The organism is Paenibacillus sp. NEAU-GSW1 (assembly GCF_009737085.1).
Classification (GTDB): domain Bacteria; phylum Bacillota; class Bacilli; order Paenibacillales; family Paenibacillaceae; genus Pristimantibacillus.
The window spans coordinates 1-57,671 of the sequence record NZ_WOVL01000017.1 but is presented as its reverse complement, the minus strand read 5'-3'; the positions used below and the strand labels follow the sequence as shown (position 1 = coordinate 57,671).

Annotated in this window: 58 protein-coding genes and 2 riboswitches (1 of these 60 running past the window's edge); of the genes, 47 read left to right on the top strand and 11 right to left on the bottom strand. The window is 52.3% G+C overall.

Going from position 1 to position 57,671, the window contains the following annotated elements:
- The 9 genes from kduI to GOM71_RS14600 all read left to right on the top strand — a co-directional run.
- Positions 1-508, top strand: the 3' portion of a protein-coding gene (gene kduI, locus GOM71_RS14640; RefSeq protein ID WP_156282334.1) for a 5-dehydro-4-deoxy-D-glucuronate isomerase. The gene continues 326 nt to the left of window position 1, outside the view; 508 of the gene's 834 nt are visible here — the last part of the coding sequence; the start codon falls outside the window, past its left edge; the stop codon is at positions 506-508.
- The gene (locus tag GOM71_RS14635; RefSeq protein ID WP_156282332.1) at positions 509-1,270 is read left to right on the top strand and encodes a DeoR/GlpR family DNA-binding transcription regulator; all 762 of its coding nucleotides are present in this window, start codon (positions 509-511) and stop codon (positions 1,268-1,270) included.
- Between the two features lie 60 nt (positions 1,271-1,330).
- The gene (gene kduD, locus GOM71_RS14630) at positions 1,331-2,086 is read left to right on the top strand and encodes a 2-dehydro-3-deoxy-D-gluconate 5-dehydrogenase KduD (protein WP_156282330.1); all 756 of its coding nucleotides are present in this window, start codon (positions 1,331-1,333) and stop codon (positions 2,084-2,086) included.
- Between the two features lie 75 nt (positions 2,087-2,161).
- Positions 2,162-2,617 (top strand): nickel-responsive transcriptional regulator NikR, encoded by a 456-nt coding sequence (nikR, locus tag GOM71_RS14625; RefSeq protein ID WP_156282328.1) that lies wholly within the window; start codon positions 2,162-2,164, stop codon positions 2,615-2,617.
- Between the two features lie 400 nt (positions 2,618-3,017).
- The gene (locus GOM71_RS14620) at positions 3,018-4,625 is read left to right on the top strand and encodes an ABC transporter substrate-binding protein (protein WP_173275647.1); all 1,608 of its coding nucleotides are present in this window, start codon (positions 3,018-3,020) and stop codon (positions 4,623-4,625) included.
- The gene (locus GOM71_RS14615) at positions 4,618-5,634 is read left to right on the top strand and encodes an ABC transporter permease (protein WP_156282326.1); all 1,017 of its coding nucleotides are present in this window, start codon (positions 4,618-4,620) and stop codon (positions 5,632-5,634) included. Before GOM71_RS14620 ends, GOM71_RS14615 begins: the two co-directional genes overlap by 8 nt.
- Positions 5,631-6,470 carry an ABC transporter permease gene (locus GOM71_RS14610; protein ID WP_483311046.1) on the top strand — a complete coding sequence of 280 codons (840 nt, stop codon included), beginning with the start codon at positions 5,631-5,633 and terminating at the stop codon, positions 6,468-6,470. Before GOM71_RS14615 ends, GOM71_RS14610 begins: the two co-directional genes overlap by 4 nt.
- A 17-nt stretch (positions 6,471-6,487) precedes the next feature.
- Positions 6,488-7,414 (top strand): ABC transporter ATP-binding protein, encoded by a 927-nt coding sequence (locus tag GOM71_RS14605; protein WP_173275642.1) that lies wholly within the window; start codon positions 6,488-6,490, stop codon positions 7,412-7,414.
- Positions 7,404-8,009 carry an ABC transporter ATP-binding protein gene (locus GOM71_RS14600; protein WP_156282322.1) on the top strand — a complete coding sequence of 202 codons (606 nt, stop codon included), beginning with the start codon at positions 7,404-7,406 and terminating at the stop codon, positions 8,007-8,009. Before GOM71_RS14605 ends, GOM71_RS14600 begins: the two co-directional genes overlap by 11 nt.
- A gap of 77 nt (positions 8,010-8,086) precedes the next feature.
- On the opposite strand, the gene GOM71_RS14595 is transcribed toward GOM71_RS14600, so the two are convergent.
- The gene (locus tag GOM71_RS14595; protein ID WP_367649615.1) at positions 8,087-9,442 is read right to left on the bottom strand and encodes a TrkH family potassium uptake protein; all 1,356 of its coding nucleotides are present in this window, start codon (positions 9,440-9,442) and stop codon (positions 8,087-8,089) included.
- Between the two features lie 153 nt (positions 9,443-9,595).
- On the opposite strand from GOM71_RS14595, the gene GOM71_RS14590 reads away from it, so the two are divergent.
- A complete protein-coding gene (locus tag GOM71_RS14590) occupies positions 9,596-10,831 on the top strand; it encodes a DUF445 domain-containing protein (protein ID WP_156282320.1) in 1,236 nt (411 codons plus the stop codon).
- 67 nt (positions 10,832-10,898) lie between these two features.
- Here the strand turns inward: GOM71_RS14590 and GOM71_RS14585 are convergent, their stop codons facing one another.
- Positions 10,899-11,414 (bottom strand): hypothetical protein, encoded by a 516-nt coding sequence (locus GOM71_RS14585; protein ID WP_173275639.1) that lies wholly within the window; start codon positions 11,412-11,414, stop codon positions 10,899-10,901.
- A 159-nt stretch (positions 11,415-11,573) separates the two neighbouring features.
- Here GOM71_RS14585 and GOM71_RS14580 point away from each other — a divergent pair, with 159 nt between their 5' ends.
- The 4 genes from GOM71_RS14580 (at position 11,574) to melA (ending at position 15,582) form a co-directional block, all read left to right on the top strand.
- A complete protein-coding gene (locus tag GOM71_RS14580; protein ID WP_156282448.1) occupies positions 11,574-12,308 on the top strand; it encodes an ABC transporter ATP-binding protein in 735 nt (244 codons plus the stop codon).
- On the top strand, positions 12,301-13,065 hold the full coding sequence (locus GOM71_RS14575) for an ABC transporter permease (protein WP_156282316.1): 765 nt from the start codon (positions 12,301-12,303) through the stop codon (positions 13,063-13,065). Before GOM71_RS14580 ends, GOM71_RS14575 begins: the two co-directional genes overlap by 8 nt.
- Positions 13,062-13,943 carry an AraC family transcriptional regulator gene (locus tag GOM71_RS14570; protein WP_156282314.1) on the top strand — a complete coding sequence of 294 codons (882 nt, stop codon included), beginning with the start codon at positions 13,062-13,064 and terminating at the stop codon, positions 13,941-13,943. The genes GOM71_RS14575 and GOM71_RS14570 overlap by 4 nt, the downstream gene beginning before the upstream one ends.
- Before the next feature lie 124 nt (positions 13,944-14,067).
- On the top strand, positions 14,068-15,582 hold the full coding sequence (melA, locus tag GOM71_RS14565; RefSeq protein WP_156282312.1) for an alpha-glucosidase/alpha-galactosidase: 1,515 nt from the start codon (positions 14,068-14,070) through the stop codon (positions 15,580-15,582).
- A 317-nt stretch (positions 15,583-15,899) separates the two neighbouring features.
- On the opposite strand, the gene GOM71_RS14560 is transcribed toward melA, so the two are convergent.
- A complete protein-coding gene (locus GOM71_RS14560) occupies positions 15,900-16,250 on the bottom strand; it encodes a hypothetical protein (protein WP_156282310.1) in 351 nt (116 codons plus the stop codon).
- Positions 16,251-16,426: 176 nt separating this feature from the next.
- On the opposite strand from GOM71_RS14560, the gene GOM71_RS14555 reads away from it, so the two are divergent.
- The 10 genes from GOM71_RS14555 (at position 16,427) to GOM71_RS14505 (ending at position 29,476) form a co-directional block, all read left to right on the top strand.
- Positions 16,427-18,076: a histidine kinase N-terminal 7TM domain-containing diguanylate cyclase gene (locus tag GOM71_RS14555; protein WP_156282308.1), complete on the top strand. Its 1,650-nt coding sequence runs from the start codon at positions 16,427-16,429 to the stop codon at positions 18,074-18,076.
- Between the two features lie 198 nt (positions 18,077-18,274).
- Positions 18,275-18,461: riboswitch (cyclic di-AMP (ydaO/yuaA leader) on the bottom strand.
- A 411-nt stretch (positions 18,462-18,872) separates the two neighbouring features.
- Positions 18,873-19,115: riboswitch (cyclic di-AMP (ydaO/yuaA leader) on the top strand.
- A 144-nt stretch (positions 19,116-19,259) separates the two neighbouring features.
- Positions 19,260-19,667: a hypothetical protein gene (locus GOM71_RS14545; protein ID WP_253944855.1), complete on the top strand. Its 408-nt coding sequence runs from the start codon at positions 19,260-19,262 to the stop codon at positions 19,665-19,667.
- 125 nt (positions 19,668-19,792) lie between these two features.
- Positions 19,793-19,870 (top strand): K(+)-transporting ATPase subunit F, encoded by a 78-nt coding sequence (gene kdpF, locus GOM71_RS25005; protein ID WP_156282446.1) that lies wholly within the window; start codon positions 19,793-19,795, stop codon positions 19,868-19,870.
- A gap of 11 nt (positions 19,871-19,881) precedes the next feature.
- Complete coding sequence (kdpA, locus tag GOM71_RS14535) at positions 19,882-21,561, top strand: potassium-transporting ATPase subunit KdpA (protein WP_156282304.1); 1,680 nt, start codon at positions 19,882-19,884, stop codon at positions 21,559-21,561.
- Positions 21,562-21,580: 19 nt separating this feature from the next.
- Positions 21,581-23,617 (top strand): potassium-transporting ATPase subunit KdpB, encoded by a 2,037-nt coding sequence (kdpB, locus tag GOM71_RS14530; RefSeq protein WP_156282302.1) that lies wholly within the window; start codon positions 21,581-21,583, stop codon positions 23,615-23,617.
- A 44-nt stretch (positions 23,618-23,661) separates the two neighbouring features.
- The gene (gene kdpC, locus GOM71_RS14525; protein WP_156282300.1) at positions 23,662-24,282 is read left to right on the top strand and encodes a potassium-transporting ATPase subunit KdpC; all 621 of its coding nucleotides are present in this window, start codon (positions 23,662-23,664) and stop codon (positions 24,280-24,282) included.
- Between the two features lie 10 nt (positions 24,283-24,292).
- Positions 24,293-26,611 carry a histidine kinase gene (locus tag GOM71_RS14520; protein WP_156282298.1) on the top strand — a complete coding sequence of 773 codons (2,319 nt, stop codon included), beginning with the start codon at positions 24,293-24,295 and terminating at the stop codon, positions 26,609-26,611.
- A 145-nt stretch (positions 26,612-26,756) separates the two neighbouring features.
- Positions 26,757-27,398, top strand: a complete 642-nt coding sequence (locus GOM71_RS14515) for a class I SAM-dependent DNA methyltransferase (RefSeq protein ID WP_156282296.1) — start codon at positions 26,757-26,759, stop codon at positions 27,396-27,398.
- 18 nt (positions 27,399-27,416) lie between these two features.
- Positions 27,417-28,340 carry a PLP-dependent cysteine synthase family protein gene (locus GOM71_RS14510; protein ID WP_156282294.1) on the top strand — a complete coding sequence of 308 codons (924 nt, stop codon included), beginning with the start codon at positions 27,417-27,419 and terminating at the stop codon, positions 28,338-28,340.
- The gene (locus GOM71_RS14505; RefSeq protein ID WP_156282292.1) at positions 28,340-29,476 is read left to right on the top strand and encodes a bifunctional cystathionine gamma-lyase/homocysteine desulfhydrase; all 1,137 of its coding nucleotides are present in this window, start codon (positions 28,340-28,342) and stop codon (positions 29,474-29,476) included. The genes GOM71_RS14510 and GOM71_RS14505 overlap by 1 nt, the downstream gene beginning before the upstream one ends.
- 51 nt (positions 29,477-29,527) lie before the next feature.
- On the opposite strand, the gene GOM71_RS14500 is transcribed toward GOM71_RS14505, so the two are convergent.
- From GOM71_RS14500 to GOM71_RS14485, 4 genes are all read right to left on the bottom strand, one after another.
- Positions 29,528-30,202, bottom strand: a complete 675-nt coding sequence (locus GOM71_RS14500) for a hypothetical protein (RefSeq protein WP_156282290.1) — start codon at positions 30,200-30,202, stop codon at positions 29,528-29,530.
- Positions 30,203-30,223: 21 nt separating this feature from the next.
- Entirely contained in the window at positions 30,224-31,570 is a 1,347-nt protein-coding gene (locus GOM71_RS14495; RefSeq protein ID WP_483311045.1) for an arsenic transporter, read from the bottom strand.
- Positions 31,571-31,610: 40 nt separating this feature from the next.
- On the bottom strand, positions 31,611-31,805 hold the full coding sequence (locus tag GOM71_RS14490; protein WP_156282288.1) for a hypothetical protein: 195 nt from the start codon (positions 31,803-31,805) through the stop codon (positions 31,611-31,613).
- 335 nt (positions 31,806-32,140) lie between these two features.
- Positions 32,141-32,473, bottom strand: coding sequence for a winged helix-turn-helix transcriptional regulator (locus GOM71_RS14485; RefSeq protein WP_156282286.1), 333 nt, complete (start codon positions 32,471-32,473; stop codon positions 32,141-32,143).
- A 264-nt stretch (positions 32,474-32,737) separates the two neighbouring features.
- On the opposite strand from GOM71_RS14485, the gene GOM71_RS14480 reads away from it, so the two are divergent.
- From GOM71_RS14480 to GOM71_RS14465, 4 genes are all read left to right on the top strand, one after another.
- Positions 32,738-33,502: a DODA-type extradiol aromatic ring-opening family dioxygenase gene (locus GOM71_RS14480; protein ID WP_156282284.1), complete on the top strand. Its 765-nt coding sequence runs from the start codon at positions 32,738-32,740 to the stop codon at positions 33,500-33,502.
- A 28-nt stretch (positions 33,503-33,530) separates the two neighbouring features.
- Complete coding sequence (locus tag GOM71_RS14475) at positions 33,531-34,286, top strand: GTP cyclohydrolase II (protein ID WP_156282282.1); 756 nt, start codon at positions 33,531-33,533, stop codon at positions 34,284-34,286.
- 129 nt (positions 34,287-34,415) lie between these two features.
- Positions 34,416-35,396 carry a hypothetical protein gene (locus tag GOM71_RS14470; protein WP_156282280.1) on the top strand — a complete coding sequence of 327 codons (981 nt, stop codon included), beginning with the start codon at positions 34,416-34,418 and terminating at the stop codon, positions 35,394-35,396.
- A gap of 116 nt (positions 35,397-35,512) precedes the next feature.
- Positions 35,513-36,475, top strand: a complete 963-nt coding sequence (locus tag GOM71_RS14465) for an aldolase catalytic domain-containing protein (RefSeq protein ID WP_156282278.1) — start codon at positions 35,513-35,515, stop codon at positions 36,473-36,475.
- An 89-nt stretch (positions 36,476-36,564) separates the two neighbouring features.
- Here GOM71_RS14465 and GOM71_RS14460 read toward each other — a convergent pair whose 3' ends face one another.
- Both GOM71_RS14460 and GOM71_RS14455 read right to left on the bottom strand, forming a co-directional pair.
- The gene (locus GOM71_RS14460) at positions 36,565-37,002 is read right to left on the bottom strand and encodes a GNAT family N-acetyltransferase (protein WP_367649619.1); all 438 of its coding nucleotides are present in this window, start codon (positions 37,000-37,002) and stop codon (positions 36,565-36,567) included.
- 32 nt (positions 37,003-37,034) lie between these two features.
- Entirely contained in the window at positions 37,035-37,337 is a 303-nt protein-coding gene (locus tag GOM71_RS14455; protein WP_156282274.1) for a hypothetical protein, read from the bottom strand.
- A 125-nt stretch (positions 37,338-37,462) separates the two neighbouring features.
- Here GOM71_RS14455 and GOM71_RS25000 point away from each other — a divergent pair, with 125 nt between their 5' ends.
- From GOM71_RS25000 to GOM71_RS14430, 5 genes are all read left to right on the top strand, one after another.
- Entirely contained in the window at positions 37,463-38,782 is a 1,320-nt protein-coding gene (locus GOM71_RS25000; protein ID WP_156282272.1) for a vWA domain-containing protein, read from the top strand.
- Positions 38,783-39,219: 437 nt separating this feature from the next.
- Positions 39,220-40,227, top strand: coding sequence for a 5-oxoprolinase subunit PxpB (gene pxpB, locus GOM71_RS14445; protein ID WP_156282270.1), 1,008 nt, complete (start codon positions 39,220-39,222; stop codon positions 40,225-40,227).
- Positions 40,228-40,232: 5 nt separating this feature from the next.
- The gene (locus GOM71_RS14440) at positions 40,233-41,246 is read left to right on the top strand and encodes a 5-oxoprolinase subunit C family protein (RefSeq protein ID WP_156282268.1); all 1,014 of its coding nucleotides are present in this window, start codon (positions 40,233-40,235) and stop codon (positions 41,244-41,246) included.
- A gap of 59 nt (positions 41,247-41,305) precedes the next feature.
- The gene (locus GOM71_RS14435) at positions 41,306-42,079 is read left to right on the top strand and encodes a LamB/YcsF family protein (protein WP_156282442.1); all 774 of its coding nucleotides are present in this window, start codon (positions 41,306-41,308) and stop codon (positions 42,077-42,079) included.
- The gene (locus tag GOM71_RS14430) at positions 42,076-42,492 is read left to right on the top strand and encodes a gamma-glutamylcyclotransferase family protein (protein ID WP_156282266.1); all 417 of its coding nucleotides are present in this window, start codon (positions 42,076-42,078) and stop codon (positions 42,490-42,492) included. Before GOM71_RS14435 ends, GOM71_RS14430 begins: the two co-directional genes overlap by 4 nt.
- Before the next feature lie 65 nt (positions 42,493-42,557).
- Here GOM71_RS14430 and GOM71_RS14425 read toward each other — a convergent pair whose 3' ends face one another.
- Positions 42,558-42,704 carry a hypothetical protein gene (locus tag GOM71_RS14425; protein ID WP_156282264.1) on the bottom strand — a complete coding sequence of 49 codons (147 nt, stop codon included), beginning with the start codon at positions 42,702-42,704 and terminating at the stop codon, positions 42,558-42,560.
- Positions 42,705-42,797: 93 nt separating this feature from the next.
- A complete protein-coding gene (locus tag GOM71_RS14420; RefSeq protein ID WP_216651755.1) occupies positions 42,798-44,867 on the bottom strand; it encodes an eCIS core domain-containing protein in 2,070 nt (689 codons plus the stop codon).
- Positions 44,868-45,016: 149 nt separating this feature from the next.
- Between GOM71_RS14420 and GOM71_RS14415 the strand changes: the two genes are divergently transcribed.
- The 14 genes from GOM71_RS14415 to GOM71_RS14350 form a co-directional block, all read left to right on the top strand.
- Positions 45,017-45,877 (top strand): sensor histidine kinase, encoded by an 861-nt coding sequence (locus tag GOM71_RS14415; RefSeq protein WP_156282262.1) that lies wholly within the window; start codon positions 45,017-45,019, stop codon positions 45,875-45,877.
- Positions 45,874-46,572 (top strand): response regulator, encoded by a 699-nt coding sequence (locus GOM71_RS14410; protein WP_156282260.1) that lies wholly within the window; start codon positions 45,874-45,876, stop codon positions 46,570-46,572. Before GOM71_RS14415 ends, GOM71_RS14410 begins: the two co-directional genes overlap by 4 nt.
- A 131-nt stretch (positions 46,573-46,703) precedes the next feature.
- Positions 46,704-47,171 carry an ATP-binding protein gene (locus tag GOM71_RS14405; protein ID WP_156282258.1) on the top strand — a complete coding sequence of 156 codons (468 nt, stop codon included), beginning with the start codon at positions 46,704-46,706 and terminating at the stop codon, positions 47,169-47,171.
- 3 nt (positions 47,172-47,174) lie between these two features.
- Entirely contained in the window at positions 47,175-47,519 is a 345-nt protein-coding gene (locus tag GOM71_RS14400) for an STAS domain-containing protein (protein WP_156282256.1), read from the top strand.
- A 34-nt stretch (positions 47,520-47,553) separates the two neighbouring features.
- Positions 47,554-48,744: a PP2C family protein-serine/threonine phosphatase gene (locus GOM71_RS14395; RefSeq protein WP_156282254.1), complete on the top strand. Its 1,191-nt coding sequence runs from the start codon at positions 47,554-47,556 to the stop codon at positions 48,742-48,744.
- Between the two features lie 33 nt (positions 48,745-48,777).
- On the top strand, positions 48,778-50,973 hold the full coding sequence (locus GOM71_RS14390) for an ATP-binding protein (protein WP_216651754.1): 2,196 nt from the start codon (positions 48,778-48,780) through the stop codon (positions 50,971-50,973).
- A gap of 146 nt (positions 50,974-51,119) precedes the next feature.
- Complete coding sequence (locus GOM71_RS14385) at positions 51,120-51,704, top strand: Pvc16 family protein (protein ID WP_156282252.1); 585 nt, start codon at positions 51,120-51,122, stop codon at positions 51,702-51,704.
- Complete coding sequence (locus GOM71_RS14380) at positions 51,701-52,495, top strand: hypothetical protein (RefSeq protein ID WP_156282250.1); 795 nt, start codon at positions 51,701-51,703, stop codon at positions 52,493-52,495. Before GOM71_RS14385 ends, GOM71_RS14380 begins: the two co-directional genes overlap by 4 nt.
- Positions 52,496-52,602: 107 nt before the next feature.
- The gene (locus GOM71_RS14375) at positions 52,603-54,309 is read left to right on the top strand and encodes a phage tail sheath family protein (RefSeq protein ID WP_156282248.1); all 1,707 of its coding nucleotides are present in this window, start codon (positions 52,603-52,605) and stop codon (positions 54,307-54,309) included.
- A 59-nt stretch (positions 54,310-54,368) separates the two neighbouring features.
- Positions 54,369-54,803: a phage tail protein gene (locus GOM71_RS14370; protein ID WP_156282246.1), complete on the top strand. Its 435-nt coding sequence runs from the start codon at positions 54,369-54,371 to the stop codon at positions 54,801-54,803.
- A 215-nt stretch (positions 54,804-55,018) separates the two neighbouring features.
- Complete coding sequence (locus GOM71_RS14365) at positions 55,019-55,399, top strand: phage tail assembly protein (RefSeq protein ID WP_156282244.1); 381 nt, start codon at positions 55,019-55,021, stop codon at positions 55,397-55,399.
- Positions 55,351-55,593 carry a DUF6760 family protein gene (locus GOM71_RS24995; protein ID WP_367649618.1) on the top strand — a complete coding sequence of 81 codons (243 nt, stop codon included), beginning with the start codon at positions 55,351-55,353 and terminating at the stop codon, positions 55,591-55,593. Before GOM71_RS14365 ends, GOM71_RS24995 begins: the two co-directional genes overlap by 49 nt.
- 5 nt (positions 55,594-55,598) lie before the next feature.
- On the top strand, positions 55,599-56,060 hold the full coding sequence (locus GOM71_RS14355) for a phage tail protein (RefSeq protein WP_367649614.1): 462 nt from the start codon (positions 55,599-55,601) through the stop codon (positions 56,058-56,060).
- Positions 56,061-56,236: 176 nt separating this feature from the next.
- Positions 56,237-57,671: hypothetical protein (locus GOM71_RS14350; RefSeq protein WP_483311044.1), on the top strand; the 1,435-nt coding region annotated here is incomplete at its 3' end.

Sequence of the window (57,671 nt, the reverse complement as noted above, 5' to 3'; positions counted from 1 at the left end):
ACGGGAAGTGCTGCTGGAAAGCAAAGACAAAGCGAACCCGGCGAAGCTGTACTTCTGCTCCACGCCTGCTCACAAAGAAATCGAAACGCAAAAAATGACGATGGAGCAAGCGAACCCGACGCCGCTCGGATCGCTGGAAACTTCGAACGAACGCGTTATTTATAAGTACATTCACGCAGACGGCATTCAAAGCTGCCAGCTGATGCTTGGCGTAACATGCTTAAAAACAGGAAGCATCTGGAACACGATGCCATCGCATATTCATGATCGCCGCATGGAAGCGTATCTCTATTTCGATCTGAATGCGGACGCCCGCATTTTCCATATGATGGGCGAGCCGTCGGAGACAAGACATCTTGTCGTTGCCAACGAGCAAGCGATCATTTCGCCGCCGTGGTCAATCCACTCCGGTGCCGGCACAAGCAACTATTCGTTCTGCTGGTCGATGGCAGGCGAGAACTATTCGTTCTCCGACCAGGACTTTATTAAGATGGATGAGTTGAAATAAATGCTGGCAGCGGAACGACATCGGCAAATTGTCAAGCAGCTGGAGGAAAAAGGAAGCGTTAAAGTTTCCGAATTGAGCGAGCGGTTTGGCGTAACGGAGAAGACCGTTCGGGAAGATTTAGAGAAGCTCGAGGAAAAAGGTATCCTCAAACGGATTCACGGCGGCGCGGTGCTGGCTCAGGATGGAGAGGACAGCATATTGCCGCTCCAATACCCGAACAGCAAGCATCAGAAGGAGAAGGCGGCAATCGCCGACCTTGCGCTCTCCATTATTGAACCGAATGATATTATTGCGTTGGACGCGGGAAGCACAACGCTTGAAATGGCCAAGCGGATGAAAAATATGCCGATAACGGTGTTGACGAACGATTTGCTCATCATTCGCGAGTTGACGGCTAAAGATCAAATCCGTCTCGTCGTGCCCGGAGGCTATCGCCATCACAATTTGCTTATCGGCAACGAGTGGCATGATTGGATTAGGAGGCTTAACGTCCATAAGCTGTTTTTGTCGACAACCGGCATTCATACCGAATATGGTCTGACGATCTTTACCGAAGAGCTGACGAAGCTGAAACAGGTCTATATGGAATGCGCCAAACAAATTTATTGCGTTGCGGACCATAGCAAGTTCGATCGCGGAGCGCTCATTACGTTCGCAGGGTTGGATTCGATCCAATGCATTATGACTGACGCGGCAATTGACGATGCGGTCGTTCGCAAGTACGAGGAGCACGGCGTTCGCATTATGAAGGCGCAGGGTTAGCTGAGGCCGGATCACCGGAGTTACGGCGCGAATTTCGATTTTGTAGAGGATGGTGCAACGATGAGTTATTTTGATCTGACCGGAAAAACAGCAATCGTAACGGGAGCAGGCCGCGGTCTTGGCTCGGCGATTGCGCTAGGTCTGGCGAAAGCGGGCGCGGATATCGCGCTCGTCACAAACAGCACGCCGGCAACAGCAGTTAAAACGGAAGTGGAGGCTCTGGGTCGCAAAGCGATTACGATTCAGGCTGACGTTTCGGATCGCAGTCTGCTGCCGGGAATTATCGAGCAGACGCTCCAAGGCCTTGGCCGTTTGGACATTCTCGTCAACAATGCAGGCATCATTCGCCGCACGCCTGCAGCTGATCACAGCTATGACGATTGGCAAGCGGTGCTTGACGTCAATTTGAATTCCGTATTCGTTCTTTGCCAGCTTGCCGGCAATCATATGATTAAGCAAGGCTCGGGAAAAATCATCAACATCGCATCTATGCTCAGCTTCCAAGGCGGCATCAACGTTCCCGGCTATACGGCAAGCAAACATGCCGTTGCCGGCTTGACGAAAGCGCTGGGCAATGAGTGGGCGGCAAAAGGCGTGCAAGTGAATGCGATCGCACCGGGTTACATGGCGACGGATAATACAGAAGCGCTGCGTGACGATCCGGTCCGCAGCAAGCAAATTTTGGATCGCATCCCGGCCGGAAGATGGGGAACGTCCGAAGATATGATGGGCCCGACGATTTTCCTTGCGTCGCAAGCGTCCGATTACATGGCGGGCCATGTGCTTTGCGTGGACGGCGGCTGGATGAACCGCTAGTACGGATAGTACAACCGCTGGAAGTGTGGTAAGCTTTGGACAAATTCATTTCGGTGATTAGGGTGATTGTCCATAATGGCGGAAAAAGAAGAACTGACGAGGTTCGGGGTTTCGTTCCCCGCGCCGTTGATCGAGCAATTCGATGAGTATGTTCAGGAGCAGGGTTATTCAAACCGCTCGGAAGCGATCCGGGATTTAGCGCGCAAGGCGCTGCTGGAACCGTCGCGGCTGAAGTCGGAGCAAACGGTCGCAGGCACAATTGTAATGGTGTATGATCATCATGTTCGTGAACTGCCGCTGCTTCTTATGGAGCTTCAACATGATTGCCATCACGATATTATTTCGAACATGCATGTGCATTTGAACCATAATCAATGCTTGGAGGTCATTGCGGTAAGAGGCCAGCTTGGGAGGCTTCGCCAGCTTCATCAGCAGATTCAGGTGCAGAAGGGCGTTACGTACGCCGAGCTGTCCGTCACATTTGCGGAGGAGCATGGAACGGACGAGCATAGACATCACGAGCATGAATGATGAGAGAATAAACGGCTTCGGAGAAGGGGGATAAACCTTTCGCCGGAGCCGTTTTTATTTTTTTTAGGCTATGTAAATTATTTACTTCTTCTTAATCGAGCCAACCTGTTTGACTTCAATTTAACATGGAACCATTGCCTGAAAAACAAACAAATTTTCAAATAAACTGACCGTTAATTAGAAAATGCTGAATGCACTGAATGCCTAAGCTTGGCGATGTCCATTATCGAAAACAGGCAGGAAATGGCCGCTGCTAGATATTGATGTTAAGTTTTCTTCCTTCACAAGCGGATTTAATGGAAAAAATGGATGCCTGTCCATCTGTTCCGTGTTACAATTTTTTAAAAATGTAACACGGAAAAAGCGGTGAGGAGGATAAGTAGTGAAACATAGTCGATGTATGAAAGCAATCGTCTTGATAATGACTGCATCGCTGCTGCTAGCTTTATCGGCCGGATGCACCGGGGTGGAAAAACCGACTCGGCAAGAGCAGCGGCCTGCGCAAACTAAGGATGAATTGCTGCTGGCTATTGGCGCAGAGCCTGAAGACGGATTCGACCCGACGACCGGATGGGGAAGGTACGGATCGCCGATGTTTCAAAGCACGCTGTTCAAGCGCAGCAGCGATATGAGCATCGCCAACGATATTGGCGAGAAGTACAGCATTTCGGAGGATGGAAAACAATGGACGGTGCAGCTGCGAGGTGGCGTTAAGTTTTCTGACGGGCATCCGCTGACAGCTGCCGATGTCAAATTTACGTTTGAGACTGCCGCAGGCAAAGGCTCTACGGTAGATGTTACGAATGTGGCCGACATCAGCACAAATGGGGATTATGAAATCATTTTTACATTACATGAGCCTCAATCGACCTTTATTACGCTGCTCACAACGCTGGGCATCGTTCCCAAGCATGCATACAGCGGCGACTACGCTCAGCATCCGATCGGTTCCGGACCGTACAAGCTTATTCAATGGGACAAAGGACAACAAGTCATTGTTGCCTATAACGATCTTTATTACGGAGACAAGCCATTCTTTAAAAAGATGACGTTTCTGTTCTTGAGCGAGGATGCCGCATTTGCCGCAGCTAAGTCGGGTCAGGTTGATGTCGCTTATATTCCGTCCGCTTTTAGCAAGCAATCGGTGAACGGCATGCATGTCGAAGCGGTGAAGTCGGTCGATAATCGCGGCATTATGCTTCCTTTCGTCCTTCCTGGCGGGAAGACAGAGCTGGGCCATCCAATCGGCAATGCCGTAACGGCTGATCTCGCGATTCGTCAAGCGGTGAATTACGCAATTGATCGGGCCGCGCTGGTGGAAGGCATTCTGGAGGGCTACGGCACGCCCGCCTATACGGTTAATGACGGTCTTCCATGGTGGAATCCGGATACGGTTTTTGAAGACGGCGATATCGGCAAGGCGGCAAAATTGCTTGCTGAAGGCGGCTGGAAGGACAGCGACGGCGACGGCATTGTCGAGAAAAACGGCATGAAAGCGAAGTTCACGCTGCTGTATCCAGCCGGGGATATGAACCGCCAATCGTTGGCGCTTGCGGTTGCCGACATGGTAAAGGCAGCAGGCATTCAGATCGAAGCGAGCGGAAAAAGCTGGGATGACATCGGCAAGCTGATGTATTCCAATGCCGTTCTTTTCGGCTTCGGAAGCCAAGATCCAATTGAGATGTACAACTTGTACAGCAGCAAATTCCGCGGTGTGGATTACTATAATTCCGGCTACTACAGCAATGCGGCGGTAGACGGCTGGTTTGAGAAGGCGCTGCTGGCGCGCAACGAGAGGGATGCGATGGAATATTGGAAGAAAGCGCAATGGGACGGCACGACCGGCGTTGGCGTTCAAGGAGATGCCGCATGGGCGTGGCTTGTCAATATTGATCATCTTTATGTTGTCAAAGACGGCCTCGATATCGGGAAGCAAAAAATTCATCCGCATGGTCATGGCTGGCCGATCACCGACAATATCGAAGAATGGCGCTGGTTAAATGAGTAGGCTGGCAAAAGAGAGCGCATTGCCGCAGCTTGCGTCGGCGCTGCTGCTGAAGGCGATTCGGCTTGCTTCCTTGCTTGCGGCGCTGAGCATCGTTTCTTTTATTCTCGTAAGCCATTCTCCTGTCGACCCTGTCCAAGCTTATATCGGGGCAGACCTGCTCGTCGTCAGCCACGAGCAGAGAGAGCAGATCGCGGAATATTGGGGGTTAAACGACCCGCCGCTTCAGCAATTTTTGAGATGGGGCTCGGCGCTGCTGCATGGCGATATGGGCGTCTCGATGATTTACCGCCAGCCTGTGCTAGATGTCATTGGCGATCGGTTTATGAGCTCGCTCGCGCTAATGGCCGCATCGTGGCTGCTGTCCGGCGTTATCGGCTTCGCGGCAGGGTCGCTCGCTGGCATGAATCAGGGCCGATGGCCCGATAAAATAATTAAATGGTACTGTTACACGTTGTCTTCCACGCCCGCATTTTGGATGGGGCTGCTGTTATTAATTGTTTTTGCCGTATGGCTTGGCTGGTTCCCCGTTGGGATGGGCGTTCCGGCAGGCGTGCTTGCCGAAGAAGTGTCCTGGCTAGACCGTCTGCGCCATATGGCGCTGCCGGCATTAACGCTCAGCATTGTGGGTATTTCCAATATTGCCTTGCATACGCGGCAAAAGCTGATCGACGTGCTGGAAAGCGATTATGTCTGGTTTGCGAGAGCGCGCGGCGAGAAAGGAACCAAGCTGTTTCTCAGGCATGGGCTGCGCAACATTGCGCTTCCCGCGCTAACGCTTCAATTCACATCTTTTGGCGAGTTGTTTGGAGGCGCCGTGCTGGCGGAGCAAGTATTTTCATACCCTGGGCTTGGCCAGGCTACAGTTGAAGCCGGCCTTCGCGGCGACGTGCCGTTGCTGCTAGGCATTGTGCTTATTACCGCCGTATTTGTGTTCGCGGGCAATGCGGCTGCAGATTTGCTGTACCGGCTTATTGACCCCAGAATGAAAGAACGGGGGCAATGGAGATGAGAACATTAAGGAGCCCCGAGCAGCCAGAAGCCTATCGCTCGTTATGGCCCGGTTTATCGGCATTACTCTTTCTACTGCTCGCCGGAGGCGGGGGATTGCTGCTCGGTGATGAGCCGTTGTCGACCCATTTGGACAGCCGCAGCCTTCCGCCAACGTTTGCTCATTTATTCGGCACCGACTGGCTTGGACGCGATATGTTTAACCGCACGGTAAAAGGGCTCGGCCTAAGCATGGCGGTTGGCTTTCTTGGCGCCGTTTCCAGCAGCCTCATCGCTGCCGTCGTCGGCTTGCTGGCTGCAACGATGGGGCGAGCCGCAGATCGCTTCCTTAGCTGGCTTACTGATTTATTTCTAAGCGTCCCGAATCTGGTGACGCTGATTCTCATCGCTTTCGTGTGCGGCGGCGGATTGAAAGGCATCGTGATTGGCATCGCATGCACGCATTGGCCAAGCTTGGCGCGGGTTGTCCGCGCCGAGATGAAGCAGCTGCGAAGCTCGGAGTACATCCTTGTTTCGCGCAGGCTGGGCAAATCCCGGCTATGGATCGCACGGCATCATCTGTTGCCGCATTTGGTCCCTCAGCTGCTGGTCGGCATGCTGCTGATGTTCCCTCATGCGATTCTGCATGAAGCGGCAGTAACGTTTATCGGGTTAGGGATGTCGCCGCATCAGCCGGCGATCGGCATTATTTTATCGGAATCGATGCGTTACTTGTCGACTGGCATGTGGTGGCTCGCGTTTTTTCCTGGGCTGTGCCTGCTGCTTATGGTGAGAGCCTTCGATACGTTCGGCGGGATGATCCAAAAACTGGCCGGTTCAAGCGGGCATCATGATTGAGAAAGGGGGCGGCTAGGTTGGCATTGTTGGAAGTGAAAGGGCTGTCGGTTTCGTTTCTGCGTCAAGCCGGGCTGTTCAAGCAGCGCAGGATGGACGTTATACATGATCTTGATGTTGCGGTCGAAGCGGGGCAAGTGGTTGCGGTCATCGGCTCAAGCGGTTCCGGTAAAAGCTTGCTTGCCCACGCGATTATGGGCCTGCTTCCCGGCAATGCCCGCATGGGCGGCACGATTATCTTCGATGGAGCGCCGCTCAATGCGGCGAAGCTTGATAAGCTGCGGGGCAAAGACATTGCGATCGTGCCGCAATCGGTTACCTATCTCGACCCGCTCATGAGGGTCGGCAAACAAGTGCAGCTTGCAGCGGCTGCGGGTACAGATGCGAAAATGCGGCAGCGGGAGTCGTTTGCGCGCAATCGGCTAGCTGAGTCGACGGAGCGGCTCTATCCGCATGAGCTGTCCGGCGGGATGGCTCGCCGCGTACTGGCGTCGACGGCGCTCATTAGCGGCGCAAGACTGATTGTCGCAGACGAGCCAACGCCCGGCTTGAACGAGGAGGCCGCTCGCGAGACGGCGCGGCAATTCCGCGAGCTGGCAGACGGCGGCTGCGCCGTATTGTTCATTACGCATGACATTCGGCTGGCTTTGTCGTTTGCGGATCGGATTGTCGTGCTGTACGGCGGCACGGTGATGGAAAATGCGGCAGCTGCTGATTTTACCGGCGGAGGCGAGCGGCTGCGCCACCCCTACACGAAAGCGCTATGGCGCGCACTTCCGGGCAACGGGTTCGAGCCGCTGGCCGGATCGCAGCCGCACCCGGACGAGCTGCCGCCCGGATGTTTGTTTGCCCCGCGTTGCGGCTATGCCTCGGAGAAATGCCAGTCGGAGCGGCCGGAGCTAACGGCGGTCAATGCTGGAACAGCGAGGTGCTTTCATGCTTCTTGAAGGAAAAGGATTGGGCTTTCGCTATGACCGTCGCGGCGTTTGGCTATTCCGCGATCGGGAGCTGTCGGTGTCAGCCGGCGAAATCGTCGGGCTTGCCGGTCCAAGCGGCTGCGGCAAAACGACGCTGGCTAAGCTGCTCGCCGGCTGCGCTGCTCCCGAAGAGGGCGAGGTGCGCTTCGACGGGAAGCCGCTGCTTGAGGTGAAGGGCTGCTCTCCCGTGCAGCTCGTGTTTCAGCATCCCGAGCGGGCGGTTAATCCGCGCTGGCGGATGCGCCAAATCGTGGAAGAGGGCGGCAGGCCGGAGCCGTTATTGCTGGATGCGATGGGCATTGCCGAAGAGTGGCTTGACAGAAGGCCAAGCGAGCTATCGGGCGGCGAGCTGCAGCGCTTTTGCATCGCTCGTGCGCTTGGCGGCCAGACGCGCATGCTGATCGCTGACGAAATGACGACGATGCTCGATGCGGTCACGCAGGCGCAAATATGGAATACGGTGCTAGGTGTTGTGCGGCAGCGGGAGCTCGGGCTGCTCGTAATCAGCCACGAACGTCCGTTGCTTCATCGGCTTTGCGACCGCATTGTCGAGTGGAAGTCGTAAGCCGACAAAAAAGCCCGAACGCGAGGGCGGCGAAAGACGCCGCATCTCTTGTTCGGGCTTTTAGCATTAAACGCTGTTTAACCGATCGTCACTTTGCCTTCCGGGTAGCGATACAGTTCCTTCTCTCCGACTGGTACTAGCGTAAAGGCTAGCGTTAACGGTCCAAGCCGGCCGATAAACATCATTGTAATAATTAACAGCTTGCCGAACGTTGTCAGCTGAGTCGTGAGTCCCATGGATAAGCCGGTTGTGCCGAATGCGGATGTGACCTCGAACATGGCAGTCAAAATGTCGACGTTCTCCGTGGCGCTAAGCAGCATCGTAAACAGGACGATGGCGGCCACGGCGACAATCGTGACGGTTAATGCTTTATGTACGCGGTCCTTGGCCAGCCTTCTTTTGAAAAAGATGACATCCTGCCGCCCTCGGATCATTGCAACGACAGCGCCCACGAGGATGGCGAACGTCGTTACTTTGATGCCGCCTCCCGCAGAGCCGGGCGAAGCGCCGATAAACATAAGCAGAACGAGCAGAAATTGCGTCGCATTTCGCATTGCGCCGATGTCCAGCGTGTTCGCTCCTCCGGAACGGGGGGAGATCGACTGGAACAGCGAGCTGTATAGCTTGCCGGTCAGACTTAACGGCTCTAACGTTTTCGCGTTCGTAAACTCAAAAATAAAGATGAGTACGGCGCCTGCCACAAACAAGAAGCCGGATGCAGTCAATACGACTTTGGAGTGGAGGCTCAGCTTGCGCAAACGAGGAAGATCCCATACTTCCGCGAGCACGATAAAGCCGATTCCCCCTAAAAAAATGAGCATCATAATGACAAAGTTGACGATCGGATCATTCACATGACCGACAAAGCTGGAGAACGGTCCATGCACGCTGCCCATGATGTCGAAACCGGCGTTCGTAAACATCGAAACGCTATGGAAAATGCCCAAGTATACCGCTCTGTCCAGCGGCATGACTAACGACCAGCGCACTGCAAGCAGCAACGCGCCAATGATCTCAATAATAAAAGCGTAAACCAGCACTCTGCGGATGAAACGAACGATACCCTCCAAGGACGCTTGGTTCATCGACTCCTGAAGCAGAAGCCTTTCACGCAATGAAATTCGTTTGCGGAACGCTAAAGCGAGCATCGTTGCCATCGTCATGAAGCCGAGGCCGCCGATTTGCATGAGCGTCAAAATGACAATTTGCCCAAACATTGTATAATGAGTGCCTGTATCGACGACGACAAGTCCGGTGACGCAAACGGCGGAAGTTGCCGTAAACAACGCGTCGATAAACGGCATGCGTGAGCTGTCTGCGCTGGAGACAGGCAAAGTCAGCAGCAGCGCTCCGATGCTGATCAAAATAATAAAGCCGGCGGTCAATATTTGAGGCGGCGTTATTTTGGACCAGAATTTGTTCTTTTTCGCCACTTGTATGAGTGCTCCTTCGAATAAACGACGGCGATTATCGGTCGTGTTGAAAGTTTCCCTATATTATCTGTTATAATTAGGCAAGTTGCAACTGAGTTAACGCGTTTGGCGCGCTGCAGCCAGGCGGCTGTTTTTAGAAGGGAAGACACAAGAATGAGAACAAGATATGTAGCTGCCGTTTCGCTCGGCGTCATGGGCGCCGGCTTTATCGCGACTAAATATTTGCTGCCGGATGCGGGCTGGGTCAGGCTGCTCGAAAGCGGATTCGAGGCCGGGCTTGTCGGCGGATTTGCCGATTGGTTTGCGGTTACGGCGCTTTTTCGCCATCCGCTCGGCATACCGATTCCGCATACGTCGCTGCTGCTCAAGAACCGGAACAAAATCGTTAATGCGCTGATTTCGGCAATGGAGAATGAGCTGCTGAACAAAGAAAGCATCAGCCGCAAGCTTAGCCATTTAAAGCTGTTCAGCGGATTGGCTTCGGGCGCTGTTCGGTTAATCGGGAAAAGAAAAACGAGGAGCTCTCTTATTAGCTTCGCTCAAGCAGCGCTGGAGCGGCTTCCATTAGAGCGGCTAAGCGGGATGATCCGCGAATTTATTGCGGACTATGTCCGCAAGCAGGATATTCGGCCGATCGTTCGGAAGCTGACTGATAAATTTGCCAATGACGGCTGGGACGAGAAGGCGCTCGATTATTTGCTTGGCGCAGGCAAACAATGGGTTTCGAAGCGGGAAACGGAACAGATGCTTGGCAAATTTGCGTTTAGCAAGCTGGAGGAGCTGCAAGTAGGCGGCCTGATGGGTTTTGCCGTTCAGGCCTTTATAGGATTCATGAGCCCGGAGAAGCTGGGTCCAATGGTGCAAGGCATGCTGCTGTCGGCGATTCGCGACTTAAGCCAGCCGGGAAGCGCCAATCGCACGAAGCTGCTTCATGAAGTGAAAGCGATGATCGAACAGCTGCCTGACAATGAGCCATTGATGGACCAGTGGAAAAGCGCGCTCGAGAACGGTGCTGAAAGCATTGAGCTGGAGCGGTTCATTCACCTGCGCCTGGAGGAGCTGCGCCAGCTGCTGCTCGACAAGCTGGAGGAAGAGCAGCGGAACGGCGGTCGTTTCATCGTGAAGAGCGCCCGATACTTAGCGGATCGGGCAGAGGAGAATACTGCGCTGCTCGAGCAGTGGGAGAAGGCGATTCTAGATTACGGCGTTGGATTGCTGGAGCGCAATCATTATCGGATCGGGATGCTCGTTCGCGACAACCTGGATCAAATGGATGACAAAGCGCTCGTTGAAATGCTGGAGCAAAAAATCGGCAACGACCTGCAATGGATCCGCGTTAACGGCGCGATTTGCGGATTTGTCGTTGGCGTAGTGTTATCCTTCTTCTAGCAAAAAAGACTTGCCGGCATGCGCATGAACGCGCAGCAATGCCGGCAAGTCTTTTTTTAGCCGAGCTCTATGGATTCAATTGTACGAACTGATCCCGATGGCTGCGTATATGCCTTGCAATAAGTGCTAGTGTCTGTTTTGACAACTCTAAGTAACTGTCATAATGGGCGTTCATCTCATCTTGGAGTTTGGAATCGTGATCGAGGTCCTGCAAGGAAACGTCGAAGCTTGAAAGGCTTCGCGGATGATTGCGTTGCCGAAGAGCCTGCTCTGTTCTAATCAGAAGCTGCGCTGCGTCCGAATCGCCAAAAAATTGAACGCTTTTCAACAATGCCGTCCATCGCAATGGTTGCGCCAAGTAATAAGCGGTCCACCAATAGTAATCGGAAGGCGTCTGTACAGCGTGCAAGTAATGGGTTCGAAATACAAACAGCGCTTGTTGGCCCTTCGTCAGCTTGGGGTAAAGCTGGGCGCTGAAGTCTCCTCCACAGCTTTCAATTTCCTTGTATGCAGCAATTAACGGTTTAAAGCAAGCGGACGCCAGACTTTCATGATCCAATGTGTCGAACGTGTTCTGATCCAAGACGGTTAATATAAAACATCACTCCTTCCCTATTACCGTACATTAATTGGAAAAGGCTGGCAAGGTAGAAATGCAGTTTTCGGCAATCAACGTTATAATGGAAATAATGGAAAGACCGAATGCAGGAGGTAGGTTTCGACTGTGGCCCCGCTATTGAATATGAATCAGATTGGTAAAATAAAACCGGATAATCCCGAAGAATGGATCTTTCGAGATGTTTCAGCAACAATCGAACGCGGCGAACGGATTGCGCTGCTTGGCGCGTCTGGCACAGGAAAAAGCACGCTGCTGCGAATTGCGGCGTTGCTTGACGCTCGCGACGAGGGCGAGATTTTATTCGAGGGTGGCTCCAGCGCGCAGGCAAATCCCCAGCAATGGCGAAAGAAAATTGGCTATGTAGCGCAAATGCCGGTCATGCTGCCTGGGACTGTTGAGCAAAATTTGCGAACGGCGAGCGAGCTTCACGGCATGCCGTTTGATGAACCGCTCGCCCGAAGCTGTATGTCTGGCGCTGGATTAGAGGCATTGGACTGGAAAAAGCCCGCCTCCGAATTGTCGGGAGGCGAGAAGCAGAGAGTTGCGCTCGTACGGTCCATGCTGCTTCAGCCCGCAGTGCTGCTGCTGGATGAAACGACATCGTCGCTTGATCCAGGCAGCAAGGAGATGGTCGAGCTTATGCTGAATGAATGGGCTTTATCTAGAGGAACAGCAATGATATGGATTACGCATGACCTCGGGCAAAGCCGAGCGGTAAGCGATCAAATCTGGTTTCTGGGTGAAGGAAAGCTGCTGGAACGAAGCGGTACGGTAGCTTTCTTCGAGCGGCCGTTGACAGAGCAGGCACGACGATTTATACAGAAGACATACGGCAAGGAGGGAGCGGCGGATGAGTAATCTTGCATTGGCATGCACGCTTGTTTTTGTTGCCGTGACGGTGTTTCTGTCGATTAAGCAAAAGCTGGGGCTTGGAAAAGATATCGTTATCGGAACGGTGCGAACCGCTGTGCAGCTGCTGTTTATCGGTTATGTGCTGCATTACATATTCGGTACACGCAATCCGATATTTATTGTCCTTATCATCCTGTCGATGATCGGAGTAGCGGCATGGAACGCCGGTTCGCGCGCCAAGCAAATTCGCGGCTTGCGGCTGCGCATCGCGATTGCTCTTGCCTGCACGGAAGGGCTGACGATGGCGCTGCTGCTAGGATTGTCGATTATTGAACCGACGCCGCGTTATATCATTCCGATCAGCGGCATTATAATTGGCAGCTCGATGGTCGTTGCAGGCATCTATCTCAATCAAATGAAGCGTGAGCTGGAAGCCTCAAGAGGAGAAGTAGAGACGCTGCTGGCGCTTGGAGCGTCGGCCAAGCAGGCTATTCGCGGTTCCGTGAAACGCTCAGTGCGCTCGAGCATGATCCCGACGATCGACAGCATGAAGACGGTTGGACTTGTACAGCTGCCGGGCATGATGACGGGCATGATCGTGGCTGGAGCAGATCCGATCGAAGCGGTTCGCTACCAGATGCTCATTATGTTCGTATTGTCATCATCGGCGGCGATTACCGCAATGCTATTAAGCCGGATCAGTTACCGGCTCTGGTTTACGAACGATTTGCGGCTTATCCCAAGTATAGGAGCACAACGATGAACAGCAATCGCATTTTTCATGGGTCGTTGACCGATCTGGACGTTCGCCCGCGAGTTGTCGCCTATTATTTCAAACAATGGGACGGCTTCGAAATGGCACATCATTCGCATACGGCAGTCGAAATTATGTATGTCATTAGCGGCTCTTGCGTCGTGGAGACGAGAGAGCAGTCTTTTGCTATGGAAAAAGGGCATTTCATCGTCATCGACGCCGATATCGAGCATCGGCTAATCGTAGCCCCCGGCACTTCTTGCCGTATGCTGAACGTCGAATTTGAGTTTGGCGCCGGCGAGCAGGGCTGTTCGCCGTCGATGAAAGAGCTTGCAGCTGCAGATGATGCACTGAGCGGTCTGCTTGGCTCGAGACGCGGCTATTTGCTGTTGAACGATCCAAGCGAGGTGTATCAGACGCTTAAATCGCTTGTGCTGGAGCTTGACGGAGGACGCGGAGGCAGCCGGTTGCTGGCCGATCTGCTGCTGTCACAGCTGCTGCTTCGCATCGCCCGGCTGTCGCGCGAGGCGGATCGGGCGCTTCCGAATACGACGGACGCTTATGTGCGCAAAGCGGTTGACTACATACATCATCACTATGACTGCGATATTCAGATTAAGGAAATTGCGGAGGCAGTCAATCTTCATCCCGGTTACTTGCACCGCGTATTTCGCGGCGGAATGGGCTGTACGCCAATGGACTACTTGACTCGCTTTCGCATGGAAAAAGCCCGGATGCTGCTGGAGCAGACCGACATTCCCGTTATTGAGATCAGCGGTTACGTCGGCGTGAACAGCCGGCAATATTTCAGCACGCTGTTCAAGAAGCATACCGGCTGCACGCCTCAATCGTATCGGAAGGCGGTTCGTAAGGATTTCCGCGAGTAGCGAAGTGATTATTTTATACATGGCCTCGGCATACAAGTCATAATCGTGAAAACGTTTTTCTATCGCTGATGCTACAATGTGAGTGAGAAATATGACCACATCACATTTGGGAGGCGCGATCCGCATGTCGTTTAAAATTGCTTTTATCGGAGCAGGGAGCATCGGTTTTACAAGAGGGCTGCTTCGGGATTTATTGACCGTTCCGGAGTTTGCCGGCATTGAAGTCGCATTTCATGATATTAATCCTCATAACCTGGATATGGTTACACAGCTATGCCAGCGCGACATTGACGAGAACGGCCTGTCGATTCGTATTCAGCCGACGGTTGACAGAAGGGAAGCGCTTCGCGGAGCGAGATATATTTTTGTAACGGTGCGTGTGGGCGGCTTGGAGGCATTCCAGCATGACGTTGATATACCGTTGAAATACGGCATCGATCAATGCGTGGGAGACACCATTTGCGCTGGCGGCATTATGTACGGTCAACGGGGAATCGCGGAAATGCTGCAAATATGCAAAGATATTCGCGAGGTGGCGGAGCCCGGCTGCTTGCTGATGAACTACGCGAACCCAATGGCAATGCTCACTTGGGCATGCAATAAATACGGAGGCGTTCGCACGATCGGCCTATGCCACGGCGTTCAAGGCGGACATTGGCAAATTGCCGAAGCGTTTGGCTTGAAGCAGGAAGAGGTCGATATTATTTGCGCCGGCATTAACCATCAAACCTGGTATGTGCAAATTAAGCATAATGGCGAGGACATGACCGGAAAGCTGCTCGAAGCGTTCGAGGCGCATCCGGAATTCAGCCGCACGGAGAAGGTCCGCATCGACATGCTGCGCCGCTTTGGCTATTACAGCACGGAGTCGAACGGCCACTTGAGCGAATATGTCCCTTGGTACCGGAAGCGCCCGGAAGAGATTCAAGATTGGATCGATCTGGGGACGTGGATAAACGGCGAGACAGGCGGTTATTTGCGTGTATGTACGGAAGGCCGCAACTGGTTCGAAACCGACTTCCCGAACTGGATGAAGGATGCTGCGTTCAAATATACGCCGGAGGAACGCGGACACGAGCATGGCTCTTACATTATTGAAGGATTGGAGACAGGACGCGTCTATCGCGGACATTTCAATGTCGTAAATAACGGCGTCATCTCGAACCTGCCGGAAGATGCAATTATTGAAGCTCCGGGTTATGCCGACCGCAACGGCATTAGCATGCCGCATGTGGGCGACTTGCCGCTCGGCTGCGCGGCTGTATGCAATGTCAGCATTTCGGTGCAAAGGCTTGCGGTAGAAGCAGCAGTGCATGGCGACGACAAGCTGCTGCGCCAAGCGATGATGATGGATCCGCTGGTTGGCGCGGTATGCAATCCGAAGGAAATATGGCAAATGGTCGATGAGATGCTTGTCGCGCAGGAGCAATGGCTGCCGCAATACGGCGCGGCAATCGCTGCGGCGAAGGAGCGGCTTGCTTCTGAGCCTCGCATTCCGACGCGCGACTACAACGGAGCGGCAAGGTTAAAGGTGAAATCGGTCGAGGAGATGCAGCAAGACCGCGAAAGCGCAAACCGCAACGCAGGCGAGTCGGATAAGGCGAAAGAACGTCCGGCCGCGGCGTCAGAGCAGCGATAGTTCGGCTTTTTCCCTGTTGAGACCCTTACCGCTCACCGCTTGTTGGGCGCTGCGCGCGGTGCGAAAATTAGAGAAAAACCTGTAAAAGTGCATCTTTTTCCATTACTCGTTCGTCATTTACTCTGAAACCCGAAAGTGCATCTTATCACCGCATCTTTTCGGATTTCAGCAATTATGTAGCTCAAAGCCTGCACTTTTGCAGGCTTTTGTGTTTTATCGGCGTATAGCATCAAAAACAACTGAACTTTCTTTTGCAGGTTTGGTTTGTCTACATTACTACTGGATCGCGATGGGTTGATTGAGGCTATCTACCCGAATTACCCTTTTGACTTTGAGAGAACGACGCCGGCTAACACGACCGCGAGTCCGGTCCATGTTCTCCAGCCTGGCGTTTCTTTCATAAATAAAAAGCCGACGGCGACAGAGATGAAAAGCTCCAATCCTTTGGATGCGCTTAATACGAACGTCAAGCTGTTGAATGCCCGATAGCCGAATTTTATACCGTAGATAATGAGCATGTTGGCTGTCATAAAGATCGGGATTCCGGCAATTTGAAACTTCAATATCGACCAAAAATCAGGGTCGATATGATTGTTCTGATAAGCAAATGCGGCATTGACAATAAACAGTCCGCCGATTAAACATGCAAGGCTGTAAACATATATCAACTCCGATAACCGCCTTTCGGGAACATCTGGAACGTTTGTTTGTTCGACGATAATATGTTGCCCGAAGTAAACATTGTTATAGTCGTGCATCATTCGACCAATTTATGTTAACATACAGGAAGTAGGCAAGATGCGTACTCGGCCAAACCGGCCGACTGAGTGGAGTGTTAAGAACAATGGGGACACCGCATAGCGCCGTCATAACGTTTATCGTCACTGCCGGCGTCATTAATGTCATAATGGGAATTTATGTGCTGCTGAATCGCGCGAAGCAGCCAATGTCGCGAAGCTTTATCGCGTTGTGCTTTCTGTCAGCGGTCTATATTTTTGGATCAGCGCTGGAGCTGTCCGCAGATTCGCTGGCTGAAATAATGTTTTGGGTAAAAATCGAATACTTAGGCATGCCGTATCTTCCGCCTCTTAGCTTGCTTTTGATCATGTATTTTCTAGGGATGGACCGATTGCTGAAACGATGGCTGATCGCAGCGCTGTTTGTTATGCCGGCGATTACCACCGTACTTGTTATGACGAATGAGTGGCATCATTCTTATTATCGCTCCGTCGAGATAAGGCCGGGCGCATCGTTCCCGACTGTTGATCTGGATGTTGGTCCTTGGTACATCATTCAGGGAGGCTTTACTTTTGGATGCATGATCGGAAGCGTCGTTCTGCTGCTGATTTACTGGAACAGGATGAAGTCGTCCTATCGGCTCCAGTATATGACGATGCTGCTTGGTCTGCTCCTTCCGATAATCGGCGATTTCCTGTATTTAAGCAATTTGACGCCTGAAGGCATCGATCCGATTCCCGTCATTATGATGATAACTTCCATTCTCTATATGTGGGCGCTTGCTTCTAAAGGAATGTTTAACGTATCCCCGATTGCCAGAGACTATTTGTTCGAAAGCATGGGGGACGGCGTGCTCGTATTGGATCTCAACAACCGGCTCGTTGATTTCAATACAGCGGCTGCCGCCGTATTGCCGGAGCTTGCCGCAAGCTCTCTTGGCCATCCGATTGAACCATTATGGAATCGGCATACGGAGGAGCCTTTGCCTGGCTTGCCGGACAACGAGCAGAACGAGACGGAAGAGTCTGAAGAGCGCAAGGATACCGGCGAGGGCGTGAAGTGGACGATTGACGGACAAGCTTATTTTTATCAAATTCGTTCCTCCATCGTGCGTAATAAAGGCAATCAGGAAATCGGCAAGCTTATCGTTCTCATTGATGTGACCGAACGGGTTAAGCTGCAGGAACAGCTTCGCATTCTGGCATACCATGACGGCTTGACGAGAATCTACAATCGGATGCACTTTATTCATAAAAGCGAAGCTTTGTTGTTCCAAGCGGTTGCCAGCGGGGAAAAGCTTTCGATTGTGTTATTTGATATCGATCATTTCAAAAGCGTAAATGATGAGTATGGACATGATATCGGTGACCGTGCGCTGCTCCATGTTGTAGGCGTTTGCCGCAGCTTGCTGAGGCCGGAAGATGTGTTTGCTCGCTATGGCGGCGAGGAGTTCGTCATCGCGATGCCGGGATTGTCGCCGGCAGAGGCCGAAGCGGCTGCAGAACGGCTGCGCTTAAAAATCGAGGAGCAGCCGATGGGGCTGCCGCGCCGTTCGCAATCCATAGCAATAACAGCCAGTTTCGGCGTGGCTGTGTCGAGCGGCGATCTCGACGAAATATCGGAAAACGGCATCGAAAAGCTGTTGAAGGCAGCTGACCGCGCATTGTACGAGGCGAAAAACAGCGGACGAAATACGGTTCGTGCCGTGGCGGAGGACAGCCGCAAGTTCAAGAAAGTAACCGGCACCTCGGCATGAGAACAGATGATAAAGAAGCGGACATTGGCTTGTTGTTTAACGCCGATGTCCGCTTTTTATATGCTAGTACATCGACAAATAATAGTCTGCCTGAAGCAGAAGGCCAACTCCATTGCCGGTTGCATCCGATTGCTCGTCCAGATGGCTGATTGCGTCTAGAAACAACTGATGAAGCTGTTGTTCGTTCGTCTTCTCAGCAGCACTCCTCTTGTTCGCTTACGGAGTTAGCTGACGGATTCGGAATAGAGAGCCTCCCTACAAGCAAGCCGCGGCGCGGCATCGCCTGATTCACCCCTCGCATCCGGTCTATGCCCCATTTCTCAATAGGTGCAACCGGAAGCATTGGTTTCCCCGCTTCTTGATTAGAATTCAGCGATTGTTATGAGCTGATATTAGCTTCGGCGTTCATCTTAAACCTACGGCGGCGATTTGTAAAACGTCCTTCTCCCGATTTGACATTTCATTTTGGCAAAATTGAATTTGAACTGCCTTTTCCGCTGGAAAATCCAGTTCATTCGCCATTATACTCACTCATGCTCTCTCGATTGCTGAAAGGAAAAGATGAGGCTAAATCCTTCCCAAACCATCCAGTACTGCTGTATGCCTAATTTTTAAAAAATGAAGGAAATGAGAGAAAATCGAAGAGTGATAGAGAAGTGTATATATGTAAGCGTTGTGAAATGAGATAGAGCCTCCTTTTTCATAAAAAACGAGCCCTGCATCCGCTTTACATGAAATAGAGGCGAGGCGTATGATTCGATTCATGGCAACGAAATAAGTTTCCATTTTGTGAAATGCAATACAATCGCTGAGTTTCCGTTCGTTCGCGAACGGGAAGCGGGGGAACCACAGCAGACAAGATTCGTTCTGAATGGTACAGAATCGGTCTGCTTACAGCGGCGCTGTAATCCGATGTGAGAGTCGGACTGGCGCCGCAGGGGTGAATCGAAGGCCGGAAGCCATGGAATCCGGTCGACGTAGGGCAACTCTCACTGCCCGAATCCGACAGCTAACCTCGTAAGCGTATAGTTGAGAGAGGCGACAATCGACGTGTGCGAATGGACATAGCTAATCTTTGTTTAGCTATGTCCAAAGAAGCCGCGGGTGAAGCACCTCTGCTCCCCGTTGGCTTCTTTTTTGTTGCCTTTTCTCCGAAAAAGCCGCTCAGGCAGGGGGGGAAGCTGTGAATAAGGAACGAATTGCGGTTGTTGGCTCGAGTGAAGCATGCATCAATTTTATTCGGCAATTGCTGTATCGGAAGCTTCCTTTTACGGTGCTGACGAACAACAAACAGGAAGCGAAACGGCTGCATGCGATAGGAGCTTCTTCCATCATTCAAATTCAAACAGGCGCTGCGAAAATAGCTATACCGGAATTTGCGGTACAAGATGTGTACATCTTTGAAAGCAGTCTTGCCCTAAGCTGTCGGTACTTGCAGATTTGCCGCCAGTGGACATCCGGAAACATTTATATCATTACGCACAAATGGAATCCGCGAGCGATTTATAAAGGACTTGGCGCAGACCATGTCATCTATACACAGGCGGAAGAAGTCGGTTTCTTGCTTGCAGACAGGGAGCCGGGCGAATAATGGGAGGTTTTTGATAAGATGACGGATTTATATATGATAGCTGCGCTTGCGGCGGTCTTTGTATTATTCGCCGGCTTTATGAGATGGTGCGACGGTACGGTGGAAGACAAGGAAGGAGATAGGTGATGGTTATCATTGCTGGCATTACGCTGTTTCTATTTCTATATCTTGTTTATGCACTTATTAACCCCGAGAAGTTTTAGGAGGAATATCGATGGATATTGTACAACTGGCGGTCATTGTTGCCATGCTTGTGATTTTGGTCAAACCGCTCGGTACTTATGTATATCATGTATTTTCGAATGAGGCGAACCGGACGGATAGGCTGTTCGGGGGGACTGAAAGACTGATTTATAAGCTAATCGGTCTAAAAAATCGAAACGGCATGAGCTGGAAAAAATACGCGATCAGCTTTATCGTAACAAACATCGTTCTTGTGGCAGTAAGCTGCCTCATTCTTAGGCTGCAAAAGGCCCTTCCGTTCAATCCGAACGGCATCGACAATATGGAGCCGACGTTAACTTTCAATACGGTTATCAGCTTCATTACCAATACGAACCTGCAGCACTACAGCGGAGAAAGCGCGCTCTCTTACTTGTCGCAAATGGCAGTCATTATGATGATGATGTTCACGTCGGCGGCAACCGGATTCTCGGTCGCTATTGCGTTCATTCGCGGCATTACGAGCCGGGGCTCGAATATCGGCAACTTTTTCGAGGATTTCGTCAAGGCTCACACCCGGATTTTTTTGCCGGCTGCATTTGTTGTAACGCTGCTGCTCGTAGCGCTGCAAGTACCGCAAACGCTAGATCCGACGCTTACCGTAACGACGCTTGAAGGCGCTGCTCAGCAAATTGCGATTGGGCCGGTCGCATCGCTGGAGTCGATCAAGCATTTGGGAACAAACGGCGGCGGATTTTTTGGCGTAAATTCAGCGCATCCGTTTGAAAACCCGAATCCGTTAACGAACGTGATCGAAATTTTTTCGATGTGGGCGCTGCCGGCTGCTCTTCCCTACACGTTCGGCCTATTCGCTCCCAGCAAGAAGCAGGGCTGGATCGTATTCGCTGCAATGATGGCATTGTTCCTCGTCTTCCTGGGGACGGTTTATGCTGCGGAAAAAGCAGGAACTCCAGTTATAACCGCTCTTGGCATCGACGACTCGCAAGGAAGCATGGAAGGCAAGGAGGTCCGGTTCGGCATTGCGGGATCAGCGATCTTTACTGCCGTTACGACGGCGGCCACAACCGGTACGGTCAACAATATGCACGACACGCTTACACCGCTCGGCGGTCTGGTGCCGCTCGCTGAGATGATGCTCAACGTCGTATTCGGCGGCAAGGGCGTCGGTCTGATCAATATGTTGATGTATGCAATACTTGCCGTATTTATTTGCGGTCTGATGGTAGGCAGGACCCCGGAATTTCTCGGCCGCAAAATCGAGTCGAAGGAAATGAAGCTGATCGCGGTTGCCATACTGGCTCATCCGCTTATCGTTTTGGCGCCTACAGCGCTCGCTTTGATAACGGATGCAGGCAAGGGAGCTATTACAAATCCCGGTTTCCATGGCATCAGCCAAGTGCTGTACGAGTATACGTCGTCTGCCGCGAATAATGGCTCTGGATTTGAAGGATTAGGCGACAATACGCCGTTCTGGAACATTAGCACCGGTCTTGTCATGCTGTTTGGACGCTACATTTCGATGATTGCGATGCTGGCCGTAGCCGGTTCGATGCTTGGAAAAAAACCGGTTCCGGAGACGATTGGCACTTTTCGTACCGACAATGTACTGTTTACCGTGCTCCTTATTGGTACCGTACTTCTTATTGGCGCTTTGACTTTCCTGCCGGCGATTGCTCTTGGACCAATTGCCGAGCACTTGACACTCCTTTAACGGATGAGGTGGAACGATCATGACAAGTAACCGCAAAAAAAGCATGCTGACGGGCGATACGCTGCGGCAAGCGATCTTGGATAGCTTTGTTAAACTCAATCCGATGACGATGATGAAAAAACCCGTTATGTTCGTTGTTGAGGTGGGTACGGTTATCGTACTGCTCATGACGGTGCTCCCGGGCTATTTCGACTCTGAGGATCGAATCGGCTTTAATTTTGCCGTATTTCTTATTTTGCTCTTTACCGTGTTGTTTGCCAATTTTGCCGAGGCGTTAGCCGAAGGGCGGGGCAAGGCACAGGCCGATTCACTCAAGAAAACGAAGCAAGAAGTTACGGCAAAAAAAATAACCGATACCGGCATTAAAGTCGTCAAGTCAACGGAGCTTCGCAAAGGTGACACGGTTATCGTTTCGCAAGGCGAGCTGATCCCGTGCGACGGTGAAGTTATCGAAGGACTCGCTTCCGTTGACGAATCGGCCATTACGGGCGAATCCGCTCCTGTCATTAAAGAAGCGGGAGGCGATTTCAGTTCGGTTACCGGAGGCACCCGCGTTGTCAGTGACAGCATCAAGGTAAGAGTGATAAGCGATCCGGGCGAATCGTTCATCGATCGGATGATCGCTCTTGTCGAGGGCGCCAAACGGCAAAAAACGCCGAACGAAATCGCGCTGAACACACTGTTGACCAGTTTGACGCTAATCTTTTTGATTGTTGTCGTAACGCTCGGACCTATCGCCAAGTTTGTCGATATCAATCTTGAAGTGCCGGTCTTGATTGCGCTGCTGGTCTGCTTGATTCCGACAACGATCGGCGGGCTGCTGTCAGCGATCGGCATCGCGGGTATGGACCGCGTTACGCAGTATAACGTGCTCGCGATGTCCGGCAAAGCGGTTGAAGCGGCTGGCGATATTAATACGATGATTTTAGACAAAACAGGAACAATCACATTCGGCAACCGGATGGCAAGCGAGCTAGTTGCTGTCGGCGGACACGGCAGCAGCACGGCTCTCGCCGGCTGGGCGGCAATCGGCTCGCTCATGGACGAAACGCCCGAAGGCAGATCCGTTATTGAATTTATGAAACGGCATGGCTTGAATTACGACGCTAAACTTGCTGACAATGGAGAGTTTATTCCGTTTAAGGCGGAGACGCGCATGAGCGGGATCGATTTGAAGGATGGCAGAAAAGTCCGAAAAGGTGCCGTCGATGCAGTTCGGAACTGGGTATTCGCGCAAGGAGGGACGGTTCCCGAAGACTTGACGGATAAAGCGAATGTCATCGCCTCAGCCGGCGGTACGCCTCTTGCGGTAGCGGTCGATAAACAAATATTCGGGCTGATCTATTTAAAAGATACAGTGAAACCGGGCATGAGAGAGCGGTTTGAGCAATTGCGCCAGATGGGAATTAAAACGATCATGTGCACCGGCGACAATCCGCTCACGGCGGCTACCATTGCAAAAGAAGCAGGCGTAGACGATTATATTGCAGAAAGTACGCCGGAAGATAAAATTGCCGTAATCCGCCGGGAACAGGCTGAAGGCAAGCTGGTTGCGATGACCGGCGACGGCACAAACGATGCGCCTGCCCTTGCGCAAGCGGATGTCGGCATCGCAATGAACAGCGGCACAATCGCCGCGAAGGAAGCGGCCAACATGGTCGATCTGGATTCCGACCCGTCCAAAATCATTGAAGTAGTCGCGATCGGCAAACAGCTGCTGATGACGCGCGGCGCGCTGACGACTTTCAGCATTTCGAACGACATCGCGAAATATTTTGCAATTATACCAGCCATGTTTATGGCGGTTATTCCTGAAATGAACGTGCTGAATGTGATGAAGTTAGGGTCGCCCTATTCGGCAATTTTATCGGCGCTCATCTTCAATGCAATCATTATTCCGCTGTTGATACCGCTGGCGATGAAAGGCATTAAGTATAAACCGATGAGCGCTCAAAAGCTGCTTAGCCGCAACTTGCTTATTTACGGCTTAGGCGGTGTGGCTGCTCCATTTGTAGGTATCAAATTGATCGACTTGCTTGTACATTTATGGGTCTAATTTCAGGATAACGATTATAGAAGGTTAGAAAGGAAGTTATCGCTATGCAAACGAGTCAAACCGCTTCCGGTAACGAGCCGCAAACAAGCGGTTCGATCCTCATGGCAGCTATTCGTTCGAGCGTCGTCTTTATTATTCTTTGCGGCATTATATATCCGCTTGTCAGCACAGGGGCGGCACAGCTGCTCTTTCCGAAGCAGGCAAACGGAAGCTTGATAAAAGATCAAACAGGCAGCATCGTCGGTTCCGAATTGATCGGGCAGCCATTCAAGGATCAGAAATATTTTCAAGGCCGAGTGTCTAGTATCGACTACAACGCAGCTGGCTCAGGCTCGAACAACTATGCTCCGTCGAATCCGGCGCTGCTGGAGCGTACGAAAGCCTCGATCGAGCAGTGGAAGCTGGACAATCCGGACGTTCCAGCCAGTGAGTTGCCCATTGCTCTAATGACGAACTCGGGCTCCGGCCTCGACCCGCATATAACGCCGAAATCTGCCGCGGTCCAAATTCCGCGCATTAGCAAATGGACTGGGATAGCGGAAGCAGAGCTTGCGCAAATGGTTGAAGCGAACACAGAAGGTCGGTCTCTCGGCGTTTTCGGCGACGAACGGGTGAATGTACTGAAGCTTAACATTCAGTTGAACCAACGTCTGACGGTAAAATAAAGCTGATTTTATGGAGGCGGTCTCTATTTATAGAAGAAAAACGCCAGAGGAGCTGCTGCTTTCCATCTCCAAGCTGCATAGAGGCCGTCTGAAAATTATAATCGGCGCCGTCAACGGTTCGGGCAAAACGTATCATATGCTGCAGGAAGGCAGACAGCTCAAGGAACAAGGCAGAGACGTTGTCATCAGCGCTGTTACGACGCTGGGACGACCGGAAACGGTGCGGCAAACGGCCAGCTTTGAAAGGGTTCCGAGCATCCGCTGGATGAAGGGCGACAGCGAGCGGAAAGATCTTGATCTGGAAACGCTGCTGGAACGCAATCCTGAGGTAGTGCTCGTCGACGGCCTCGCCCATGTAAACCGGCCGGGGGCATCTCATCGCACAAGGCTTGAGGATATTATGTATTTGATGGATAGCGGCATCAGCGTTATTACGACGGTTAACGTCTATGAGCTGGATGGCGCGGATGAGATCGCGCAGAAATGGACCGGTATCCAGGCCGAAGAGACGGTTCCGGCCAATACGCTGGAGCTTGCCGATGAAGTGCGGCTCATTGACGTCTCTCCTGAAACGATGCTGAAACGGCTGGAGGAGGGCGTGCTCGGCACGCAGCACCCCGCTATATCACGGCGTGGAAATCTCGGCGTGCTCCGCGAGCTTTCATTAAGGCTCGTGGCTGAAGGAGTCAATGAAACGCTGGAGAAACACCGTGAAGAGCAAGGGCTTGAAGGCGCTTCAGGAGCAACGGAGCGCATTCTCGTCTCGGCGCAGTACCATTGGAACGGATCGCTCTATGTTCGAAGGGGCCAGCAGGTCGCAAAGCGATTGAACGGCGATCTGTCCGTGATCGCCTTCATTAATCCGAAACGGGCGCTAAGCGCAGACGAGCTGACGTTCAAACGATCGATCGTCAAGCTCGTCGATAAAGTAGAAGGCCGCTTCGAGGAATTGCCTTTCGTAAGCAGAAGAAAACTGCCGTCTGTGATCGCCAGATATGCGGTAGAGCATAAAGCGACTCGGATCGTCATGGGCCACTCTAAGCAAGGAAGGTGGCAGCAGCTTTGGCAAGGGTCGCTCGCAGACGGTGTATTACGTTCAATAAGCGGCGTAGATTTGTTGCTGATTGCAGACAGAGCGGAGCATGATGGAGAACGGATACTGCCGGTCAAACATAGGAAAAACGAGAAGCATGATCTGTTCCGTCGGCTGAACGCCGAGGAGCGGGAGCGAAAAGCGAAATCGTTTAGCCGAGGAAACCTGAAAGTGTACATCGGCGCGTCGCCGGGAGTCGGAAAGACCTACAAAATGCTGCAGGAAGGAAACGCGCTATTCGACAAAGGAATTGATGCCGCAATCGGGCTGCTTGAAACGCATGGCCGTAAAGAAACAGCAGATCAAATCGGGCGGCTGCCGATCATTCCTCGCAATAGGATCGAATATGGCGGAGCCAAGCTGGAAGAAATGGATACGGAAGCAATAATACGCCGCAATCCGGAAGTGGTGCTTGTCGATGAATTGGCGCATACGAACGTGCCTGGGAGCGCAAGGAAGAAGCGCTACGAGGATGTGCTGCGTTTGCTGGAGCACGGCATTTCCGTTATTACGACCGTTAACGTTCAGCATTTGGAAAGCCTAAACGATGCGGTCGAAGGTTTGACTGGTGTTCGGGTCAGAGAAACGGTGCCCGATGCGCTGCTGCGGCTCGCAGATGAAGTTGAACTGATCGACGTTACTCCGCAAATGCTGCAGCAGCGGATGAGAGAGGGCAAAATTTACGCACTGGCAAAAGTGGAGCAGGCGCTGAGCGCTTTTTTTACGACGGGCAATTTGATTGCGCTGAGGGAGCTGGCTTTAAGGGAGATCGCCGACGACGTTGACGAGCGGCTGGAGGCTTGGAATTATAACCGGACGCTGCGGGGGCCGCTGTACAGGCGGGAAGTTATTTTTATCGGCGTCGATATTCGATCTGGCGCTTCGGAGAGATTAATTCGCCGCGGGTTTAGATTGGCTTACCGGCTGAAAGCCGAGTGGCATGTACATTATGTAAGCGACGGGAATCCGCTGGGCGAGGCGCTGGAGAACAAGCAGCTATCATTGATCGCTCTAACGGAACGGCTGGGCGGCACGTTTCACTCCTCTGCCGCCGCAGGACGAAACGGTATCGCTGATCGGCTGCTGGTTGAAGCAAAAGAGGTAAAGGCGACCCAGCTTATTATCGGACAGTCGGACAAATCATTATTACAGTTGTTATGGCAGGGCCATATTGTCAGGCGAATACTGCGGATGGGCCGTCATATGGATGTGTTAATTGCAGCGGATAAACAATGAACAGGAAAGGCGGCGACCGCTTGCGGATCGCCGCTTTCTTCATGGGCTTTGTCTCACCAAGGCGCATTGCTCGGCATAACATATTGCAAGCATCCCGATTGCATATTAGGTGCTAAGACGAATCCGAAAGGAGCTCGAATGGCCGATGGGCAGAGAGTTTATCGAGTTGTTCGATAAGTGGGCGGAGGATTACGATCAGACGGTGGCCGGACAGGATGAGCAATATCGAGAGGTATTCGAGCAATACGAGCAAATATTGGAGACGGTGGCCTCGCGAAGCTTCGGAACAGTAGTCGAATTCGGCGTCGGGACCGGAAATTTGACAGAAAAGCTGATTGCAAAAGGTTTGCAGGTGTATGGGGTCGAGCCGTCATCGGGGATGCGAGAGCAAATCGCAAAACGAGAGCTGGCTTTTACGCTGCTGGATGGCGATTTCATTCAATTTCCGGCTATTGACGCAGGAATTGATTCGATTGTCAGCACGTATGCGTTTCATCACCTGAACGATACGGAAAAGGAAACGGCGATCGGCATTTACAGCAAGCTGCTTGGCAGCGGCGGAAAAATTATTTTTGCGGACACTGCCTACTTAAATGCGGAGGAAAAGGAGCAGATTCACGCCTCGGCGCGCGAGTTGGGCTATAACGATCTGCTCATTGATTTACAAACAGAATATTATACGACAATCGACGCACTAAGGTCGATGCTGGAACGGAACGGCTTTCAAGCGTCATTCAGCCGGCTTAACCGTTACGTATGGCTTATTGATGCGACAAAAACGAGCTGAACGGGGGCGTAATGGAGGATGGCTTACTTCCGCAATGTACAGCATATTGTCGGCAATACGCCCCTTGTTGAGCTTTCCAGATTCACGCTGCCCAACGAGGTTCGATTGTTCGCCAAGCTTGAATTTATGAACCCCGGAGGCAGCGTGAAGGACCGTCTGGGTCTGGAATTGTTGGAGAGCGCCTTTGAAAGCGGCAAGCTGAAGCCTGGCGGCACGATTATTGAGCCGACAGCAGGAAATACCGGCATCGGTCTGGCGCTGGCCGCAATCGGCCGAGACGTATCTGTCCTATTTGTCGTGCCGGAGAAATTCAGCACGGAAAAACAGCAGTTGATGAAAGCGCTTGGGGCGCAAGTTATAAACACGCCAACCGAGCTCGGCATGCTCGGCGCGATTCATAAAGCCGAACAATTGGCGGAGCAAATTCCGGGAGGGTATTCGCCCGCGCAATTTTCCAATCCTGCCAATCCGGCTACGTATTATAAAACGCTTGCGCCGGAAATATGGCGGGATATGGACGGCGAACTCGATATTTTTGTCGCCGGGGCAGGCTCCGGCGGGACCTTCATGGGAACGGCAGCTTATTTGAAGGAGCGGAACCGGGGTATCCGTACCGTCATCGTCGAACCGGAGGGTTCTATCCTGGCCGGAGGAAAGCCCGGTTCGCACAAGACGGAAGGGATCGGCGTTGAAAAGCTGGCTCCTTTTATGGACACCGCTTATTTCGACGGCGTGCACACGATAAGCGACGAGGACGCTTTTCAGCTCGTTAAGGAACTTGCGCTCGTGGAAGGGCTGCTCGTCGGCAGCTCGTCGGGTGCGGCTATGAAAGCTGCGCTTCTCGAAGCGGAGCACGCGTCTCCGGGCAGCCGTATCGTGACTGTATTTCCGGACGGCAGCGACCGGTACTTGAGTAAAAAAATATACGAGGGGGGCTTATGATGCGGCGGCTGACAAAGCTTATTCATGGCGGCGTTGCCGGAGATCCCCATACGGGCGCGGTCAGCGTGCCGATCTATCAGGCGAGCACCTACAAGCAGGAAGAGCCGGGGGTACATCGCGGCTATGAATATGCGCGAACGGGAAACCCGACGCGGCATGCGCTGGAGGAGCTCATTCGCGATTTGGAAGAGGGCGAGCGCGGCTTTGCTTTCGCCTCGGGCATGGCTGCGATAACAGCGGTGCTGACGTTATTCGCGAGCGGAGACCACATCATTATTAATGATGATGTGTACGGAGGCACCTTTCGGATCGCAACGAAGGTGATGAATCGATTGGACATTGAGGCAAATTTTGTCGATACGACCGATCTGGAGGCGGCGGAGCGGGCAATCCGGCCGAATACAAAAGCGTTATTCATCGAAACGCCAACCAATCCGCTGCTGAAAGTTACAGATATTGCGGCAGCTGCCGCATGGGCCAAGTCGCATGGACTGCTGCTCATCGTCGATAATACGTTCAGCACGCCGTACTGGCAAAATCCGATCCCGCTAGGCGCGGATATCGTCATTCACTCGGCGACTAAATATTTGGGCGGGCACAGCGATGTCGTGGCCGGTCTTGCTGTCGTAAATGACTCGGTGCTTGGGGAAAGGCTGCATTTTATTCAAAATGCAACCGGCGGCGTGCTCGGTCCTCATGATTCCTGGCTGCTCCAGCGCGGATTAAAGACGCTTGGTTTGCGGATGGAGGCGCATGAACGCAATGCGCGGGAAGTTGTCGCGCTGCTGGAAGAGCATCCGGCAGTCAAGAGACTCTATTATCCTGGACTTGCAAGCCATCCGCAGCATGAACTGGCAAAGCAGCAGGCGCGCGGCTTCGGAGGGATGGTATCGTTTGACGTTGGAAGCGCGGAGAAAGCGGAGGAGCTCATTCGCAAGCTTCGCTATTTTACGCTGGCAGAAAGCCTTGGCGCCGTAGAAAGCTTGATTTCGATTCCGGCGCGAATGACGCATGCTTCGATTCCGAAGGAGAGGCGCGAGAAGCTTGGCATAACTGAAGGCTTGATTCGCATATCGGTCGGCGTTGAGGATGCTGAGGATTTGCTGGAGGATTTGGCGATAGGGCTCGAACAATAGGGGGAGACGCACGCTGCGCTTTCCGGCCGCTGAACTTGAAAAACCTGCGTTCTATGCGGGCGCAGGCTTTTCAAGCAAGTTTACACATTTGATATGCTCCGCATTATAGCGAATGGTTTTGTTATCCGCCGTCAACAGCTTTAAGAAAGGATAGTCGGATTGCTGCAAATGGCCGAATTTATGAGGAGCGGTGCCTGAGTCGATAATGATCGAGCTGCCTTGCGCTGAAAGCAGCCATTCGCTGAATGTGCTCGGACTGGCAGGAGCGGAATCATGTTCAGTATTAGCAGGCGGCTGGAACCATTGCTGATCCTCCGGCAAGGGACGTATCCATTTCAAATGGACAAGCGAGACGTATAATAGGCCTTGCGAAACGGAGGCGAATTCAAAATAGTCATCGTAGACGCTGGTGACAGTGCCGTAGAGATACTGATGGCGATCAAGTTTTATTTGTGAAGGAACTCCAATTGCATTGGATACAATCCGGGATAGCGGGATGCCGGTCAAATGGCTTTCGTGCGAGCGGTCGGCATTCAAATCGCCGGATGCGCCTCCGGACAGCGATTCGATGAAATGAATGTGCTTGGTCGCGATATACATATATTCGTTGTCTTTTTTTAATACGATCGCGTCGGGGCCAGCATCGATCAGAATGCCGGTATGAGTGCCGCTCCCGAAAAGCTCAAGGCTAATTTCATAGCCGATATATTCGTTAAACAGAGTCATCTTAATACTCCTCTCCATACGTTAATGCGGATACAGCCAAGAAACCCAAAGCGCCAGCAAAACAAGCGTGAAAAGTAGAGTTGGCGGAATAACGATCGCCGTCACTTTAACGTATTCCTTCCAATTGATCTTTACTTTGTACTGCTTCAGAATGTGCATCCAGATCAAGGAGGCAAGCGTGCCGATCGGAAGAATAAGAGCGCCAATATCGCTGCCGATAACACTGGCCAAATAGGCGATTTTTAGCGTTAGCGGATCAAGCCCCATTTGAGTCAGCGTTAACGTGCCGACCATCAGCGCCGGGTGGTTGTTGAACAGTGTAGACATCATGGAGAGCAGCCCGCCCATCATCAGGCTTGCGTTCATAAGGTCGCCGGAAACCAACGGCTGGAACAGCGTGACAAGGCTGTCGGTTAGACCGATGTTGTTCAAGCCGTAAATGATGACGTACATCCCGAAGGCAAATACGAGAATATGCCAAGGTATTTTTTTGAGTATGTCAGTGGGCGGCATTTTTAAGTAAATCCAGCGCCAGCTAAGCAGCACCAGCGAACCGAAAACGGCGACCCATTCAATAGGCACATGGATATAGGAGGCACCGAACAAGCTCAAACGCACGATAAAAACGAATAGCAGAATGGACTGCATAAATTTGTCGCTGAATCGTGATGTTTTTCTTCTTTCGGCTAGAGGTGTGCTGAGGGGGTGGTGAGCGGTAGATACGGTAAGAGGGATGCGTTTTGGGAGCTGTCGATAGAAGCAAATGAAAAGCAGCGTTGTAAGGAAAACTAGACCAAGCGTGGCAGGCACGAACATCATAAGCGTGTGCATGTATAAATCCATATGCACGATCTTCAGCGCGATCAGATTGACAATATTGCTGACGCCGATCGGTGCGCTGGAGGCGGTAGCGACTAAGGCGCCGGACAATAAATAAGGAATTTTTTGATGGTTTTTTAGTCCGAGATGTTTCAGCATGATGAGCAAGATGGGCGTCGTAATTAAGATGCTGCCATCATTGTTGAAAAAAAGCGTCATTAAAAAACAAAGCAGATTGACGTACCAGAACAATCGAATGCCGGAGCCTTTGGCGCGCATGGCAAGTCCTTCGGCGGCCCATTGGAAAAAGCCGAAGCTTTCGAGCACGATTGCCATTACGATCGTAGCCATAATGGTAATGGCCGCGCCGCTGACGGTAGCGCTTATTTGTTCTAGATCATGGAGCGTAACGGCGCCGCTTATAAGGACGAGAAACGCTCCGACCGTCGAGGGGACCGCTTCATTTAATCCTCGGGGCCGCCATAGGACCAGGACAATCGTGAAGAGAAAGGCGACTAGCGTTAAAAGAACCGGTGAAGACAGCAGCAATGTGACTCACCTCATTTTCTATCATCGTTCATAAATAAATTTACTCGCCGACAACGAGCGGCTGCTGCGCATCGACTCTTTCTCTCTCATATCGAATAGAAGATTGGACAGGCATTAGGACAACCTGAAGCTCGGCGCTCACTGCCGTCTGCTCGACAGCTTCCTCGGCTTTGACGGGCCTAAGCAGAAAATAAAGCGAAATTCCAGCCAAACCGACGATTAATAAAAGTAACATCTGAATCGTTCCTCCCAATAATGAAAGTTCACCTGCGTCTGTCACTAGCAGGTATTGATAGATTATAAATATGTGCCGGGTTAATAGAGTGTGCTGGACAAAGGCCGATGCAGGACATAAATTACGGGAAGGACAAGGCCTATTTTTTGTGCCGCAAGGGCGCAGCGGAGGGACGCTGTGGCACAGGTAAATATCGCGTCGAAGCGCCGGAACAGCGAAATAACGCTGCGAGGCAGCGTAATGTATTGCACGGTTAAATGAAAAAAGAGCTTTCCATGCCGCCCGTGCTAACGGACTGGCTGGAAAGCTCTTCGGCAGGGCGGCGAACCGCCGTATTAAGATTGTGGCTGTGACGGCTCAGGCTCGATCCAATCTTGCGACCATTTCTGGATTTCACGCACGATCGGCTCCAATGCGCGCCCTTTTTCCGTCAAAGAGTATTCAATGCGCACAGGAATGTCGGGATAAACATCTCTTGTAACAATGCCTTCCTGCTCGAGTTCCTTGAATCGTTCGGACAGCAGCCTGCCGCTGATCGGAAGCGCTGCTTGAACCGAGCAGAACCGTTGAGGACCGGCCAGCAACTGATAAATAATTAAGCCGATCCAACGTCTGCCAATAAGATCCATCCCTTTCTGCAGGCGCGGACAGAGGTCGGTTTGCTCCATTTGCGTTCACCTCGTTTAACTTGAATTCCAACAATCTATAAGTTGCACGGTATAATGAGCTTAGAATTCTCGGAATGAAACGCGTCGCGCCGTTAAGTACGGCGAAACCGTTTCACCTTGCTTATCCTTATAATAAACTTAATATCAATTTTATACAACCAAACTTAATTATTGTCCATAACTTGACGTTACTTAATTGTAAATATATAATTAGTTACTAATAGTAAGTGATATTGAAGCCCATAATGCGAGGAGTTGAAATGATTGTCCCCATTATTTCTAGCGCACGGCTCGCCAATGCTTGCAGTTGAAGAGAATGATTATACCGCATTCCTTCGCCAAACGGGGGCGGAGCTGAAGCCGGATGCGATCGTTATCTTTACGGCCCATTGGGAAACGGAATTAACGACAATTAGCTCCAGAGACGATATATACGAAACGATTTATGATTTTTATGGTTTCCCTGACGAGCTGTATCAGGTAAAATATAACGCGCGCGGCTCTATTCAAACCGCTGAGCTTGTGAGACAATTATTGGAGGCGCAGGATATTCCATCCGCATTTGATACGGAACGAGGTCTTGACCACGGCTCATGGACGCTGTTATCGAAGCTGTTTCCGCAAGCGAATATTCCTGTCGTGCAAGTATCGGTTAATCCGTATCGGTCCCCGGAGGAGCAGTATCGGATCGGAGAAGCGCTGCGCAGTCTGGCAGATCGCAACATTCTGCTGATCGGCAGCGGCGTAACGGTTCACAATTTACGGGCAATCAAATGGGGGCAAAAGGAAGCGGAGCCATGGGCTGTTCAATTCGATGACTGGCTCATTGATAAGCTTGAGAAGCATGAGCTTCGCGACTTGTTCCAATATGAGAGCCTCGCGCCAAATGCACAGGCGGCCGTACCGAGAGCCGAGCATTTCGTGCCGTTATACATCGCGCTTGGCGCCGGTCAACCGGATAAAGCGCCGGCCGTTATTCATAGAAGCTATGAGCTGGGTACTTTAAGTTATCTATCATTCCAATTTTAAACTTTATACGGTTAAGTAGGTGCAGCATATGGACAAAAAAGACGTCATTTCGGTTTTGCGCAATAAAATAAGAACGATAGAAGCAGAGGAATGCGACATTCATGTTGTAGGTCCGATTCAGCTTCCTATTGAGCTTGACGGCCAGACGAAAATGTTTCAATGGTACAGCTGGCTTCGCAAAGAAAAGAGTGAAGGCGAAGCGGGCAAAGGCGATACGGTCGAGCAGATCATCGATCGGTTGAATACGATTCATTACGCGGAAATGCAGCAATCCAGCGTGCTCGTATACGGGGATTTCGAGCATGAAGCGGAAGCGATGATTCGGATGCACAGCATTTGCCATACGGGCGATATTTTCGGCAGCCAGCGTTGCGATTGCGGTTTTCAGCTGAAGCAGTCGCTGCGAATGATTACCGAGCATGGCACGGGCGCGCTCTTTTACTTAGCGAATCATGAAGGCCGCGGCATCGGCTTGTTCAGCAAAGCGATGGCTTATTTGCTTCAAGAAGAAGGGCTGGATACGGTGGAGGCGAATGTCGAACTCGGATTTGCCGACGATGCTCGCAATTATGACGAGGCTATTGCAGTGTTAAGGCTGCTGCGCGAAGCGCCAGTGTCGCTCATTACCAACAATCCGCGCAAGGTCGAAGCAATGCGCAACGCAGGCATGAACATTAAGAACCGCATCGCGCTATGGGGCGAGGCAACCGTCTACAATGAGAAGTATTTATCTACAAAAGTTGCCAAATCCGGCCACTACGACCGGATGCTTGCAGGCAAATAAAGGCAAAAGCCGGGAGAATCCCGGCTTTTGTTATTCTCGGAGCATGAAGCGAAACTTCTGAACAACTATTTCGTCTAATGGATATGTTCAATCTGGCATACAATAGTAAGACGGAAGGTTGGGTGTATTATGAGTAAACGACAAAGCCTCGGATGGTTTATCCGAATTGCCGCTTTGATAACGATAATAGCAACCATTTTAACGGGATGTGCCGATGATGATAGCGGCGCTGCGACAGGCGAATCGAAGCTGGCCGCCGAGCCTGCTTCCGATACGAGCCATGATGCGTTGATGATCAGCTTTCGCAATACGGTAAAAGAAGCGAAGGAAGCAGCGGAAATCGTTTCATTTCTAAATGAAAACGCAAGCAAAGCCGGCCAGCCAAACGCGGATCTTATGATTCGCGCGCTGAACGTCTTTTATAGCAAGGACATAGAGGCAACGCAGGAGCAATTTGCCCAGCCTCATGTGCAGGAAGCGCTGCTAGCGCAATCGCAGGTGATTAATTCGGCAACAGCTGCCGAAATCGAGGATGCCGAAGTCCGGCAGCTAGTCGTGACGAAGCTGTCTGGCGGCTATAAGCTGGAAGGGGTAGAAGGAACGATTTTTCCGATCGTCGATTACGGCATGCAAAGAAAGTTTAGCGGTTATTTATCGGAGCCGCTTAAGCAATACATTATTTTGAAGGCTGAAGAGTCGGATAAACCGACGGCTAGAGACGGGGGACTGGTCATTTCTTGGGATGAGCTGGCTGCGCGGGCGGTTATGGCGGAGGAATATGTAACGCTTTATTTGGATACGCCTGAACGCGAGGAAGTGCTGCAATTGTATTTGGATCGTTATTTGCCATTCTATATTTACGGGCAAAGCAACACGCCTGTATTTGACGATATGTTCGTGCTTGAGGACGAAGTGAAGGACAGCTATGAGAAGCTCATTGCGGAACGGCCGAATTCGGTGACAGCAAACACTGTGCAGCGCTATCTTGATGTGCTTTCGCAAACAGGCGGACGCCTCTTGGAGAGGAGAAACGGGCAACAGTACAACATTCCTGCCGTACAGCAATTCCTTGACAGCTATATAGCGGATGCAAGAGCGATGCTTGAATAGTTTGAAGGACAGCATATTCGACCAAAAAACGACAAAATATCTTTGCGTTATTGCTTTATTTCAAGTATGATGGGTGATAAATGCATTGAGAAACAGGACAAGAAGGAGTAAGCGCAATGAATTCGAAAACTAGCCATTGTAAAATTGTAGATTGCACAATCCGCGACGGCGGCCTTGTTAACAATTGGGATTTCAGCGTGGAGTTTGTTCAACATTTGTACAACTCGTTGAACGAAGCTGGCGTCGATTATATGGAAATCGGCTACAAAAACTCGCCAAAATTGCTTAAAGGCGCGGAATCCGCGGGACCTTGGCGCTTCTTGGACGACGACTTTTTGAAAAAAGTAATTCCGAACAAAGGCAATACGAAACTGTCCGCGCTTGTGGATATCGGCCGCGTGGATGAGAATGACATTTTGCCTCGCAGCGAGAGCTTGCTTGACCTCATTCGCGTCGCTTGCTACATCCAAGATGTGGACAAGGCGCTTGAGCTCGTTAAAGTATTCCATGACAAAGGCTACGAGACGACGCTCAATATTATGGCGCTCTCCAATGTTATGGAAAACCAGCTGATCGAAGCATTTGCCCAAATCGCAGAAAGCGTTGTAGATGTTGTCTACATCGTTGACTCGTACGGCAGCTTGAAGCCAAACGATTTCGCTTACCTGGTCGAAAAATTCCAAAAATATTTGCCGAACAAACGCCTTGGCGTTCATACGCATAACAACATGCAGCTTGCATTTGCAAACACGCTGATCGCTGCCGAGAAGGGTGTCGAGCTGCTGGACGCTTCCGTATACGGCATGGGCCGCGCTGCCGGCAACTGCAATACGGAACTGCTCGTAGCTGAGCTGCAAAACACGAAATACAACGTGCGTCCTGTTCTCGACATGATCGAGAAATATATGATTCCGCTTCGCGAGAAGGAAGAATGGGGCTACATTATCCCGTACATGATTACGGGCATTCTCGACGAGCATCCACGCTCGGCTATGGCGCTGCGCGATTCCGCGGATAAAGACAAATGCGTTGATTTCTACGACCGTCTGACGACGCCGGAAATTTCGCACAGCAAATAATAAGAATAAAGGGGTGTCCCTTCGTCATTGATGATGACAGCGGGACACCCCTTTTCTATTGGCCGCAACAAGGCTGTCTGGCTTGCCGGTTATTGTGACAGCTCTTTGGCCATTGTAACGTGAGGAATATTTTCCTCCATGAAAATGTCGGAAATAGCGCGATAGCCGAGCTTCGCATAGAACGGCTCAGCTTGCGTCTGGCTGTTTAGCTTGGCTTTAGCCAAGCCGTTCAGTTTCGCAAACGTCTCCAGCGCTTCGACCGTTATTTTGCCAAGCCCGTATTTGCGGTGGGAAGCGAGAACGCAAATCCGTTCAAGCTTAGCTGTGCCGCCGACGTTTCTAACTCTTCCGGTAGCTGCCGGAAGGCCATTGTACAGAACGAGCACATGATCCGCATCCGTGTCCGGTTCGTCATATTGATCGTATTCGTTCTCAGCGGGTACGCCTTGTTCTTCTACGAATACCTTTGTTCGAATGCGAAATGCAGCCTCACGATCCTCATTATTCGTAATTTTGCGCGATGTGATGTCCATAAATGCCATTCCTTTCTTTCCGTGCGCTATCTTTCGTTCAACAGCCCGTCCCCGCGCAGCGCGGCAGCTTTGTGCGGCTCATTCGGATGCAGGTAAGCGATGCCCTCAAACACTCGTCCGTCGCGGGCCGTTGCAATAAGCTCTACCTGTATATCCTCGCTATGGCCGAACCAATGCAGCAACTCCTCATCCTCAATCCCGTCAACGTTTGCGTACCATAGACGCGAGCCGTAATCGGATACGACGACAAGCTCAGCGGATGTGAAAACGAGCTGTTCGATTCGGTTGTTGAATGTAATCGTAATTGCAGCTAACGGTATCATTTCCATCTCTTTAGCACCCCCATGCCAGGCAAGCATGCTTGCCTTTTACGATTTTAATGTTAGCGCGGCATTAATGCAACAATAGTCGAACTCCTCGCGTCAATAGGAAAAAGCTAAAGGGGGCTATACGAGTGAAACCTTTCCATGCGGCAAATAGAAAAATAGTTCGCAAAAGCTTTATTTGGATTACAGTTGCGTTGATGCTGCTGCTAGCGGGATGCTCGAGCGCGGACAATGCCAATAACGTCGCACAAGCAGAAAGCACCGAAGCTGGTGACAGCAGCAAGGGAGATGAACACACGTCAAAAGACAAGACGGCTCCGGCAGTTGAAGAGCCTGCTCCGGAAAGAGAGCAAGAAGGATTGCGCCGATACGGTACAAACAATGCAGATGTGCAAGCAGGCCAACTGACTGCCGGAGAATGGGATGATTTGGCGGCGTGGGAGCCGTTTAACAACTTATTGAACAGCCAAGAGGGCGATTACAATTTGAACCATTGGCGCTTTCAAAGCTTTGAGCGGCTTGAAGTACAAGTGACAGCGAATGGCAAAGCGGTCTCTGATGCGACCGTTCTATTGGAAGGGCAGCAGGGGACGGAGTGGACAGCAAGAACGAATACGGACGGAATCGCTTATGTATTCGCAGGGCTGTTCGGAGGAGAGCAACAGCTGACGAAACGGCATTCAGAAGACAGCACGCGCAGTGACGTATTCGAAGTGGAAGTAAAGAAAGGACAATCCAGCAAAAAAGTGAGCGATATTCGGATTCAGGAGCAAGGCACGCTGAAAGTAAGCCTTGATGAGGAAGAGAAGCCGTCAGATCGGCTGGACGTCATGTTTGTCGTCGACACAACCGGTTCGATGCAGGACGAATTGGACTTTTTGGAAGCCGAGCTGAAGGATGTAATCGGGCGAGTTGCAGATGAGCATGCGAATCAGCTTGATATCCGGATGAGCGCCAATTTTTATCGGGATAAACACGATGATTATGTTGTCAAACCCAATCCTTTTACCGGCGATATCGATGAAGTGATTCAGCAGATGGCTTCGCAGAAAGCGAAAGGCGGGGGCGACTTCCCGGAAGCGGTTGAAGAAGCATTGCAGGATGCGATCATGGAGCATAAGTGGAGCGAGGAGGCAAGAGCCCGGCTGCTGTTCCTCGTGCTGGACGCGCCGCCGCATCATGAAGGGGAAATAATAGATCAGCTGCACGACCTCATTGAAGAGGCGGCATCGCAAGGCATTCGGATTATACCGGTCGTATCGAGCGGAATCGATATTCAGACCGAATACTTGATGCGCTTTATGTCTGTTGCTACAGGCGGCACTTACCTGTTCTTGACCGATGACAGCGGCATCGGGGGCGATCATCTGGAGCCGGCGGCAGGCGAATATGAAGTGAAGCTGCTCAACGATTTGCTGGTGGAGACAATCAATCAGTACGTGGATTAACGGAATGAAATGAAGCGGTTCCGCGGGCGGCCGGCCTGCGCGGAGCCGTTTTTGTTTTGTGATTGGCGATGGGTAAGGCATGTTTGATTGCTTGCTTGCTGGCAGACGGCATGTTGTCATGCTGCGGAACGAAGCCGTTTCGCAAATTTGCGAATGAATGTTCGCTAATTTGCGGTTTTTGGATGCCCTGGATCAGAAAACGCACCATGTTTCGCTAATAGCGAAACAATGTTCTTGGATTGCGAAGCGAGATTCGTTATCGGTATTGAGCGGCCTTTTTAACGCCCCAAATAGCGAAATCCGTTTCGCAATAAAGCGAATTAGATTCGCGAAAAACGGAATCGGGAATGGTGCAACGGAAAGCGAAAGTGGCGGCGAACCGCCGTTTCTTTTAAAATGGGGATAAGGCAAATTAGAGCAGGAGAATCGAACATCGAATGAAGCGTACTTACAAATTGCTGCATGCGTATATTGACGGAGCGGGAACTGTTTATATCGTCGCAACGGGGCACTCCAACAAATACTGGCTGCGCGGCAAAGGGTACACGGTTATGCCGACGTTGAAGAAAAAGCGCGAAGGCTATCTTCATTATAGCTATACGGCATCATTAGCGAATAAACATCTAATTTGTAAAAAGCAAACGGCAGGAGGCAGCGGGATGGGGCTGGAAATTACGCCGCTTGGCGACCGTGCGCTTGTGCTGCACAGCGGCGGTGAGGGTGCCGGGACGGACGGCTGGCGCGAGATGGCTGCGCTGGCAGAGCGCATCGGACAAAAAACGTCCGCTTGGGCGATCGATATCGTGCCGGCGTACGATACGGTGACGGTGCTATATGATCCGTCGGCGCTGATCCGATTAGCGAAGCGGGAGCAAAAAGCGCCAACGGCAGGCGGCGACCGTGCAGGTGAAAAAGAGCTGCTGCCATTCCAGATTGCGGAGCTTCTGATTCGGAAGATCGCATCCGAAACCCGCAAGCGAGCTAGCGATAGCGAGACGCTTCGCATAGTGGAGGTTCCGGTCGTGTACGGCGGCGAATGCGGACCGGATTTGGCGGAAGCATCCGAGAGGGCCGGCCTGTCGACTGAGGCATTTATTCGACTTCATTCGGAGGCGGAATATACGGTGGCGATGCTCGGATTTATGCCCGGCTTTCCTTATTTGAGCGGCCTTCCCGCACAGTTGGAGCAGCCTCGGAAAGCGTCGCCCCGCTCTGCGGTTCCGGAAGGGTCCGTTGGTATTGCGGGCATTCAGACCGGCATCTATCCGATGGAGACGCCGGGAGGCTGGCAGCTGATCGGGAGAACTTCGTTGAAGCTGTTCGATTTTGACCGGGAACAGCCGGCGCTGCTCAAGGCGGGCGATCTTGTCAAGTTTGTACGGGTCGAACGGCTGGGACAGGATGAGCATGATACAAGCAAATATTGTAGGTTGCGGACGGAGTAATGGCAATGACAACATCAGAGGGGAATAATGGCTTCCTATTGAAAAACGGCGGTTTGCTGACAACTGTCCAACATTTGGGTACGTCTGGACTTCGCGCTTATGGCGTGTCCGGCGGAGGGGCAATGGATCGCGAGTCGCTTCGCATCGCAAATTGGCTAACCGGCAATAGCGAAGATGAGGCCGGCTTGGAGTTGACGCTGGCGGGTCCGGAGCTTGTGCTTGAAACGGACATGCTGGTGGCGATAACCGGCGCGCCGATGTCGCCGAGCGTTGACGGCGAGGCGCTGCCGATGTGGCGCCCCGTATGGGTGCGCCAGGGCGCGGCCATCCGCTTCGGCCGCGCCGCACGCGGCTGCCGGACCTATGTCGCGGCAGCCGGAGGGCTTGCAGGCGGCCGCGGCAAAGCCGGCCGCCTCCGCGCAGGCGACTTCGTGCGCCTGCGTGAGCGCGGCGAAGCCGCGCCATCGCGCTGGGCTGCCGAATGGGCGGCAGTCCTGGCGCGGGAAGCGGGCGGCCGCAACTGGTCGGCCGCCCGCTGGTTTGCGCCGCCGCCGCGCAGCAGCAGCTGCTATGGCGGCGGAGCGCCCCAAGCCGTCATCGGGCTTCGCACGATGACGGGGAGCGAGTTCGGGCAATTTAGCGAAGCTGCCCGAACCGCTTTTTTCCGGGAGCGGTATCGCGTCGCTCCCGCCTCGGACCGGATGGGGTGCCGCCTGGAAGGCGCCCCGCTGGAGAGACTAAGCCGTGCGGAGCTGCTGTCGCACGGCGTGACGCCGGGCGCCGTACAGGTGCCGCCCGGCGGGCTGCCGATCGTGCTCGGCGCCGATTGCCAGACGACCGGCGGATACCCGAAAATCGCCCATGTGGCGACCGTCGATCTGCCGCTTCTCGGGCAGCTGAAACCGGGCGACTGGCTTTCATTTCAGCATGTCGCACTGGAAGAGGCGCAGAGGCTTGATCTCGAATCGGAATACGAGATGAGCATGCTGAAAGCAGCGATCCGCAGCCGAAGACCTTAGCGGCATTTCAATTCTAATTAAGGAGGCTGCTTCTCATGCAAAACGAGAGCAATCCATCCATGCGCGCCATCGACCTCAATTGCGACTTCGGTGAAGGCTACGGCGCGTATTCGTTCGGGCAGGACGACGAGCTGCTCCGATATGTGACAAGCGTCAACATCGCCTGCGGTTTTCATGCAGGCGATCCGCATACGATGCGCGAGGCAATCGCGAAAGCTGCCGCCGCAAGCGTGTCTGTCGGCGCGCATCCGGGCCTTCCCGATCGGCTTGGCTTCGGACGCCGGGAAATGGCGATTTCGCCAAAGGAAGCTTACGACTTTATGCTGTATCAGCTGGGCGCGCTTGATGCCTTTGCCCGGGCTGAAGGCGCGAAGCTGCGCCATATGAAGCCGCATGGCGCTTTGTACCATATGGCTAATCGCGATTTGGAGATCGCCGAGGCGATAGCTGAGGCGACTTGCCGCTTCGACGCCAACCTTATCGTATTCGCCCAATCGGGCAGCTTGTTGTTAGAAGCCGCGAAACGCTATGGCTTGCAAGCGGCTTCCGAAGTTTTTGCCGACCGCGCTTATGACGAGTCAGGCAGCCTTCTGCCGCGATCGCGCAGCGGGGCGCTTATTGAAGATGCGGACGCAGCGGCGCGGCAAGCGGTCGCAATGGCGCAGCGGGGCGTCGCTTTTACAGCTGACGGGAAAGAGACGAAGGTGCAGGCCGATACGATATGTCTTCATGGAGACGGCAAGCATGCCGCGTCATTTGCCGCTCATATTCAGAAAGCGTTAAAAGCTGCAGGCGTCCAGCTTGAATCGCCCGCAGCCGGTAAACGCCCATGAACCCGCAATTAGTAAAAGTTTTCGTATACGGCACGCTGCTGCCCGGCCAAAACAACCATTTCATCGCCGCGCCATTCATTACAGGGAAGATTGAGGAAGGCTATATTCAAGCGCGCCTAGTGGATGCCGGGGCGTACCCGGCAGCTGTTCGAGATGCCGGATCAAAGTATGTGCGCGGTGCATGGCTGACGGTCAGCCTGCCTGGTCTTGCGGCGATGGACAGGCTGGAGGAGTTTGCCGGAATCGAGGAGCTTAACGATTATGAACGGATCTGGGTTGCCGACGCATGGCGGACGGACAACGCCGGCTGGGTCTACGTTTGGACGGATGACCGGGACTGTCCGCCGGTTTTAAGAGGCGGTACCGGAAAAACGTCGCAAGGTGAAAGCTTCCGTTATTATAGCTGGATTTAACCATTACGATAAAACGCTCGACCCCGTCCCGTATGCTAAGCTTTCCGGGCGGAATCGAGCGTTTCTTATTGCTCATCGTCTTCGTTTTCGTAGGCGACTAATGAAATCGTCGTTCCGATTTCCTCGGTCAATTTCTGTTCCAGCTTGCGGATCGATTCCAACGCTTCGTTTCTGTCGCCAAGCTCGGCGATTTTATAATAGCTGTCAGTCATGCGGAAAGTCCTCCTTATCCGTATATCACACCTTCAATTCTCATCATGTTCGTTTTGTTGGCTTCTTATACGAGATTAGCGGGCTTTCATTGCTTAATTCGATGAATTCGGCTCGTTCTCATCCTTGGGCGGCTTCTTCAACTCTTCTAGCTGAGCCATTTTCTTTTGAAGCAAAGCGGGTACAACACCGTATCCGAGTCCGAAATGCTGCGGAGCAATCGATTTGACCATAAAGGCCAATTTGCTCTCCGTTTTCGTGTTGGACTCTACCTTCATAATGCCTTGGAAAAATAATTGATCGACAAATTCGTTTACATTGGTAACGTCGCCCATAAATTTGACGGCTAATTGTTTTTCTTCTTCGGACATTTCATTTTTCTTGTTCTTTTTCTCTTCCGCTTCATCGTCAACGGAATTGTTTACACTGTCTGCGCCATCGTCGACAATTTCTCCCTTGCCGTCTTTAACAATTTCTTCCTTAGTATCCTCGTCAAAGGATTCGTCATAATTGTAGTCGTCGTATTCATCATCGTAATCGGATTGCTCCGTCGTCGTCGGCTCCTGCTTTTCCAGGATGCCTAGATTTTCCATGTTGCGATCGAAGAGCAATTGGATTTCTGGACTGAGCAATTGAGCGGTAATAGCTTCGATTGGCGGCTTTTTCCAAAAGGTGTTAATGGCCTGAATATCGCCTTTAAAGGTCGGAATGTAATGACGATCGTAAATATGCTTCCAGGCGGTTACCGGAATAATGACTTCGATATCGACCTTTTTCATTATTTTTTCGAATTCGATTTCAGGCTTCTGATTTTTCTTCTTCTTGCCGGTACTTACAGGAGGAGGCTTTCTTATAATTGTGGGAACGTCATAAGTAAATTGAAATGGAACTTGGCTTAATGTCGGATAATCTTCACTGCCTAGAGAAGCAAGGCGTCTATCATCGCCTTCCAGCCATTTGGCAGAGACGCGTTTGACATGCTTTTCCTCATTTTCTGTATTATCGCTATACGAGTACCAGATATCGGAATCGAATTTCGGCTTGCTCTCTGCCTGGATATGCAATATACAGTCCGTAATTGTATTCAAGGTGTCTCCCAGTATTTGATCGAGATTCGCATCTTCGCTCTCCAATGCTTCTGTTTGGGTCAGGATAGGCAATCTGGACAGCTTGCGAATTGCATTGTCGAGCTTAAACAAATGCTGGCTTCCGTCGGTTTGCACAGAAATATTTCCATCCATTTCAATTTGCGGATCGAAGGTCGAGCCTGGATTGCCGGTCGTCTTTTGAAATCCGGGCGTAAGGTTGTTTTCTAAATTCAGCAGTTTGTTTTCCAATTCTACCGGTTTTCCGGTTTTTGCTTCAAATCGCTCGTAAGCGTCTTTCGTTTCTGTGTAATTGCATTTCTTTGGAATGACCATCGATCTGATTTTATCAATGAGCGGTACAAATTTTAATAATGTATGTTGGGAAACGGAATGGTCAAGCTGCATTTCCTGGTTGCCTGAATCAATTCGGGATTGTTTCAGTCTCTCTTTGTTGCTCTTATTCATTCCTTTAAAGAGCTGTGCGGTAGCAGTGGACGTCGTTGGACCCGAATCTTCCTGCAAATGTGTCGCTTCGTCCGCATATGAGGCAGCCTTGGCCCCCATCCGATCGGCCTCTCGCTCCAATCCGGGATTGTCGTTAACGTTAACGCCTTTCAATTGCGTGGAAGGCTTGACTCGTCCTTGCTTTTGCTGCACGACATGCCAAGCTTCATGCGGCAAATGCTTCTCCTGGCCTGGTCCGACAAAAATATTGTTGCCTTGGGCATAGGCTAAGGCGTCCAGCTCGGCCGGCTTAGAGGAGCCGTAGTGAACCTTGACGTCATTCATCGATATGCCTGATAGGCTTTCCATTCCCGATTTCAATTTATCCGGCATGCCAGTTCGGTTTCCAGAAGCGGGCGCCGCTGCCTCTGCAACCGGAGCGGGTTCAGCGGCAGGCGACTGCTGCATCAGCTGCGCAACGGCACGGTTGCCGGCCGTTTGCTGCAATTGCGTCAATATAGAAGGAGAAGCTGCTTGAGGGCCTGAGTTCGGTGCATTCTTTTTCAATTGCGCGCTTTCTTGGGGCTGCGTTGCCTGTGTCGATTTGCTGCGCTTTGGCATTCGTTGGCTCAAGGAGTATCGTTCCTTTCCTATTGCTCGTTGATAGATCTTGTCCCATTGTATCATGTTATGGATAATAATGGTTTGATTGTTCTTTGGATTTCCCTCAGTTACACTGAAAAAAGCGGCAAAGGGGAATCGCGAAGGAGGCTGTTAAACGGATGTCCTATAAATGGCTGAAGCTTCTTATTTTATGGATACCTACAATTACGATCGGGCTGTGGGAATATGCCCGGCATGCTTTTTTATTGTCCTACGTGTCGATGGAGCTCGGCAACTGGCTGGCGCCGTTAATCGTGCTGGTCGTCACGCTGACGCTGCTGCGCGCGCTGTTTGCCAAGATGGAGCAGACGCAAGAAGCGCTGCAGCGCGAACAAATGACGAAAGCGGCATTGGAGCAGCGGGAGCAGCTAGCCCGCGAGCTGCATGACGGCATATCGCAATCTTTGTTTCTATTGTCGGTCAAGATGGAGCGGCTTGAACAGGCCGATTCTGAAGAAACGGCCAGACGGACAAGGGAGCAAATTAGAGGGACGATCAAACATGTTTACGAGGATGTGAGACAATCTATTGCCAATTTGCAATCTGATCCGGTTGCAGCCGACAGTTCATGGATCAGTGCGATTTACCCGCTGGTAGAGGAAATGAAGCAGACGAGCGGCATTAAAGTCGCGATCGATTGGCGGATTGGGGACGGCGTGCTGAACAATAAAAGCAAGATCGAGCTTCTGGCCATTATTAGGGAAGCGTTAATGAACGTGCGAAAGCATGCGCTGGCAACCCAAGCGACCGTCGTTTGCGAAGAAATCGGCGCGTTGCCTCCTAAGGGGGAGACTCCGTTCCGCTGTCTGATTCGGGATAACGGCGTTGGCGCGAGCGAGTTGTCCATTGGCGCTAAAGGCAATTATGGAATCAAGATGATGCGGGACCGGGCGGAACGGATGGGCTGGTCCTTGCATGTGGCCGGCGAATCGGGGAAAGGAACGCTAGTAACGATAGAGAGCGGGAGGCAAGAACAATGATAGAGAGTCCGATCTTGAAAATACGGGTGTTTCTGGTTGACGATCATCCGCACGGCAAAGAGGGAATGCGTGAAATTCTTGCCTCTGATTCGTCGTTTGAGATTGCAGGAGAAGCGGCGAGCGGCGAGGAGGCAATCGCGAGAATCGACGACGTTCTCCCTGATCTGGTTCTAATGGATATCAATATGCCTGGTATGGGAGGCTTGGAGGCGACGCAGCAATTGAAGTTTCTGCATCCGTCGCTGAAGATCGTTATGGTAACAGTCTCCGACGATATTACCCATTTATTCGAAGCGATCAAGCGGGGCGCGCAAGGCTATTTGCTCAAAAATTTGGCTCCGTCCGCTTGGGTCGAATATTTGCGGGCGATTGCGGACGACGAGGCGCCGATGTCCAAGGAGCTGGCATACAGGCTGCTTCAGGAATTCGCCGGCGGGAGAGGCGCCGCAGAAGCGGGGCAGCGGAATGCGGAGGAGGACAAGTCCATGACGACCCCGTTGACTGAACGGGAAAAAGAAGTGCTGGAGCGCGTCGTCACCGGAGAGTCCAACCGCGAAATTGCTGCTGCTTTCGGATTATCCGAGCATACGGTCAAAAACCATCTAAAAAATATATTGCAAAAGCTCCATCTGGACAATCGGGTCCAATTAACCCGCTATGCGATGGAGAAAGGTTTATTTGATCGCAGAGGATAGCACGCATCCGATTCCATCCGCCATTTCTCGCCGTTTTCGACAAAACCGGCAGGATTACTGCTATTTTCGTAGAATAGTAATCATATTCATGCGGGGCTATCGCTCCGGACTTTTTGGCGGGAGGGTCACGTATGCATTATCCGATATTTCGGGAGATACAGTTGTTTAACCGCATGGACGAGCTGGAGCGGCTGAATGAGCTGCTGGAGTCGGTCGGCTCGGAAGCAGGCTGGCATCCGCGGGCGGTGCTGGATTTGTCGCTGGCGTGCGAGGAATTGATCGTCAATATCGTGAACTACGGATTTCCTTCCGGCGGAGAGCATACGATCGCGGTTTGCGTGAAAGCGGCGTCTGAAGCTGTTGAGGTAAACATGGATGATGGGGGAATTCCGTTCAATCCGCTTGAAGAGGAAAGCCCGGACACGACGCTCGCCCTGGAAGACCGGGAGATTGGCGGTCTGGGACTATTTTTTGTAAGGCGTTTAATGGATGAAGTGCACTATGAAAGGACTGGCGGGCGAAATCATTTGCGTTTGCGCAAAGGGTTAACGTATGCCGGCAAGCAAGATGACTCACAAAGGCAAGCGGGAGGACAATGAACGATGAACATTGAGACGCAGGAAGTGAACGGAATTACGGTTTTGCCGCTGGAAGGCAGGCTTGACGGGAACAATGCAACGGTCGCGGAGCAGACGTTTCTGAAGCTATTAGCAGAAGGAAAGCAGCAATTCGTATTCGACTTCAGCGGTTTGCAATACATAAGCAGCGCGGGGCTGCGCGTCATCCTGGTGGCGGCGAAAAAGCTGCGCGCGACAAATGGCAGAATGGTGTGCGCAAGCCTTGGCGAGCAGGTGCTGGACGTATTTGAAATGTCGGGCTTTACAGCCATATTGGAAATGGCGGTTACACGCGAGGAAGCATTCGAAAAACTCGGAGCAGGCGCATAATTGCACTCCCGGATGAAAGAAAGGAGGGACTCCTTTGACTATTGCAGGATGGATAGCAGGTGCAATCGGACTGGGGGCGGCAGCGGCGCTATGGATTCAAAACAGGCGGCTGTCGGCGAAAATCAAGCAGTCGGACCTGCTGTTCGAGCTTAGCTCGCAAATCTATTCCGCCAAACGCAAGGAGGAGCTTCTCCTCGCAGGGGAAGAGGGCATCAAGCGGCTGGTCGATTCCGAAGAAGCGGCGATTGTTTTGGCGGATCAAAATGGCGGATTGACGGGGCAAGAACAAGTGTCCGTCCCGCTGGAGGCAAGAGGACGTCGGCTTGGCATGCTCCAAGCCTCCGGGAAGGCGGGCGGCCAGCGCCTGACGGCGGCGGAACGCGACCTTCTGGCGAAGCTGTCGGGTCCTTTGGCGCTGGCGCTCGATAATGCGATGCTGCATGAGGTAACGGAAGAATCGGTTAATGAGCTTCAAGAAGCTACCGCTTTGAAGGAAAGGCTGGAAAGCGAGCTGCAGATTGCGGGAAGCATTCAGCTCAGCTTCCTGCCGACGACGATGCCCTCGGCCAATGAGCCGTTTGATGTGTGTGCGCTGTTGAAATCGGCCAAAGAGGTCGGCGGCGATTTCTACAACTTTTTCAAAATCGACGAGGACCATCTTTTCTTCACGCTTGGCGACGTTTCGGATAAAGGCATTCCTGCAGCGCTGTTTATGGCGATGACGCTGTCGCTGCTGAAAGGGAAAATGAATCCGGACCTGTCCCCGGGCGAGCTGCTCAAAAAAGTCAATGATGAGCTATGCCTTGATAATGCCCAATTGTTTGCGACGATCGTTTGCGGCGTGCTAAAGATTTCAACGGGAGAAGCGGTGTTGAGCGACGGCGGGCATTGCACGCCTTATATGGTGAAGGCGAATGGCGAGGTGCTTCCTATTAAACTCGCAAAAGGCATTCCGTTAGGCTCATTCCCTGAATTTATATACAAAAATGTTTCGCTTCAGCTGGAGCGCGGCGACAAGCTGATTATTTACACGGACGGCATTACGGAAGCGGAAAATGCGCTTCAGGAGCAATATTCGGCTGGACGATTGCAGCGTTTTCTCGCGCAAACGAAAGAGTACTCCAGCGCCGAAATTATTGACGCGCTGTTGATGGATGTGTTCATGTTCGCGGACGGCGCGCCGCAGTCTGACGATATTGCAGTATTGTGCCTGACGCGCCGCTAGAGAGAAAGACACCATGCTGGGGTGGTAATCATTATGCGATTGTATGACAACGGTTTTGCTTACATAGAGGATGAATTCGAACTTATCGAGCGGGGAATCCGTCTGCTGCTGCAGCATTTCGAGAGCAGAGAGACAGCGGACGAATCCTCGCTTGTTTTGCGTGGTCTAGTCATTACGCCGGCAGATATCGAGCGGACGCTTGAGCCTGATGCGGCTCCTTGGAATGAAGACGAGGATCCGTTGCGGCAGTTCCGCAGCGAGCGTCTCGACGCTGAGCGCCATATGCAGAAAAGGGTTGCCGCAAGCTTGAAAGCCGGAACGAAGCTTCCGCTTGCCGAGCTGTCGGAGCGGCTGGATCTTTCGGCGTGGGAGCGGCGCTGCGTCCTGCTTGCTCTGGCTGCTGAATTCGATTCCCGCTGCGAGAGCTGGTTCGGTTACTTGAATGACGACGTTACGCTGCGCATGCCGACCGTGGAATTGGCGCTAAAGCTGCTCGCCGATTCTGCGCAACAGGTTCAATCAGCCAGAGGATTTCTGGGAGAAGGCTCCAAGCTGCGCCGGTATTGCCTGGCACAGCTGGACACCGCATCGGGACAGACGCGCAGCTCCTTGCGGCAATTGATGAAGCTTGATCAGCGGATCATCAGCCTTCTGCTGGAGACAGAGCGGATGGACAGCCGATTGTCTGGCGTAGCGAGCCGAACGGATGAAAAGGAGGCGCTGGAACCGCTGCTCGTGGGCGCTCAGCTCCAGCGAGCGCTCCTTCAGGCTGTCCGTTCCTGCAGAGATTTGGAAACCGGACAGTCAGGCTATTTCCCAGTTATTCAATTAACGGGTCCCGCCGGGGGCGGCAAAAAGCTGCATGTGAAGCATGTTTCGCATGCACTGGGACAGCCGTTGCTCATCATCCATGGACAAAGGCTGCCTGCTGCCGGCGAGGCGCTGCGCGAGAAGCTTCGTTTGCTTGTTCGCGAAGCGATAATTACAGGAGCTGCACTAGCTTTTGAGAATACGGACGCATTGTGGGCGGAAGAATCGCAAGCCGCCGAGAGCTTTAAGGCTTTTCGCGCGGCATTGAGCGAGTACGCGGCGGAAGGGAAATCGCCGGTCGTTTTCTGGCTGAACCGTGAAGCGAAACGGCGCGAACAGCTGCCTCTCCCGGAAACGGCGGCAATGCTCGATATTGCGCTGCCGTATCCCGCTGCCGTAGAGCGGCTGTTCGTCTGGAAGCAGGCTGCGAACGGGAAACTGGCAGACGATTTGCAATCCGAGCTGGCGGACAAATATAAATTCACGCCAGGTCAAATTCAAGGGACGATGAGGCAAGCGTTCCGATTGGCAGCTATGCGAGGCGGCGATGTGCCGCATACGGGCGAGTTGGCCGAAGCATCCCGCACGCAGGTGCAAACCCGGCTGTCCGAGCTTGCAGATAAGCTGACGCCTGTTCGCGGCTGGGATGATCTCGTGCTTCCGGATGATTCGTTTGCGCAACTGAAAGAGGCATGTGCTAGATTTCGATACGGCGAAACGGTATACGGACGCTGGGGCTTTGGCCGGAAGCTTCCGTACGGACGGGGTCTTAGCATGCTTTTTGCCGGGCCGCCAGGCACCGGCAAGACGATGGCAGCCGAAGTGATGGCGAAGGAGCTCGGCATAGAGCTGTATCGGATCGATCTGTCCAGAATCGTCAGCAAATACATTGGCGAAACGGAGAAAAATTTGCGGGAGATGTTCGCGGAAGCGGAAAACAGCGGCTCGATTTTGTTTTTTGACGAGGCCGATTCATTGTTTGGCAAGCGGACGGAAGTCAAAGATTCTCACGACCGTTACGCCAATATGGAGGCTGCTTATTTGCTTCAGCGAATCGAAGCGTTTGACGGCGTCTCTATTCTGGCGACGAATTTGCAGCAAAACATGGATGAGGCTTTCCTGCGCCGAATGCAGGTCATCGTTCAGTTTCCGTTTCCGGACGCGGAGGGCCGCGAGCGGATATTCCGCGGTCTACTGCCGGAAGAAGCGCCTGTAGATGCCGAGTTGGACTTGCCGTTTCTGGCGGAACGAATCGATGTGGCGGGCGGGCATATTAAAAATATAGTGCTTTCCGCCGCTTTTCTTGCGGCAGGCGAAGGAAGGCCGATTGGCATGGTTCAAATGATCCGCGCCGCTCAGCAGGAGTTTAAAAAAATGGGCAAAATCGTCGTCCGAGAGCAATTTGAACCCTATGCTTAGGCGAGCCAATCAACTGGCGTTGAAGCGCCGGCAATCTTCTCTGTTTTTTTGACATATTATGATATTTTATCGTAGTTATTTTTTAGTAGAATCGGTATAATAGACTCATATTTTGAAATAAAAAAAGGAATGCGGGGAGGGACATAATGGCTGGATATACGGCTATTGCCGATGCAGGCGCAAGCTTGCTGCGATTGCTTAGAGACAATATGACGCCCGACCCGATTCCGCGGCCGGATTTGATCGGCCTTTCATCGCCGCGAGAGGCGGGCGATCTGGCGTTGTCGCTGTTTCTATTCAACGTGACAGAAAACGGGGAAGCGCGTCGGACAAGCATGCAGGATCGCGGCGGCGTTCTTCAGTATCCGCCGCAGACGCTGGATCTTTATTTCTTGCTGACGCCTCACTCCAACGCGGATCGGCTGACCCGCTCGTTGGACGAGCAGCGCATTTTAGGCAAAGCTATGCAAACGCTTTATGACAATTCGATTGTAAAGGCCCCCTATTTGGAAGGCGCTCTGGCCGAGAGCGGCGAAACGCTGCGTATCTCGCATGCCAGCTTGGATAGCGATGAGCTTCTGAAGCTGTGGCAGTTCGGCGATATGGCCTATAAGCTATCGACTGTCTATCGGGTAGGACCTGTTCTGTTGGACTCCAACCGGACGAAGTCGGTATCCCGCGTCGTCGAGCGGCAGATCGTATTGGAAGACAAGGGCGGTGGCTCGGCTTGAGCGGCGCCAGAGATCGATTGACAAGTCGCGTATCGCTCGTCGTTGAGCTCGCCGATATTTGGACGCGAAAAAAGATCGGCTTCTCGGATGCCGCTGTTTCTCTTCGCGGGGAAGCGAAGCCTCCGATCCGGAAGGCTGACGGCAGCTATGTTTTTCTGGATGCCGGGGATAGCGTGCGGATGCTGGACATTCGTTCAGCGGTTTATTTGCCCGAGGAGCTGGAAGTGGACTTAGGCGCGCTGGACAAGCTTGCTCCGGTCGTGACAATTCCGCTCATGCCGTCTAGGCTATATCCTGTAGTCCGCGGTTTGACCGCAATTTCCGTTCAAGTCGCAGGTGCGGACGGATCGGCATTGCCAAACGTACAGCTGCGCGCGCATGCGGATGAAGACGCCGCAGCGAGGGCTCGTTTATCCCAAGAGACGGCATCCGCCGGCGATAGAGCGATTAAAGCGGGTTCTTGGCAGGGGATGACGATCGCGGGCGAAACGTTTCTGCTTCGCGACAAGGACGGAGAAGAATATGTCCGTTTGAAGAGCGTGGAACCGGACGGGCAGTTGCAGCTGGAGCAGCCGCTGGCCCGAAGCTACCGAAGAGGGGCGACGCTTCTGCCTGCGGCTATAACAAGAACTGATCGCGAAGGAAATGCCATTATACCGTTTCGCGGGACACTCCCGCCTGCATTTCGGATCGTTGCAGAAGCAAGCCTTGGTTCCGATCGCAAGTCGGCCAGCTTCACGGCTAAAGCCGGCGAAGTAACGGCTATGCCATGCATGCTGATGTCCGAATAGCAATTTAATTTCCGGTCTTGGGGTCGATAGAGACGGAGGCTTTGCCGTATGGCAGCAGCCGTCATTTGTCGCCTAATACATATATTGTTTCAGAGAGGAGATCACAAATGGCTGAGTATTTGTCGCCAGGCGTCTACGTGGAGGAATTCGAAAGCGGCTCGAGGCCGTTGGAAGGTGTTAGCACGAGTACGGCAGGTTTTATCGGCCTTGCTGCCCGCGGTCCGGTTGAAGGACTTCCGCAGCTGATTACGAGCGCTGCCGATTTTCAACGCGTATACGGATCTTATTTGTCGGAGAATGCCTTCGGCTCTTACCGATATCTGGCATATGCGGTCAATCAATTTTTCTTGAACGGCGGTTCGCGCCTTTTCATCTCGCGCGTTGCGCCGTCCGATGCGAAAGCGGCATCCAATGAAGAGGGCGGTCCGCTCACGGTATCTGCGAAAAACCCAGGTACATGGGGCAACCAGATCCGGGTTGTCGTAACGCCTGCAAGCAAAGCGAAATCGCCGATTTTAGAAGCGCTCGGCGGCAGCCGCTATCGCCTGAAGAACAGCTCCGGCTTCTATGCGGGCGATGTTGTTGTTTTCTCAAGCGGCGAAGGCAAGCAAGTCGGCCGCGTCGTTTCGGTACAGGACCAAACGATCGAACTGGCTCAGCCGCTGTCCGGCGAAGTGACGGATACGGCGCTCGTGCCAAGCAAATGGCTGAGCACAAGCGAGTTTACGCTTACAGTCATTAATGGCAGCGAAGCGGAAACGTACGAGAAAGCTTCCTTTAATCCGGAGGCGCCAAACTTCGTAAACAAGCTTGTTGAACGTTCATCCTTGGTTAATCTTTATGCCAATGTTTCTTCCGACGGTGCAATCGTTCCGTTCGAACAAATTGCCGGCGCGGATGCAGCGACATTCGAAATCGCGCTTTCCGGCGGCAGCGACGGCACGGCAGCAGCTCTGTCGCCTGCAGATTTCATCGGCGTTGACAACGGGCCTGGAAGAAGAACAGGCATTCAGTCGTTTATCGACAATGATGTTGTGAGCATCGTGGCTATTCCTGGCGTAACGGACCCGAACGTGCAATTGTCGCTGGTCGCGCATTGCGAGAATCTGGGAAGCCGCTTTGCGATTCTGGATCTCCCGCGCGAAGCGACAAAGGTACAAGACGTGCTTGCTCACCGCGATTTGTTCGATTCGAGCTACTGCGCGCTTTATAACCCATGGCTTCAAGTGTTTGATCCGCTCGACAAACGCAACATTTTCATCCCGCCGTCCGGTACGATCGCAGGCATCTATTCGCGTTCGGATACGACACGCGGCGTTCAAAAGGCGCCTGCCAACGAAACGCTTCGCGGCGTCGTTGGACTGGACGTGCAATATAACAATGGGGAACAGGACATTCTGAACCCTGCTGGCGTCAACTTGATCCGCGCTTTCTCGGGACAAGGCATCCGCGTATGGGGCGCTCGCACTTGCTCTTCCAATACGCTTTGGAAGTACATCAACGTACGCCGTCTGTTCATCTTCCTTGAAGAATCGATCAAGAACGGCTCCAATTGGGTCGTATTCGAGCCGAATACCGAGCAGCTGTGGGCTCGCGTACAGCGTACAATCGACGCCTTCCTTACCCGCGTATGGCGCGATGGCGCGCTGGCGGGCGGCAGCCCGGCTGAAGCTTTCTATATTAATATCGGAACATCGACAATGACGCAGGACGATATCGACAACGGCAGACTGATCGTTGTGATCGGCGTTGCGCCGGTAAAACCTGCCGAGTTTGTCGTATTCCGCATTACGCAAAAAACCGGATCGGAATAGCATAATCGGACAGCTATTACTTTAAGAGCTTCCACATTAAATAACGGAAGGGGATAACTATGCCTGGAGATCGTGTAGATCCATACCGCAATTTTAGGTTTCGCGTTGAGCTGGAAGGACTTGAACAGGGCGGTTTCAGCGAGGTAACCGGATTTGAAGCAACAATGGACGTTATCGAATATCGGGAAGGCAACGAAGTGACGACACCGCGCAAGCTGCCTGGTCTCACTAAGTACGGCAACATTACGCTCAAATGGGGTACGACAGAGTCGATGGAGCTGTATGAATGGATTCAAGAATGTGTGGAAGGAACAATCGAGCGCAAAACGATTACGATTATCGCTTTGGACGAGGAAGGCGAGGATGTTGCAACTTGGCAGGTTATCGAGGCATGGCCGGTTAAGTACACAGCTCCTACTTTCAACGGTACAGGCAATGAAGTGGCGTTCGAATCGATTGAATTCGCGCATGAGGGCATGACGCGCACGGCATAGCTTGATTGGAAACAAGGGCGGGCCAGCGGACGATAACGTTCGCGCCGCTCTTGTTTTCCGCTTTTAACCACATCAGAATATTTAAATGCTTTACAGCGATAAAGCGTAAATGCAATCATTCTGATTGGCGATAAAAACTTCCGCTTAAACGCGGTCGAACATCTTCGAAATGCTCCGATAGGAGTTTTTCTCATCGATGAACGGAGGGAATAACGATGGCGTTTCAAACGGAATACGAGTTCGAGCTTCCGCGCGGCTATGTTGACGATAACGGCAATTTGCACCGCCGCGGAGTAATGAGGCTGGCTACAGCGGCAGACGAGATTTTGCCGATGAAGGATCCTCGGGTACAGTCGAATCCAAGCTATTTGACCATTATTTTGATGGCGCGGGTCGTTACCCGTCTTGGCGACATGAAGCATATCGATACAAAGCTGATCGAGAAGCTTTTTACAGCGGATTTGGCCTACTTGCAAAACCTGTATCGCCAGATCAATGATCTGGAAGCTCCAAAGGTGTTGACGGCTTGTCCGAAATGCGAGCATGAATACGAGGTGTCGGTCGATTTTTTGTCCTTAACGGAGGCGCTCTCCTAGGGTATCCGGTTGACCGGATTTACGAGGAGGTCGGCTTCATCGCCTATTATTTCCATTGGCCGCATGACGACATTATGAGCATGGAGCATGCCGAGCGCCGCAGATGGTGCGAGGAAATATCGCGGATTAACCGCAAAATGAATGACGAGACGGACAAACCGAACGTATTTGACGTGTTCAGCAAAAGGAGGTAGCCGCTGTGGCCTTAACCGGTTCCCGCGAGTCGGGCCGCATATACAGTATCGCCTCTGCCTATCAGTTTTGGATTGAGCTGGACGGCATGTTCGTCGCAGGCTTTTCCGAAGCTTCGGGGCTTGAAGCGGAGACGGAGATCGAGGAATATCGGGAGGGCGGCATGAACGGATTCGTGCATCGGCTTCCTAAGGGCATCCGCTATCAGAACATCGTGCTTAAAAGAGGGATGACGCAATCGGCATTATTGTGGTCGTGGTACGAGAGTACGATGAACGGCTCGATAGAACGAATGAACGGCGCGATTGTACTTCTGTCGCCGGATGGCTCTGAGTTTGGGCGATGGAATTTCTTTGATGCTTATCCGGTTAGATGGTCTGGTCCTCAGTTGAATGCAAGCACAAGCGACGTCGCTTTCGAGACGATCGAGATAGCGCACAACGGGTTGAAGGGCGTTTTTAATGGATAGATGGGTTGAGTAGCAGCTGTTTTAATTTCGTGCAGGGGGACTGGGCTGCATACCGGCACATTGTAGTGCGTATTCGCTGAATTAGCGGAAGAAAAGTACGTTATTTAGCTGGATTTGAGCTAATGGGGAGAAATAGCGGAAGAAAGTTCCGTTATTGAGTGCAGGGAGGTGCGCTGGTGAAACGCAAGACGGGGACGAATGAGCGAAACAAAAAGCCTCAAGGTGCGGTCGCGTCTATTCAGCCGTTTGCCGGCGGCATCATGGGTAAATACAGCAGCACCCGACAAGAAAAATATGGACGTATGTCGTTGCTTCATAAGCAGCAGCAGGCAGCTGCGCCAGTCGAGCATAACGTTCATGTAAAGGTCATAGCTCCGCCTGAAAAAAAAGAAACGAACAAAAAAACGGCAACAGCCAAACCGGTTATTCAGCAGCAGATACAGAAAACGAAAGAGACGAAGGAAAGAGTCATCGTTGAGCGTGAAAAGGTTGTTTTTCGCGATGTGGCTCGCATTATTCGTGAGACTCGGGTTGTCAGAGATACGGCAGTAAACGTTCTGCCCGCTGAAAAGCAAGCAGCAGAAAAAGCAACAAACAAGGTTATTTCTGATAAATCGAATAACAAAGATTTTACCAAAAACGAAGTTCAAATTAGGCAAAAAATATTGCCCGGCCAAACGAAAACGATAGTTTTACCCGAGGCTGCTACATATAAGGCTAAATTTCCTGGAGCGCAGGCAGAAACGCCATTACTGACTTCAGAGCGCGCGAAGGATCTATATATAAGGATCAGGTCTACGCTTCCTGAAGCTGTCCTCGTATCCAAAATAAAAGAGTTAAGAGTGCTGAAAAACGGAGAGAGAATTACGCATTTATTAGGCGCTAATAGTAGAATTGGTGCAAGTGTTGAGGGTACAGCTGCCAACGCGAAAACGGAGCAGTCAGCAGTACAACAACTGAAGAACCGCCGTTTTGCAGAACAGACGTATGCGAAGCGGCGAGGAGCTGCATCCGAAGAACAGAAAGCGTTAGCGGATCAACACGAAAAAGTGAAAAACGACCGTACACTGGCAAAACAGAACAAGGCTGAGCCGGAGGCGAGCGAGCGAACAGGAGTAAGCGAGCAAGCGAACGCGGGAGCGAAAGCGCAGGCAGCAATGCGAGCGAATGCGGTTGATGCGACGGAGCGAAAGGCAGCGACGGCAGCGCAAGCAGCGGAGCAGACGCATGCGAAGCGGCTAGGCAACGCGAAGGCCGAGCCGGAGGCGAGCGAGCGAGCAAGAATAAGCAAGCAAGCGGATACGGGAGCGAAAGCGCAGGCAACGATGCGAGCGAATGCGGTGACGGCGACGGAGCGAAAGGCAGCGACGGCAGCGCAAGCAGCGGAGCAGACGCATGCGAAGCGGCGAGGCAACGCGAAAGCTGAGCCGGAGGCGAGCGAGCGAGCAGGTGTAAGCGAGCAAGCGAACGCGGGAGTAAGCGAGCAAGCGAACGCGGGAGCGAAAGCGCAGGCAGCGATGCGAGCGAATGCGGTGACGTCGACGGAGCGGAAGGCAACGGCGGCGGCGCAAGCTGCGGAGCAAACGCATGCGAAGCGGCGAGGCAACGCGA

Coding starts and splice junctions, on each gene's coding strand:
- GOM71_RS14635 (WP_156282332.1), top strand. CDS start 509: ATGCTGGCAGCGGAACGACATCGGCAAATTGTCAAGCAGCTGGAGGAA.
- kduD (WP_156282330.1), top strand. CDS start 1,331: ATGAGTTATTTTGATCTGACCGGAAAAACAGCAATCGTAACGGGAGCA.
- nikR (WP_156282328.1), top strand. CDS start 2,162: ATGGCGGAAAAAGAAGAACTGACGAGGTTCGGGGTTTCGTTCCCCGCG.
- GOM71_RS14620 (WP_173275647.1), top strand. CDS start 3,018: ATGAAAGCAATCGTCTTGATAATGACTGCATCGCTGCTGCTAGCTTTA.
- GOM71_RS14615 (WP_156282326.1), top strand. CDS start 4,618: ATGAGTAGGCTGGCAAAAGAGAGCGCATTGCCGCAGCTTGCGTCGGCG.
- GOM71_RS14610 (WP_483311046.1), top strand. CDS start 5,631: ATGAGAACATTAAGGAGCCCCGAGCAGCCAGAAGCCTATCGCTCGTTA.
- GOM71_RS14600 (WP_156282322.1), top strand. CDS start 7,404: ATGCTTCTTGAAGGAAAAGGATTGGGCTTTCGCTATGACCGTCGCGGC.
- GOM71_RS14590 (WP_156282320.1), top strand. CDS start 9,596: ATGAGAACAAGATATGTAGCTGCCGTTTCGCTCGGCGTCATGGGCGCC.
- GOM71_RS14580 (WP_156282448.1), top strand. CDS start 11,574: ATGAATCAGATTGGTAAAATAAAACCGGATAATCCCGAAGAATGGATC.
- GOM71_RS14575 (WP_156282316.1), top strand. CDS start 12,301: ATGAGTAATCTTGCATTGGCATGCACGCTTGTTTTTGTTGCCGTGACG.
- GOM71_RS14570 (WP_156282314.1), top strand. CDS start 13,062: ATGAACAGCAATCGCATTTTTCATGGGTCGTTGACCGATCTGGACGTT.
- melA (WP_156282312.1), top strand. CDS start 14,068: ATGTCGTTTAAAATTGCTTTTATCGGAGCAGGGAGCATCGGTTTTACA.
- GOM71_RS14555 (WP_156282308.1), top strand. CDS start 16,427: ATGGGGACACCGCATAGCGCCGTCATAACGTTTATCGTCACTGCCGGC.
- kdpF (WP_156282446.1), top strand. CDS start 19,793: ATGGTTATCATTGCTGGCATTACGCTGTTTCTATTTCTATATCTTGTT.
- kdpA (WP_156282304.1), top strand. CDS start 19,882: ATGGATATTGTACAACTGGCGGTCATTGTTGCCATGCTTGTGATTTTG.
- kdpB (WP_156282302.1), top strand. CDS start 21,581: ATGACAAGTAACCGCAAAAAAAGCATGCTGACGGGCGATACGCTGCGG.
- kdpC (WP_156282300.1), top strand. CDS start 23,662: ATGCAAACGAGTCAAACCGCTTCCGGTAACGAGCCGCAAACAAGCGGT.
- GOM71_RS14520 (WP_156282298.1), top strand. CDS start 24,293: ATGGAGGCGGTCTCTATTTATAGAAGAAAAACGCCAGAGGAGCTGCTG.
- GOM71_RS14515 (WP_156282296.1), top strand. CDS start 26,757: ATGGGCAGAGAGTTTATCGAGTTGTTCGATAAGTGGGCGGAGGATTAC.
- GOM71_RS14510 (WP_156282294.1), top strand. CDS start 27,417: ATGGCTTACTTCCGCAATGTACAGCATATTGTCGGCAATACGCCCCTT.
- GOM71_RS14505 (WP_156282292.1), top strand. CDS start 28,340: ATGCGGCGGCTGACAAAGCTTATTCATGGCGGCGTTGCCGGAGATCCC.
- GOM71_RS14500 (WP_156282290.1), bottom strand. CDS start 30,202: ATGACTCTGTTTAACGAATATATCGGCTATGAAATTAGCCTTGAGCTT.
- GOM71_RS14490 (WP_156282288.1), bottom strand. CDS start 31,805: ATGTTACTTTTATTAATCGTCGGTTTGGCTGGAATTTCGCTTTATTTT.
- GOM71_RS14485 (WP_156282286.1), bottom strand. CDS start 32,473: ATGGAGCAAACCGACCTCTGTCCGCGCCTGCAGAAAGGGATGGATCTT.
- GOM71_RS14475 (WP_156282282.1), top strand. CDS start 33,531: ATGGACAAAAAAGACGTCATTTCGGTTTTGCGCAATAAAATAAGAACG.
- GOM71_RS14470 (WP_156282280.1), top strand. CDS start 34,416: ATGAGTAAACGACAAAGCCTCGGATGGTTTATCCGAATTGCCGCTTTG.
- GOM71_RS14465 (WP_156282278.1), top strand. CDS start 35,513: ATGAATTCGAAAACTAGCCATTGTAAAATTGTAGATTGCACAATCCGC.
- GOM71_RS14455 (WP_156282274.1), bottom strand. CDS start 37,337: ATGGAAATGATACCGTTAGCTGCAATTACGATTACATTCAACAACCGA.
- pxpB (WP_156282270.1), top strand. CDS start 39,220: ATGAAGCGTACTTACAAATTGCTGCATGCGTATATTGACGGAGCGGGA.
- GOM71_RS14440 (WP_156282268.1), top strand. CDS start 40,233: ATGACAACATCAGAGGGGAATAATGGCTTCCTATTGAAAAACGGCGGT.
- GOM71_RS14435 (WP_156282442.1), top strand. CDS start 41,306: ATGCGCGCCATCGACCTCAATTGCGACTTCGGTGAAGGCTACGGCGCG.
- GOM71_RS14430 (WP_156282266.1), top strand. CDS start 42,076: ATGAACCCGCAATTAGTAAAAGTTTTCGTATACGGCACGCTGCTGCCC.
- GOM71_RS14425 (WP_156282264.1), bottom strand. CDS start 42,704: ATGACTGACAGCTATTATAAAATCGCCGAGCTTGGCGACAGAAACGAA.
- GOM71_RS14415 (WP_156282262.1), top strand. CDS start 45,017: ATGTCCTATAAATGGCTGAAGCTTCTTATTTTATGGATACCTACAATT.
- GOM71_RS14410 (WP_156282260.1), top strand. CDS start 45,874: ATGATAGAGAGTCCGATCTTGAAAATACGGGTGTTTCTGGTTGACGAT.
- GOM71_RS14405 (WP_156282258.1), top strand. CDS start 46,704: ATGCATTATCCGATATTTCGGGAGATACAGTTGTTTAACCGCATGGAC.
- GOM71_RS14400 (WP_156282256.1), top strand. CDS start 47,175: ATGAACATTGAGACGCAGGAAGTGAACGGAATTACGGTTTTGCCGCTG.
- GOM71_RS14390 (WP_216651754.1), top strand. CDS start 48,778: ATGCGATTGTATGACAACGGTTTTGCTTACATAGAGGATGAATTCGAA.
- GOM71_RS14385 (WP_156282252.1), top strand. CDS start 51,120: ATGGCTGGATATACGGCTATTGCCGATGCAGGCGCAAGCTTGCTGCGA.
- GOM71_RS14375 (WP_156282248.1), top strand. CDS start 52,603: ATGGCTGAGTATTTGTCGCCAGGCGTCTACGTGGAGGAATTCGAAAGC.
- GOM71_RS14370 (WP_156282246.1), top strand. CDS start 54,369: ATGCCTGGAGATCGTGTAGATCCATACCGCAATTTTAGGTTTCGCGTT.
- GOM71_RS14365 (WP_156282244.1), top strand. CDS start 55,019: ATGGCGTTTCAAACGGAATACGAGTTCGAGCTTCCGCGCGGCTATGTT.